We start from the raw sequence: 57,487 nt of genomic DNA, 5'->3' as shown, positions 1-57,487 counted from the left end.
GGGCGGCGGCGGTGGCCTGCCGATCGGCCTGATCCCGGGCACCACGACACCACCGACAAACACCCCGAGCGGCGGCGACGGCATCGTCGCCTCGGCCACCGTCGCGGGCCTGTGCGCATCGCCGCGCAGCGGCATCAACCCGGACACCAATGCGGCCTACCCCGACCGCAGCGGCACGATCGACAACGAGAAGAGCTGGGTGCGCGGCTGGATCGACGAAACCTACCTCTGGTACGGCGAGGTGCCCACCACCCTCAAGGCCGCCGACTACGCCACGCCCGTCACCTGGTTCAACGTCCTCAAGACGACGGCCACCACGGCGTCGGGCCGCGCGAAGGACCGCTTCCACTTCACCTACGACACCGAGGTCTACCGCCAGCTCACGCAGGGCGGCGTCTCGGCCGGCTACGGCATGGAGACGGCGTCGGTGCGCAGCTCGCCGCCGCGCGACATTCGCATCGCCTTCGTCGAGCCCGGCTCGCCCGCCACCAACGCGGGCCTGCAGCGCGGCGCGAAGATCCTCACGATCGACGGCATCAACGTCGTCAGCAGCACCGGCACTGCCAACGTCAATGCGATCAACGCCGCCCTGTCGCCCAAGGCCGTCGGCGAGTCGCACACCTTCACCTTCGAGGTGAACGGCGTGGCGCAGTCGCCGGTACAGCTGACGGCCGCGAAGATCACCAGCACGCCGGTGCAGAACGTGCAGGTCATCGACACCGGCAGCGGCCGCGTGGGCTATCTGCTCTTCAACGACCACATCACCACGTCGGAGTCGCTGCTCATCAATGCGGTGAACACCTTCAAGCAGGGCGCAGGCATCCAGGACCTCGTGCTCGACATGCGCTACAACGGCGGCGGCCAGCTGCTCATCGCGAGCCGGCTGGCCTACATGATCGCGTCGCCCTCGGCGACGACCGGCAAGACCTTCGAACAGCTGGTCTTCAACGACAAGAACCCGTTCCACCTGACGGCCTCGCAGACGCTCACGCCCTTCGTCACCACCAGCCGCAGCGGCCAGGCACTGCCCACGCTCGGCCTTTCGCGCGTCACGGTGCTCACCGGTCCCGACACCTGCTCGGCAAGCGAATCGGTCATCAACAGCCTGCGCGGCGTGGGCGTCACCGTCAACCTGGTCGGCGGCACCACCTGCGGCAAGCCCTACGGCTTCTATCCGCAGGACAACTGCGGCACCACCTACTTCGCGATCCAGTTCAAGGGCGTGAACCAGCAGGGCTACGGCGACTACAGCGACGGCTTCACGCCCACCGCCGGCTGCACGGTGGCCGACGACTTCGGCCACCAGCTCGGCGACAAGGCCGAGGCGCGGCTCGCTGCGGCGCTCGCGCTGCGCAGCACGGGCTCCTGCCCCGTCTCGACCAAGACCGCCGTCGAGGGCCTGGAGAAGGCCGCCGGGCCCGAAGCGGAGCAGCCCTACTTGCCGGGCCGCTCGCCGCTGCGCGAGAACCGCCTGATCGGCCTGCCCGATCCGGCCTGAACTGCCCTGGGCTCCCCCGAGAGCTGGCCCCGGCTCTCCTCCGGGCTCGCGGAAAACCCCTAGCGCTGGCGCTTGCCACCCCTGTCGCTCGCGCCGTAGAGTGAGTTAAACGTTTGCGCAAAGGTTTGCGCAAACGTTTGTATCTCGGGCGGGCAGGACTTGCCCGGCCTGAGAACCAACTTCCTAGTACCAGGAGAGAGAAGATGCGCAAATGGATCGGGGCGATGTTCATCGCCGTCATCACGGTGTTGGCGGGCTGCGGAGGCGGCGGCAACGGGGGCGGAGGCATCGGCCTCGGCCCGGGCTGGGGCGGTGGTGGCGGCGGATCGGGCGGCGGTTCCAGCGCGCAGAAGATCATCATCGACAGCGACTACAACACCATGAGCGACGACGGCCAGCTCGGCGTGATGGCCGCCCAGCTGCAGGCCGACGGCAAGGTCCAGGTCATGGGCATCAGCGTGGTCTCGGGCAACCAGTGGCTAAAGCAGGGCGTGGCCGATGCATTGATGTCGGTGGAGCGCCTCGGCGTGGGTGACCGCATCGGCGTCTACTCGGGCGCGAACTACGCGCTCAACCACACCTATGCCGACGTCGAAGCCGAAATGGCCGCCGGTGCCGGCGGCGACGGCTACCTCGGCGCCTGGGGCGGTCCCGAGCCCAAGACCGACGCCGACCTCAAGCCCTCGCCTGACGGCTTCGCGAAACGCACGGTGGTGCAGCGCAAGACCGCGGTCGACTTCATCGTCGACACCGTGAAGGCCAACCCCGGCGAGATCACCATCCTGGCCATCGGCCCGCTCACCAACATCGCGCTCGCGGTGAAGCAGAACCCCGAGATCGTGCCGCTCATCAAGAAGATCATCTACATGGGCGGCGCCGTCGACGTGCCGGGCAACACCACCAAGGCCGCCGAGTTCAACTGGTGGTTCGACCCCGATGCCGCGCAGTTCGTGGTGCGCCTGCCCATTCCGCAGGTGGTGGTGCCGCTGGACGTGACCGACACCGTGTTCCTCACCAAGCCCATCTACGACCGCATCGCCCACCCGGCCAAGCCCACGGCCGTGACCGACGTGTTCCAGAAGCTCAACGGCTACGGCTTCGACGGCAAGAACGGCTTCGAGAACAACCCGAACTACACGCAGAACATCTGGGACACCCTCACGCTGGCCTACCTGATCGATCCGAGCTACGCCACGCAGACCGTCGAGCGCTACGTCGACGTGATCGCCAAGCCGGGCGCGGCCGACAATGGCCGTTCCATCGGCTACTCGTCGCAGCCAGCCGGCGCGACGCTGCAGAAGATGACGGTGGTGAAGAAGTTCGACAACGCGCGCTTCTTCGAGCTCTACGTAGACCTGCTCACGCGGCCGGTGCCCATCACGCTGCCCGCGACGACGAACTGAGCGTCGTCGTCATAAGCCGCGCTTATCCAAATACAACCGGGAGACCCGTTCCCGGCAGGCGCTGCCCTTCGGATACTCGCCCACGTCCGCATTCCCGCGGACGCACAACGAATCCGACAGAGACAACGCCGTGCCGTTCGCCGCCATTGCCGCCATCACCGCCGTCGACAGCCACGCCCACGTGTTCGTGCGTGGTCTGCCCCTGGCGGCGGCCCGCCGGCATGCGCCCGACTACGACGCCACGCTGGCCGCGTACCTCGCGCTGCTCGACGCGCACGACGTCTCGCACGGCGTGCTGGTGCAGCCCAGCTTTCTCGGCACCGACAACAGCTTCCTGATCGATGCGCTGCGCGCCGCCCCGGGGCGCCTGCGCGGCGTCGCCGTGGTCGACCCGCAGGTGGACGACGCCACGTTGCGCGCCATGACCGAGGCCGGCATCGTCGGCATCCGCCTCAACATCGTGGGCATGCCGCTGCCCGACTTCTCGTGGCCCGACTGGCAGCGGCTCTTCGCCCGCGTGCGTGCGCTGGGCTGGCACGTGGAGCTGCATCGCGAATCGCGAGACCTCCCGCAGGCGGCGCGGCCCGTGCTCGACGCCGGATGCGCGCTGGTCGTCGACCACTTCGGCCGGCCCGCATCGGCGCCCGCCGACGATGAAGGCTTTGCCTGGCTGCTCGGCGCCGCCGCCTGCGGGCGCATCTGGGTCAAGCTCTCGGCTGCCTACCGCAACTGGCCCGCGGCCACCACCGATGTCCGCGCGCACGAAGCCGCGCAGGCGCTGCTGAAGGCCTTCGGCCCCGAACGCCTCGTGTGGGGCAGCGACTGGCCGCACACGCAACACCGCGAAATCGCCGACTACGCCACCGCCCATGCGGCGCTGGCCGACTGGGTACCCGACGCCGCCACGCGCCGCCGCATCCTGGTCGACACGCCGGCGCGGCTCTTCAAGTTCAAGACAGGAGACATCACCGATGACCAATGAAATCTCTCGCGCGCGACTGCTGCGCGCCGTTCCGCTCGCGCTCGCCGGCGCGGCCCTGCTGCTGGGCAGCCTGGGCGCGCATGCCCAGGCGTGGCCGTCCAAGCCGGTGCGGCTGGTCGTGAGCTACCCGCCAGGCGGCACGGTCGACGCGGTGGCGCGCATCGTGGCGCCCAAGCTCTCGGCGAAGCTGGGCCAGCCGGTGGTGATCGACAACCGGAGCGGCGCCGGCGGTGCCATCGGCGGCGACCTCGTCGCCAAGAGCGCGCCCGACGGCTACACCGTGCTGCTCGACGCTTCCAACCACGCGCAGAACCCGGCGCTGCGCAAGATGCCCTTCGACACGCTGCGCGAACTCTCGCCGGTGTCGCTGCTGGTGAAGGTGCCCAACGTGCTGGTGGTGAACCCCTCGGCGCCGATGAAGAGCGTGGCCGACCTGATCGCACAGGCCAGGGCGAAGCCGGGCGGCATCAACTACGCCTCGTCGGGCAACGGCTCGGCGCAGCACCTCGCGGGCGAGCTGTTCACCTCGATGGCAGGCGTCCAGATGACGCACGTGGCCTACAAGGGCGGCGGCCCCGCGCTCACCGACGTGATGTCGGGGCATGTGCCGGTGTTCTTCGCCAGCATCGCCTCGAGCCTGCCTTTCATCCAGAGCGGCAAGCTGCGCCCGCTGGCCGTCACCGGCAAGACGCATTCGTCCGCCTTGCCCCAGCTGCCCACCGTGGCGGAGGCCGGCCTGCCCGGCTACGAGGTCTACGAATGGAATGCGGTGTTCGTGCCGGCCGGCACGCCCGCGCCGGTGGCCGAGCGGCTTTCGAAGGAACTCGCAGCCACGCTCAAGGACCCGGAAGTGCGCGGCCGGCTCGAAGCGCTTGGCGCCGAGGTGATCGGCTCCAGCCCCGCCGAGCTCGACAGCTTCCGCCGCGCCGAGATCGCCAAGTGGACCAAGGTCGCGAAGGACAACAGGATCCAGCTGGATTGAGGCCGCGTCAGCCGCGCAGCATGGCCGCGAAGGCGTCGGCGAAGGTCGGCCGCGAGCGCGCCAGCCACAGCGCCGACAGCTCGAAGGCCGGCAACCCCGCGCCGTCGCGCACTTCGGCATAGCGCACGCCCTCGTGCTGCAGCGCGCGCACCGAGCGCGGCAGCAGCGACCAGCCCAGCCCCGCGGCCACGCAGGCCAGCACCGTCAGCGTGCGGTTGGCGTCCTGCACCACGCGCGTCTCGTGGCCGGCGCGGCGCAGCGCGCCCAGCAGCTGTGCGCGCAGGGCCGGGATCTGCTGTTCCGGGAACCACACCAGGCCGTGTCGTGCGACGTCGGCGAGCGACACGCAGCCGTCCTCATGAAGCGGCCATGCGGCGGGCAGCGCGGCGATCATCGGCTCCTCGCCCAGCCGCAGTTCGTGCACCCGGGCCGTGACCGACACCGGCGGGTGCAGCAGCGCGATGTCGATGCGCCCGCCTTCCAGCGCCGCCACCTGCTCGGCATTGCTCATCTCGCGCAGCACCACGTCGAGCTGCGGATGTTCGGCGCGCAGCCGGCGCAGCGCGTTCGGCAGCACCTCGTAGACCGCATGCGTGACGAAGCCGATCGTCAGCCGGCCCGCGCGGCCGGCACCGATCGCGCGGGCACGCTCGGTGGCTGCATCGCCGTAAGCCAGGCTGGCGCGCAGGTCGTCGATGACGGCCAGCCCCGCGTCGGTGAGCGTGGCGCCGCGGCGCGAGCGCGTGAAGAGCCGCGTGCCGAGTTCGTGCTCGAGCCGGTTCAGCGTCTGCGTGAGCGCCGGCTGCGCCAGGCCCATCCGCTCGGCCGCCTTCGTGAGGCTGCCCGCCTCGGCGATCGCGATCACGCAGCGCATCTGGCGGGTGTCCACGGCCGCGCCTTTTTCCTACGGCCTCAGAACGCCTCGCAGACGCGCAGCACCTCGCTGCCGTAGGCCTCGAGCTTCTTGGTGCCGATGCCGCTGATGCCCTGCAGGTCCTCGAGCGTCGCGGGCGCGCGCTCGGCGATGGCCGCGAGCGTGGCGTCGTGGAAGATCACGTAGGCCGGCAGGTTGTGCTCCTTCGCGACCTCGGCGCGCCAGGCTTTCAGCGCGTCGAAGCGCTTGCGGCCCATGTCGTCGAGCTTGGCCGCGGCCGGCGGCGGCGCGCCCTTGGCGGTTTTCTCGCGCCGGGGCTTGCGCTCCGCCGGTGACGACACCGATTCGCGCAGCGTCACCTGCGTCTCGCCCCTGAGCACCGAGCGCGAGCCTTCGGTGAGCTTCAGCGTGTTGAAGGCTTCCGCGTCCACCGCCAGCGCGCCGGTGGCGATCAGCTGGCGCAGCACGCCGCGCAGCGCCACCTCGCTGAACTCGGCGCCGATGCCGTAGGTGCTGATGCGCTCGTGGCCGAACTGCTTGACCTTCTCGGTCGGCTTGCCGCGCAGGATGTCCATGATGTGCCCCGCGCCGAAGCTGATGCCGCTCAACTGCTGCACGCGGTAGATGGTGCTCAGCAGCTTGCGCGCGGCATCGGTGCCGTCCCACACCTGCGGCGGGTTCAGGCAGTTGTCGCAGTTGCCGCAGGGCGTGCTCTTCTCGCCGAAGTAGCCCAGCAGGCGCACGCGCCGGCAGTCGCTGGCCTCGGCCAGCGAGAGCAGGGCGTCGAGCTTGCCGCGCATCACCTGCTTGAACTCTTCGCCGGCGGGGCTCTCGTCGATCATGCGACGCTGGTTGACCACGTCCTGCAGGCCGTAGGCCATCCAGGCGTCGGCGGGTCCGCCGTCGCGGCCGGCGCGGCCTGTTTCCTGGTAGTAGCCCTCGATGTTCTTGGGCATGTCGAGGTGGCCGACGAAGCGCACGTCGGGCTTGTCGATGCCCATGCCGAAGGCGATGGTCGCGACCATCACGATGCCTTCCTCGCGCAGGAAGCGGTCCTGGTGCTGCTGGCGCACCGACGCGTCCAGCCCCGCGTGATAGGGCAGGGCGTTGATGCCCGCGTCGCGCAGCGACACCGCCACGTCTTCCACCCGCTTGCGCGACTGGCAATAGACCACGCCGGCGTCGCCCTCGTGCTCGCGCTCGATGAAGCGCAGCAGCTGCGTGGTGGCGTCCTTCTTCTCGACGATGGTGTAGCGGATGTTCGGGCGGTCGAAGCTGGAGACGAACTGGCGCGCGTCCTCCAGCTGCAGCCGCTCGACGATGTCGGCGCGCGTGAGCGCGTCGGCCGTGGCCGTGAGCGCGATGCGCGGCACGCCGGCGTAGCGCTCGTGCAGCACGGTGAGCGCGCGGTACTCGGGGCGGAAGTCGTGGCCCCACTGGCTCACGCAGTGCGCCTCGTCGATGGCGAAGAGCGAGAGCTTGCCGCGCTCCTTCAGCGAATCGAGCTGCGACAGGAAGCGCGGCGTGTTCACGCGCTCGGGCGCCGCGTACAGCAGCGTGATCTCGCCGCGCAGCATGCGGCGCTCCACGTCCTGCGTCTCTTCCCAGTCGAGCGTGGAATTGAGGAAGGCCGCGCTCACGCCGGCCTCGTGCAGCGCGCCCACCTGGTCGTGCATCAGCGCGATGAGCGGCGACACCACGATCGCCACGCCGCGCCCCGCGCGCTGCCGGGCGATGGCCGGGATCTGGTAGCACAGCGACTTGCCGCCGCCCGTGGGCATCAGCACCAGCGCGTCGCCGCCGCCCACCACGTGATCGACGATGTCCTGCTGGGCCCCCCGGAACTGCGCATAGCCGAAGACCTCGTGGAGGATGTCGGAAGGGGCGCTGCTGCCGGAGATGTCGATGGGTTGGGGGGCGAGAGAGGACACAGGCAGCGGGCGGGGAGGTCGGAAAAGGAGGGGAAGGGGGAGAAAGAGGGCGGCCGCCGATTGTCCCCCAGCGCCGCAGATATGACTGTGGCACGAGGTTTGCAATGGTGGCCGCCGTCCTGCGTCCTTTCCTGTCTAGACAGCAAATGGGTGCATTTCCCAAGGAAGTGCACCAAAAATGACCTTTCGGGTTATCCTGTATATACAAGTTGGGGCGCCTGGCAACAATGCGAGGCGTGCGTCACCCGGCCATCGGGCCCGCCGCCGAGCTTTTTTCCCCTCAAGAACAGACCCAGGAGTACCCATGGTCAAGACGGTAGTTGTGAAAGTCGCTTCGCTGCTTGCAGCAGGTGCATGTGCAGCGGGCATGGCCGGAACGGCCGCCGCCCAGGAAGTGACGAAGATCTCGCTCGGCATGTCGGGCTGGACCGGCTTCGCGCCGCTCTCGCTGGCCGACAAGGCCGGCATCTTCAAGAAGAACGGGCTTGACGTCGAACTCAAGATGATTCCGCAGAAGGACCGCCACCTCGCGCTGGCCTCCGGCGCCATCCAGTGCGCGGCCACCACCGTCGAGACGCACGTGGCCTGGAACGCCAACGGCGTGCCGATCGTGCAGATCTTCCAGATGGACAAGTCCTACGGCGCCGACGGCCTCGCGGTGCGCGGCGACGTCACCAAGTTCTCCGACCTCAAGGGCAAGACCATCGGCGTCGACGCCCCCGGCACCGCCCCCTACTTTGGCCTGGCCTGGATGCTCAGCAAGAACGGCATGACGCTGAAGGACGTGAAGACCACCACGCTGTCGCCGCAGGCCTCGGCCCAGGCCTTCGTGGCCGGCCAGAACGACGCCGCTATGACCTACGAGCCGTACCTCTCCACCGTGCGCTCCAACCCCTCCGCCGGCAAGATCCTGGCCACCACCCTCGACTACCCGATGGTGATGGACACCGTCGGCTGCGCGCCCACCTGGCTCAAGGCCAACGCCAAGGCCGCCGCCGCGCTCACCAAGTCGTACTTCGACGCGCTCGACATGATCAAGGCCGAGCCCGAGAAGTCCAACGAACTCATGGGCTCCGCCGTGAAGCAGAGCGGCGAGCAGTTCGCCAAGTCGGCGGCCTTCCTGCGCTGGCAGGACAAGGCCGCCAACCAGAAGTTCTTCGCGGGCGAGCTCACCAGCTTCATGAAGGAGGCCGCGCCCATCCTTCTGGAAGCCGGCGTGATCCGCAAGGCGCCCGAGGACTTCTCGGTCACCTTCGATGCAAGCTTCGTCAAGTAAGAACATGGCGCAGATGCCTTCCGCATCAGTGGTCGCGGCGCCTGCACCGCAGCAGGCCGCCAGGGCCGCGGCGCCGGTCGTCGCGCCCGCCCGCCGCCGCGCGCTCGCGCCGCTCGAACCCATCGGCACGCGCGCCCGCGTGCTGCTGGGGCTCGCGTTCTTCGTCGTCTTCGTGCTCGTGTGGGCCATCGCCACGCTCGGCGGCTTCGTGCCGCCGACCTTCCTCGCGAGCCCGCCGACCATGGTCAAGGAAGGCTGGCTGCTCTTCACCGAGTACGGCTTCATCGGCGACATCGGCATGACCGTGTGGCGCGTGTTCGGCGGCTTCCTGCTGGCGGCCGTGTTCGCGGTGCCGCTGGGCATCGCCATGGGCACCTGGAAGGCCGTGGAGGCCTTCTTCGAACCCTTCGTCTCCTTCTGCCGCTACCTGCCGGCCTCGGCCTTCATTCCGCTGCTCATCCTGTGGGCGGGCCTGGGCGAGATGCAGAAGCTGCTGGTGATCTTCATCGGCTCCTTCTTCCAGATCGTGCTGATGGTGGCCGTCACCGTTGGCGGCGCGCGGCGCGACCTCGTGGAGGCCGCCTACACGCTGGGCGCCAACAGCCGCGGCATCGTGGCGCGCGTGCTCATTCCGGGTGCCGCGCCGGGCATCGCCGAAACGCTGCGCCTCGTGCTCGGCTGGGCATGGACCTACGTGATCGTGGCGGAGCTGATCGGCTCCTCCTCGGGCATCGGCCACATGATCACCGACAGCCAGGCGCTGCTGAACACCGGCCAGATCATCTTCGGGATCATCGTGATCGGCGTAATCGGCCTGCTTTCCGACTTCGCCTTCAAGGCAATCAACCGCCGTCTCTTCGCCTGGGCAGCACTGTGATGTCGCAGAACCAACTTTCCATCCAGGGCGTCTCGCGCGTCTTCACCGGCACCAAGGGCCAGCGCACGCAGGCGCTGCAGCCGATCGACTTCGAGGTGAAGGAGAACGACTTCGTCACCATCCTCGGCCCCTCGGGCTGCGGCAAGTCGACGCTGCTGCGCATCGTGGCGGGGCTCGACTTTCCGACCACCGGCCAGGTGCTGCTCGACGGCGAGCGCATCGAGGGCCCGGGCGCCGACCGCGGCGTGGTGTTCCAGAGCTACACGCTCTTCCCGTGGCTCACGGTGGCGCAGAACATCCGCTTCGGCCTGCGCGAGCGCGGTATGAGCGAGGCCAACCAGAAGGAGCGCAGCGAGTTCTTCATCGCCAAGGTCGGCCTGCGCGGCTTCGAGAACCACTTTCCGAAGCAGCTCTCGGGCGGCATGCAGCAGCGCACGGCGATCGCGCGCGCTCTCGCCAACGACCCCAAGATGCTGCTGCTCGACGAGCCTTTCGGCGCGCTCGACAACCAGACCCGCGTGCTCATGCAGGAGCTGCTGCTGGGCATCTGGGAATCGGCGCAGAAGACGGTGCTGTTCGTCACGCACGACATCGACGAGGCCATCTTCATGGCCAACCGCGTGGCGGTGTTCAGCGCGCGCCCCGGTCGCATCAAGACCGAGATCGCGGTCGACTTTCCGCACCCGCGCAGCTACACCATCAAGACCTCGCCGGAGTTCATGGAAATCAAGGCGCGTCTGACAGAAGAAATCCGCGCCGAATCGATGGCCGCGGCGGAGCATTGACGAAGACACGATGAAACGCGACCTGCCGACCCTCGCGCTCTATGCGCAAGTCATGGATCACATCTCCCGCAAGATCCAGGACGGGACGTGGCCGCCCGGCCACCGCCTGCCGTCGGAGCACGAGCTGGTCGCGCAGTTCGGCATGGCGCGCATGACGGTGAACCGTGCGCTGCGCGAACTGGTGGAGCAGGGGCGCATCGTGCGCGTGGCGGGCGTCGGCAGCTTCGTGGCGGAGAACAAGCCGCAGTCCACGCTGCTGCAGATCGCCAACATCGCCAGCGAGATCCGCCAGCGCGGGCACGACTACCGCTGCGAGATGATCGCGGTCGAGCGCATCGCCGCTTCGCCCGACGTGGCCGCGTGGCTCGACAAGCGTGCCGGCGACTCGGTGTTCCACAGCGTGTGCCTGCACCTGGAGAACGGCACGCCGGTGCAGCTCGAGGAGCGCTTCGTCAACCCGCAGGTGGTGCCCGACTACCTCGAGCAGGACTTCGGCGCGACGCCGCCCAGCGAGTACCTGGTGCGCAACGTGCCCTTCGACCAGATCGAGCACGTGGTCGACGCCGTGCTGCCCAACGCCGAGCAGGCCGAGCGGCTCGCGATGACGCCCACCGACCCCTGCCTGCTGCTCACGCGCCGCACCTGGTCGCGCAACGTCCCCGTGACCTGGGTGCGCTGCCTGCATCCCGCTTCGAGATACAGCCTGGGAAGCCGCTTCAAGGCCGACGGCAACCCCAGCTTCGGCTGATTTTTTCGTCCTCAGAGACCTCCGATTTCACTCGCAACTACTTGTATAGACAGGCTCACATGCCAAGCAAACACACCGCCAATCCAGATGCCACTTTGACCCTCGTGCCCGGCAAAGTCGACCTCGCGACGCTGCGTCGCATCCAGGCCGGCGGCGTGCGGCTCGCGCTCGACGCGTCGGTGCGCGAAGGCATGCAGCGTGCCGAAGCCGCCGTGCGTCACATCGTCGAGAACGACCAGGTCGTCTACGGCATCAACACCGGCTTCGGCAAGCTCGCCAGCACGCGCATCGGCAACGACCACCTCGCCGAACTGCAGCGCAACCTGGTGCTCTCGCACAGCGTGGGCACGGGCGAGCCGCTGGCCGCGCCCGTCGTGCGCATGATCCTCGCGACCAAGGCGGTGAGCCTGGCGCGCGGGCACTCGGGCGTGCGACCCGCGCTGGCCGACGCGTTGCTGGCGCTGTTCAACGCAGGTGTCACGCCGAGCATCCCGTGCAAGGGCTCGGTCGGCGCTTCCGGTGACCTCGCGCCGCTCGCGCACATGGCCTGCGTGCTGATCGGCGAAGGACAGGCGACGCTGGCCGACGGCAAGGTCGTCGGCGGTGCCGAGGCGATGCGCAGCATCGGCCTCGAGCCCTTCGTGCTCGGCCCCAAGGAAGGCCTCGCGCTGCTGAACGGCACTCAGGTGTCGACCGCGCTGGCGCTGGCGGGCCTCTTCGGCGCGGAAGACGTGTTCGCCTCGGCCCTGATGTCGGGCGCACTCTCGCTCGAAGCCATCCAGGGCTCCATCAAGCCCTTCGACGCACGCATCCACGCCGCACGCGGCCAGCCCGGCCAGATCGCGGTGGCAGGCGCCGTGCGCACGCTGCTCGAAGGCAGCGAGATCGTTCCCTCGCATGCCGACTGCGGCCGCGTGCAGGACCCGTACTCGGTGCGCTGCATCCCGCAGGTGATGGGCGCCTGCCTCGACAACCTCGCGCACGCCGCGCGCGTGCTGGTCATCGAAGCCAATGCCGCATCGGACAACCCGCTGGTCTTCACGGACACGGGCGAGGTCATCTCGGGCGGCAACTTCCACGCCGAGCCTGTCGCTTTCGCGGCCGACATCGTGGCGCTGGCCGTGAGCGAAGTCGGCGCGATCTCCGAGCGCCGCCTTGCGCTGCTGCTCGACAGCGGCCTGTCGGGCCTGCCGCCTTTCCTCGTGCGCGATGGCGGCCTCAACTCCGGCTTCATGATCGCGCAGGTCACGGCCGCCGCGCTCGCTTCGGAGAACAAGTCGCTCGCGCACCCCGCCAGCGTCGACAGCCTGCCCACCTCAGCCAACCAGGAAGACCACGTGTCGATGGCCACCTTCGCGGGCCGCCGCCTGGCCGACATGGTCAACAACACGGCAGTGGTCGTCGGCATCGAGGCCATGGCCGCCGCGCAAGGCATCGAGCTCAAGCGCAAGCTGAAAAGCTCGCCGCTGGTCGAAGCCGAATTCGCCGGCATCCGCCAGAAGGTCGCCTTCCTCGAGACCGACCGCTACCTCGCCCCCGACATCGAAGCCATGCGCCTGTGGGCGCTGAAGGCCGAACTGCCGGCCGCGCTGCTCGACATCCTGCCCAGTCACTCGTAAAACACACCCCGATTAGGAGAACCACGCCATGAACGCTCCCGACAAATTCGCCCTGAACACCGCCACCGACCCGCGCCACGACCCGACGCGCGTGATCCGCGCCCCGCGCGGCAGCGAGCTCAACTGCAAGAGCTGGCTCACCGAGGCCCCCTTCCGCATGCTGCAGAACAACCTCGACGCCGAGGTGGCCGAGCGCCCGCAGGACCTGGTGGTGTACGGCGGCATCGGCCGCGCCGCGCGCGACTGGGCCTGCTACGACCAGATCCTCGCCTCGCTGAAGGAACTGAATGACGACGAGACGCTGCTCATTCAGTCGGGCAAGCCCGTCGGCGTTTTCAAGACGCACGAGAACGCGCCGCGCGTGCTGCTCGCCAATTCGAACCTCGTGCCGAAGTGGGCCAACTGGGAGCACTTCAACGAGCTCGACCGCAAGGGCCTCTTCATGTACGGCCAAATGACGGCAGGAAGCTGGATCTACATCGGCAGCCAGGGCATCGTGCAGGGCACCTTCGAGACCTTCGTGGAAGCCGGCCGCCAGCACTACAACAACAGCCTGGCCGGCAAATGGATCCTCACGGCCGGCCTGGGCGGCATGGGCGGCGCGCAGCCTCTCGCGGCCACGCTGGCCGGCGCAGTGTCGCTGAACATCGAGTGCCAGCAGTCGAGCATCGACTTCCGCCTGCGCACCCGCTACGTCGACAAGCAGGCGCGCGACATCGACCACGCCTTCGAGCTCATCAAGCAGCACTGCGACGCGAAGGAAGCCGTGTCGATCGCGCTGCTGGGCAATGCGGCCGAGATCCTGCCGGAGCTGGTGAAGCGCGCTAAGGCCGGTGGCCTCAAGCCTGACCTCGTGACCGACCAGACCTCCGCGCACGACCTCATTAACGGCTACCTGCCCGCCGGCTGGAGCGTGCCGCAATGGCAAGCCGCCATGAAGGACGCCTCGCAGCACGACGCGCTGAAGAAGGCCGCCGCCAAGTCGTGCGCCGTGCACGTGCAGGCCATGCTCGACTTCCAGGCCATGGGCATTCCCACGGTCGACTACGGCAACAACATCCGCCAGGTGGCCTTCGACGAGGGCGTGAAGAACGCATTCGACTTCCCGGGCTTCGTGCCGGCCTACATCCGCCCGCTGTTCTGCGAAGGCAAGGGCCCGTTCCGCTGGGTGGCGCTCTCGGGCGACCCGGAAGACATCTACAAGACCGACGCCAAGATCAAGGAGCTGTTCCCCGAGAACAAGCACACGCACCGCTGGCTCGACATGGCGCGCGAACGCATCGCCTTCCAGGGCCTGCCCGCGCGCATCTGCTGGCTGGGCCTGGGCGAGCGCCACATCGCGGGCCTGGCCTTCAACGAGATGGTGAAGAACGGCGAGCTGAAGGCGCCGATCGTCATCGGCCGCGACCACCTCGACACCGGCTCGGTTGCCAGCCCCAACCGCGAGACCGAGGCCATGAAGGACGGCACCGATGCCGTGAGCGACTGGCCGCTGCTCAACGCGCTGCTCAACACGGCCGGCGGCGCCACCTGGGTCAGCCTGCACCACGGCGGCGGCGTGGGCATGGGCTACTCGCAGCACTCGGGCGTGGTGATCGTGTGCGATGGCACCGACGCGGCAGCCAAGCGCATCGAGCGCGTGCTCTTCAACGACCCGGCCACCGGCGTGATGCGCCATGCCGACGCGGGCTACGACATCGCCGTGGCCACCGCGAAGAAGCAGGGCCTGAAGCTGCCGATGGTGAAGTGATGGCAGGCGCAGCCTTGCCCGATGCCCTGGAATTGCAGCGCCGCGCGCGGGAGCGCGTGGACGACGAACTCGTCGCGCAATTCCAGCGCGACGGCGCAGTCTGCATCCGCCAGCTGCTCACGTCCGACGAGCTCGCGCTGCTGCGCGACGGCATCGAGGCCAACCTCGCCGCGCCCAGCCCGCGCGCCAAGATCGCGAGCCGGCCCGACGATCCGGGCCGCTTTTTCGAGGACTTCTGCAACTGGCAGGAGATCGGCGAATTCCGCCGATTCATCTTCGAGGCGCCGCTCGCGCAACTCGCGCAGCGGTTGATGGGCTCGAACACCGTGCGCCTGTACCACGACCACCTGCTCGTGAAGGAGCCCGGCACGCGCCAGCGCACGCCGTGGCACCAGGACCAGCCCTACTACAACATCGAGGGCGAGCAGAACGTCAGCATGTGGATTCCGGTCGATCCGGTGTCGCGCGCCGCCACGCTCGAATTCGTGGCCGGCTCCCACAAGGGGCCGTGGCTGATGCCGCGCACCTTCATGGACAACCACGCCAAATGGTTCCCCGAAGGCAGCCTGGAAGACCTGCCCGACATCGAGGGCGCGCGCGAGCGCTTTCCCATCGTGGGCTGGAACATCGAGCCCGGCGACTTCGTCTGCTTCCACATGCTCACGCTGCATGCGGCGGCCGGCGTGGAAGGGCCGAACCGGCGCCGCGTGTTCTCGGTGCGCTTCCTGGGCGACGACATCCGCCACGCGCCGCGCAGCTGGAAGACCTCGCCCGATTTCCCCGGGCTGGCCGACACGCTGCCGGCGGGCGCGCCCATGGACGACGCGCGCTTTCCGCTGCTGGTGGGCTAGGCATGCTAGCTCCGCTTTAAGCCGAAGGTAGAAAGAAAAAGCAGGCCCATTCCCACTCGATGGGAATGAAGGCTTGGAAGTGGGAACGGCGGGCAAGATACTGCACGCCGGTTCCATTCATCCGATCGACCGCATGACGACCCCGACCGACGCCCCCGCCAACGACCGCGCGCTCTTCGTGCTGTCGGTGCTGGCGCAGAGCAAGGCGGCGATGACCGCGGCCGAGCTGGTGCGGGCCACCGGCCTGTCGCAGAGCACGCTGTACCGGCAGATCGCCACGCTGCGTCGCTGGGGCTTCGTGATGGAGTCCGACGGCCGCTACTCGCCGGGCCCGGTCAGCGTGCAGCTGGCCACCGGCTTCGACGGCAACTCCGACCTCGTGATCGCCGCGCGCGCCGACATGCGCGCGCTGGCGCAGCAAAGCCACGAGAGCGTGGCGCTGGTCACGGCCGTGAACGACCGCGTCGTGTGCCTGGAGATGATCGACAGCGAGCAGTCGCTGCGCTGCTCCTTCGACCGCGGCCGCAGCGTGCCCGCGCGCGACGGCGCCAGCGCCAAGTGCCTGCTGGCCCACATGCCGCTCGACCAGCGCGACGCCCTGCTCGACGGGCTTGCCGAAAGCCCCGAGCGCCGCGCCGAGCGCGCCGCCGAACTCGACGCCATCCGCGAAGCCGGCCATGCCGTGACCCACGGCGAGGTCGATGCCGGCGTGTGGGGTGCGAGCGCGCCGGTGCTTTCCCCGGGCCGGCGCCTGCGCGGCGCGATCACGCTGATGGCGCCGCTCACGCGCGTCGAGGGCATGGAAGCTGCATTGCTCCACATGACCGTCGTCACGGCGGCCCGCATCTCGCGGGCGCTGCAGTAGTCGCTGCCGCTTCTTTTCTTCTTCCTTCATTCACACCACGAAAGTCCCTGCCATGAACACCCGCCGCTCCATCGTCGCCGCCGCTCTTTCCGGCCTTGCCATCTTCGGTTTCGCGGGTGCCGCCCACGCGCAGGGCGAGCCGCTGCGCGTGGCCACCGACGCCACCTTCCCGCCGATGGAATTCGTGGAGAACGGCAAGCGCACCGGCTTCGACGTGGAGCTGGTCGAGGCCATCGGCAAGACGCTGGGCCGCAAGATCGAGTGGATCGACATCGACTTCAAGGGCCTGGTGCCGGGCCTCATTTCGAAGCGCTTCGACATGGCCGTCTCGGGCATCTACATCACCGACGAGCGCAAGAAGGTCGTCGACTTCACCGTGCCCTACTACGCAGGCGGCCTCGTGGTGATGGTGAAGGACGGCAACACGGCCATCAAGACGCCGGCCGACATCAACGGCAAGAAGGTCAGCGTGCAGGTGGGCACCAAGTCGGTGAGCTACACGAAGGAAAAATTCCCACAGGTGCAGTTGATGGAAGTCGAGAAGAACCAGGAGATGTTCAACCTCGTCGACATCGGCCGCGCCGACGCCGCCGTGACCGGCAAGCCCGCCGCCTACCAGTACGTGCGCACGCGCGGCGGCCTGAAGGTGCTGCCTGAGCAGATCACCACCGAGGAATACGGCATGGCCATCCGCAAGGACACGCCCGAGCTGACCAAGGCGGTGAACGGCGCGATCGAGAAGCTGAAGGCGGACGGCACCTACGACCAGATCGTGAAGAAGTGGTTCAGCACGGCTGCGAAGTAAGCAGGCCATGGATCTCGATTTCTCGCCAGTCTGGGAAGGCTGGCCCGACCTGCTGCGCGGTGCATTGGTCACGGTGGAGATCACCGCCTGCGCGCTCGCACTGGGCTGCGTGCTGGGCCTGCTGGTCGGCATCGGCCGGCTGAACCCGAAGCGGCGCTGGCTCTATGGCGCATGCACCGCCTACGTGGCGGCCATCCGCGGCACGCCGCTGCTGGTGCAGCTGTTCATTCTGTTCTTCGGCCTGCCGCACTTCGGCATCCTGCTGCCGGCATTCGTGTGCGGCGTGCTGGGGCTCGGCGTGTATTCGGGCGCCTACGTGTCGGAGATCGTGCGCGGCGCGATCCAGTCGATCGACAAGGGGCAGACCATGGCGGCGCAATCGCTGGGCATGACGCCCGGCCTCGCGATGCGCCACATCGTGCTGCCGCAGGCGGTGGTGCGCATGATCCCGCCGCTGGGCAACGAGTTCATCGCGCTGATCAAGAACTCGGCGCTGGTGTCGCTGCTGACGATTCACGACGTGATGCACGAGGGGCAGAAGATCATCAGCGTGTCGTACCGTTCGCTGGAGGTGTACCTGGCCATCGCGGTCGTGTACTTCGTGCTCACCGGCACGATGACGCTGGTGCTGCGGCACTTCGAACAGCGGCTGCGCCAGGGCGGAATGGTGCGATGAGCGGCGGCGTGCTTCGTCATTTCTCGCGCGCCTCGCTGCCCGTGACGCCATGGAAGAACGGCGGCGGCACCACGCAGGAAGTCGCCAGCTGGCCGCAGGGCGCGGGGCTCGACAGCTTCGGCTGGCGCGTGAGCATCGCCACCATCGCGGCGGCGGGGCCGTTCTCGGTGTTCGCGGGCGTGGACCGCAGCATCACGCTGCTCGAAGGCGACGGCGTGCGGCTCTTCACGCACGACGGGCGCATCGACCATCGGCTCGACGTGTCGCACCGGCCCTTTGCCTTCAGCGGCGACGAGGCCATCGACTGCACGCTGCTCGGCGGCGCTTCCAACGACTTCAACGTAATGACGCGGCGCGGCCAGTGGCGCGCCGACGTGCGCGTGCTGGACGGCGCCACGGCCATCGAGGCCGCACCGCACGGCGTGCTGCTGGCGCTGCGCGGCGCATGGCGCCTGAACGATGAAACCTGCCGCGAAGGCGAGGGCCTGCAGTGGGCCGATGTGGCACGGGCTTGGCAGGCGATGCCCGAGGGCGCCGATGCACGGCTGCTCGCGGTGCGCATCCTGCCGGCGTAACCTGCAGACGCAACAACAGGAACTACGATGAAACCCGTCATCAACGAATTCCCCTCGGCCGATGGGCTCTGGACCGGCATCCGCCTTGCCACCGATGCGAACGTGGAAGGCGCCATCGTGGTGGAGCAGGGCGCGATCCGCTGGATCGGCGCCCGCAGCGCTTTGCCGGCGGACTTCGCCGGACTCGAGAAGCACGACGGCGGCGGTGCGCTGGTCACGCCGGGGCTCGTCGACTGCCACACGCACCTCGTCTACGGCGGCCAGCGCGCCAACGAATTCGCGATGCGGCTCGCAGGCGCCACGTACGAAGAAGTGGCGAAGGCCGGCGGCGGCATCGTCTCGTCGGTGCGCGCCACGCGCGAGGCCGATGAAGACACGCTCTTCGCGCAAGCCGCGCCACGGCTCGAGCAGCTGCTGGCCGACGGCGTGTGCGCCATCGAGATCAAGTCGGGCTACGGCCTTTCGCTGGAGCACGAGCGCAAGCAGCTTCGCGTGGCGCGACGCCTCGGCGAAGCCTATGGCGTCACGGTGCGCACGACATTCCTCGGCGCGCATGCGCTGCCGCCCGAGTACGCAGGCCGCAGTGGCGACTACATCGACCTCGTCTGCAACGAGATGCTGCCCGCGCTCGCGGCCGAAGGGCTGGTCGACGCCGTCGACGTGTTCTGCGAACGCATCGCCTTCTCGCTCGCCGAGACCGAGCAGGTCTTCAAGGCCGCGAAGGCGCTGGGCCTGCCGGTGAAGCTGCACGCGGAGCAGCTCTCGGACATGGGCGGCGCGGCGCTGGCCGCGCGCTATGGCGCGCTGTCGTGCGACCACATCGAGCACCTGTCGGCCGAAGGCATCGAGGCGATGCGCCGCTCCGGCACCGTGGCCGTGCTGCTGCCGGGCGCCTACTACGCGCTGCGCGACACCCACCTGCCGCCCATCGCCGCGCTGCGCGCCGCGGGCGTGCCGATGGCGGTGTCCACCGACCACAACCCCGGCACCTCGCCCGCGCTGAGCCTGCTGCTGATGGTGAACATGGCCTGCACGCTGTTCCGCCTCACGGTGCCCGAGGCGCTCGACGGCGTCACCGTGCACGCGGCGCGCGCGCTGGGCCTGCAGGACACGCACGGCGCCATCGCGCCCGGGATGCCCGCCAACTTCGTGCTGTGGAACGTGCGCGAAGCGGCCGAGCTCGCCTACTGGTTCGGACAGCAGCCCGTGCGCGCGGTGGTGCGGCAGGGGCGCATCGCCATTGGAGCCAACGCATGACGACAAACACTCTTTTCGCGGCCGATGCGCTGCTGCCCGAGGGCTGGGCCAGGAACGTCCTGCTGGCCTGGGACGACGCGGGCCGGCTCACGCAGGTGCAGGCCAACGCGTCGCGGCCCGCCGACACGGAGGCCGCGCGCGGCCCCGTGATCCCCGGCACGCCCAACCTGCATTCGCACGCTTTCCAGCGCGCCTTCGCAGGCCTCACCGAGCATCGCGCCGAGCAGCACGACAGCTTCTGGAGCTGGCGCACGCTGATGTACCGCTTTGCCGCGCGCCTCGGCCCGCAGCACATGGAAGCCATCGCGACCTGGCTCTACACCGAAATGCTGGAAGCGGGCTACACCGGCGTGTGCGAGTTCCAGTACGTGCACCACGACGTGGACGGCCGCCCGTACGCCGACGACGCCACGCTGAGCCTCGCACTGCTGAGCGCCGCGAAGAAGACCGGCATCGGCTTCACGCTGCTGCCGGTGCTCTACCAGACCGGCGGCTTCGGCGAGCAGCCGCCCACGGAGGGACAGCGCCGCTTCGTCCGCTCGACCGAATCGATGCTGCGTTTGCTCGAAGCGCTCAAGCCGGTGTGCGATGCACAGGGCGCGCGCCTCGGCCTCGCGCCGCATTCGCTTCGCGCCGTGCCGCCCGAAGGTTTGCGCGACGCTGTCGCGGGGCTCGAAGCCATCGACCGCACAGCGCCCATCCACATCCACATCGCCGAGCAGACGAAGGAAGTGGACGACTGCGTGGCCTGGAGCGGCCTGCGCCCGGTGGAGTGGCTGCTCGACCACGCGCCGGTCGACGAGCGCTGGTGCCTCGTGCACGCCACCCACATGAACGACGCCGAGTACGAATACGCGGCCCGTAGCGGCGCGGTGGCGGGCCTGTGCCCGACCACCGAGGCGAACCTCGGCGACGGCATCTTCGACTTCGCCAAGTGGCGCACCCACGGCGGCGCCTGGGGCGTGGGCTCGGACAGCCACGCCAGCGTGAACGCGGCCGAGGAACTGCTGATGCTCGAATACAGCCAGCGCCTGGCCCGGCGCCAGCGCAACGTCGGCGCCAGCACGGCGCAGCCGCATGTCGCCACCGCGCTGACGCTGGAGGCGGTGCAGGGCGGGGCGCGAGCCTCGGGCCGTGCCGTGGCCGGTCTCGCGGCGGGGCAGCAGGCCGACTTCGCGGTGCTCGACGCTTCGCACGTCGCGCTGCAGGGCTTGTCGGCGCCCGATATGCTGTCCGCCCACGTCTTCGCGAGCCACCGCACCTCGGCCATCGACAGCGTATGGGTGGCGGGCCACCCCCGCGTCTCGGCCGGCCGCCACGCGCTGCACGACGAAGCCGCCGCTGCCTTCGTGGCCGCGCGCACCCAACTGCTACAGGATTGATCCCCACCATGGCCTTCACCACCAACGAGCCGCCGTTCCGCTTCCGCCAGGGCACGCGCCCGCTGCTGATCTCGATGCCGCACGTCGGCACCCATGTGCCGCCCGCGCTGGCCGCCCGCCTCACGGAAGAGGCGCGCCACGTGCCCGACACCGACTGGCACCTCGAGCGGCTCTACGACTTCGCCGACGAACTGGGCGCATCGGTGCTCGTCGCCACGCATTCGCGCTACGTGATCGACCTGAACCGTCCGCCGGACGGCGCGAGCCTGTACCCGGGCCAGAGCGTGACGGGCCTTTGCCCGGTCGACACCTTCGACGACACGCCGCTGTACGCCAACGCCGCCGACGTGCCGGGCGAGGCCGAAGTCGCCGAGCGCCGCGACGCCATCTGGCAGCCGTACCACGCCAAGCTGGCCGAAGAACTCGCCCGCATCCGCGCGCAGCACGGCGTGGCCGCGCTGTGGGACGCGCACTCCATCCGCTCGGTGCTGCCGCGCTTCTTCGAAGGCAAGCTGCCCGACCTGAACCTGGGCACAGGCAAGGGCATCAGCTGCGACCCGGCGCTGGCGCAGACGCTGCTGGGCATCGCCGAGAGCGCCACCGGCTACACCGGCGTGCTCAACGGCCGCTTCACCGGCGGCTACATCACGCGCAACTACGGCAACCCCGCGCAGAACGTGCACGCGGTGCAGCTGGAGATGACGCAGTCGAGCTACATGCAGGAAAAGCTGCCCTTCGACTACCTGCCCGAGGTGGCGGCGGGCGTGCAGCCGCATGTGCGGCGCATGATCGAGGCGGTGCTGGCCTTCGTCGAAGGCCGCGCAAAGAACTGACGGCGGGCAGGGATAGGGCCTCTTCCTACAATCGGGGCCTATGAAGCCCCTCGTCTACACCCGCGGCCAGGCACTGCCCGGCATCCTCGCCAAGCGCATCGCCATCCTCGATGGCGCCATGGGCACGATGATCCAGCGCTTCAAGCTCACCGAGGAGCAGTACCGCGGCGAGCGCTTCAAGGATTTCGATCGCGACATCAAGGGCAACAACGAGCTGCTGTCGCTCACGCGGCCCGACGTGATCCGCGACATCCACGAGGGCTACCTCGCGGCCGGCGCCGACCTGATCGAGACCAACACCTTCGGCGCGACCACCATCGCGCAGGAGGACTACAAGATGGCGCATCTCGCGCGCGAGATGAACCTCGAATCCGCGAAGCTCGCGCGCGCTGCCTGCGACAAGTTCAGCACGCCCGACAAGCCGCGCTTCGTGGCCGGCGCCCTCGGCCCGACGCCCAAGACGGCGAGCATCAGCCCCGACGTGAACGACCCGGGCGCGCGCAACGTCAACTTCGAGGAGCTGCGCGCGGCCTACTACGAGCAGACCGAGGCGCTGGTCGAGGGCGGCGCCGACGTGATCCTGGTCGAGACCATCTTCGACACGCTCAACGCCAAGGCCGCGCTGTTCGCGGTCGACGAGTACTTCCACAACAGCGGGCAGCGCCTGCCGCTCATCATCAGCGGCACGGTGACCGACGCCTCGGGCCGCATCCTCAGCGGCCAGACCGTCACCGCCTTCTGGCACAGCGTGCGCCACGCGCAGCCGCTGGCCATCGGCCTGAACTGCGCGCTGGGCGCGGCGCTGATGCGCCCGTACATCCAGGAGCTGGCGCGCGTGGCCGGCGACACCTTCATCAGCTGCTATCCGAACGCGGGCCTGCCCAACCCGATGAGCGACACCGGCTTCGACGAGACGCCGGATGTCACCTCGCGCCTGCTGCACGAGTTCGCGGCCGAGGGGCTGGTGAACATCGTGGGCGGCTGCTGCGGCACGACGCCGGATCACATCGCGGCGATCGGCAAGGCAGTGGCGCCTGTTGCGGGCCGTGCCCTCGGCAGCAGCAACGCCGCCGGCTTCTACAAAGAGGCTGCGTAGCTGGCTCTCCCCCAGGCTTCGCGCACTTCGTGTCGCTGCGCCAACCCCCTTCCGGGGCAACACCTGCGGCCCGGCGAAGCCGGTTCCACGGTGCTCCTGGAATCAGGCCTGCGCTGATTGACGGGCTGGGGCCCCCGGCCTAGGCTGGGCGCAAGGAGCCTTGCCATGAACTCACTCGCACAACGCTGGGCCGCCGTTGGCGCGCTTGCCCTGGCGCTTCCGCTCGCGGCGCAGGCGCAGCAGGCCTTCACGCGCGGCGCGGTCAACCTGCGCGCCGGGCCTTCGGGCGACTATCCGCTGGTGGCGCGGCTCGGACCGGGCCAGCCGCTCGAGGTGGTCGGCTGCACCAGCGGCTATGGCTGGTGCGACGTGGTGCTGCCCGACGGCGGGCGCGGCTGGATCTGGGCGCGCAACCTCGACTACGCCTACCAGGAGCAGCGCGTGCCGCTGGTCACCTACGGCGCGCTGATCGGCGTGCCGATCATCGGCTTCGCGATCGGCAGCTACTGGGCCGACTACTACCGCGACCGGCCTTGGTACGGCGACCGGCGCTGGTGGGGCAGCAGGCCGCCTCCGCCGCCCGTGGCGGGCTGGCGTCCGCCGCCGCCGGTGCGGCCGGGGTGGCAGCCGCATCCGTGGCAGCCGGGGCCCGGTTTCCGTCCACCCGGTCCAGGGTTCCGCCCGCCGCCTGGGCCGGGCTTCCGGCCACCGCATCCGCCCGGCGTTCGTCCGCCGGTCGATCCGGGCGTCAGGCCGCCACGGCCGCAGCCGGGATTCCGTCCGGGGCCGTCGCCGGGCATGCCGCATCCGCATCCGGGTGGGGGCGGGCATCGCGGGGGCGGTCATGGCGATGGCCGCGGTGACGGTCGTGGTGAGGGTCGCGGCGGCGGCCACGGAGGCGGGCACCGGAACTGAGTGCCGCCACCGTCCTCAATCTCCGGCGACGTGCACCACGCGCTTGCCGAAATTGCGTCCCTGAAGCAGGCCGATGAATGCGGCCGGCGCGTTCTCCAGGCCGTCGACGCGGTCCTCGCGCAATGTGATGCGGCCTGCGGCGACCCATTCGTCCATCTCGCGCCTGAAGGCGTCGAAGCGCTCGCCGTAGTGGTCGAGGATGACGAAGCCCTGCATGCGGATGCGCTTCTGCAGCAGCGCCGCCGTCAGCAGCGGCAGCCGGTTCGGGCCGGAGGGCAGTTCCTCGCTGTTGTAGTCGGCGATGTGCCCGCACACCGGCACGCGTGCGCCGACGTTGAGCAGCGGCAGCACCGCGTCGAACACCGCGCCGCCGACGTTCTCGAAATAGACGTCGATGCCTTCGGGGCAGGCGGCGGCGAGGCGTGCGGCGAACTCCGGGTCGTGGCGGTCGATGCAGGCGTCGAAGCCCAGCGTCTCGATCGCGTACCGGCACTTGTCCGCCCCGCCCGCGATGCCGACCACGCGCGCGCCCTTGAGCCGCGCGATCTGCCCGACCACTGAGCCGACCGCGCCGGTCGCCGCGGCCACCACCACGGTCTCTCCGGGCTTCGGCTGGCCAATGTCGAGCAGGCCCACATGCGCGGTGAACGCCGGCATGCCCAGCCCGCCCAGTGCCAGCGAGGGCCGGGCCATGTCGCCGAGCGGCATCAGGTCCTGGCCGTCGGACAGCGCGTAGTCCTGCCAGCCGGCGTTGCCGAGCACGAGATCGCCGGGGCGGAACTGCGGATTCCTTGAAGCGACGACGCGGTTGACCGTGCCGCCCGGCATCGCCTCGCCCACCTGCACCGAGGCGGGCGCGTAGAGCGGCGGGATCTCGTCCATCAGCTGGCGCATGTACGGATCGAGCGACAGGTGCAGCGTGCGCAGCAGCACCTGGCCGTCGCCGGGCGTGGGAAGGGGGCTTTCCTCAAGGCGGAAGTTCTCCGGCGTGGGAAGGCCGCGCGGCCGGGCGGCGAGGACGATGCGGCGGTTGACGTTGCTCTGGGACATGGGTCATGGCTCCTTGGTGAATAGACCAGTCGTCTAGTGGATGGGCGAAAAAAAGCGGGAGCGCGCTCGCCTCCCGCTTCGTGGGTTTCAGTGGTCCGAAGACAGGCCCAGCTGCTGCCGGGTGTCGCGCATCGCCGCGTCCAGCGACGAGCGGTCGCGCGTGATCTTGGCCAGCAGGCTGGCGCCGAGCCAGCGCTGGTAGAGCGCGATGGCGACGCCCTGGGCGTCCTGCCCCTGCGGCATCGACCCGATCGAGCCGTCCGCCCGCCCGGCCTCGATGCAGCCTGCAAGCCGGTCGGTGATGCCGCGCGTTCCGCGCGCGAGCGCCGAGCGCATGCTCTCGGACAGGTCGCAGACCTCCGCGCCGAGCTTGACGACGAGGCAGCGGCTTTGCGCCTCGTCGCCGGTCTGCGAGTCGAGCCAGTCGTCGAAATAGGCGATCAGCCGTTGGGCGGCGGTGCCGGGCCCCCCGGTGAGGAGGGTGTCGGTGCGCCCCAGGTACTCGGTGAAATAGGCTTCCAGCACCGCCTCGCCGAAGACTTCCTTGGAGCCGAAGTAGTGATAGAACGAGCCCTTCGGCACCTTCGCCGCCGCCAGTACTTCGGCCAGCCCGACGCCGGTGAAGCCCTTCCGCAGCAGCAGCGGGTGGGCCACGTCGAGGATGTGCTGGCGGACGTCTGTGATGGGGGCGATCGCGTTCATGGACCGCACTCTAGCGACAATTAGACCAGTCGTCTAGTCGCTCAGATCCCGCCTGTCTTGGGGCTGCATTCGCCAGCCGGCGCCCGGCCCTTGGCGATCAGATTCACGAAATGCTGGGCTCCCAGGCCGAGTGGGCGCTCACGTGACCACACCACGTCCACCCACAGGTCCAGCCCGTTGCTGAGGTTCTCGAACGGGATCTCGACCAGCGCACCCGCCGCCACGTGCGGCCCGGCGAAGTTGCGCGCCAGCCAGCCCCAGCCCAATCCGGCGGTGATCAAGCTCAGCGCGGCCAGCGCGTTGTCGGTGCGCCAGACGTGGCGCGCGAACACGAAGCGCGGGTCGCTGGTGGCGAGATCGCGGCCGGCCACGACGATCTGGCGGGTGTTGGTCAGGTGGTCTTCGCGCAGCCGGCCGCCGTTGGCCGCGAGCACGGGGTGGTCGGGCGCCATCACCGCCACCATGAGCTCGCTGCCCACTTCCTGGAAGCCTTCGCGCCCGTCGAGGCTGGGGCGCTCGAACACCAGCGCCAGTTGAGCTCGCCCGCTGTGCAGCAGCGCCAGCGCGTCGGCCTGCGGGGCCGCCAGCACCTCGACCTGCAGCAGCGGATGCTCCCGCGCCAGCTCGGCCAGCGGGCCGCTCCAGGGCGCGGCCAGCAGCTCGGGCGCGATGGCCAGCGTGAGCCGGTCTTCCAGCCCCTGCGTGAGCGCCAGCGCCTGCACCTGCAGCTGCTTGAGCTGGGCCGCCAGCAGCCGCGCCTGAGGCTCCAGCGAACGCGCGGCGGGGGTGGGCTGGGGCTCGCGGCCGCTGCGGTCGAACAGCTGCAGGTCGAGTTCGGCCTCGAGGTTGGCGATGGCCATGCTCACGGCCGACGGCACCCTGCCCAGCGCCCGTGCGGCGGCCGAGAAAGAGCCGTGGTCGATCACGGCCAGGAAGACTTCGACGTTGTCGCTGGAAAAAGCCATGGCATCTGACCTATCAATAGAACTGAAACAAGTTAACTTTTTATATCAGCGAACAACAAATAAAGTCCAGTCATCGCATCAACGAACACAGAGAGAAAGCCATGCAAGGGATTCAGCGTCGCATCGTCTACATCAGCCTCTACGAAGGCATCGCCATCGTGGCCGCCAGCGCCGGACTGGCCCTGATGACGGACGCCGGCCTGGGCCATTCGGGCGTGATGGCGGTGGCCGCATCGGTCATCGCGGTGATCTGGAACCTGATCTTCAACTCGCTCTTCGAGCGCTGGGAGTCGCGCCAGGTCGTGCGCGGACGCAGCCTGCGCCGCCGCATCGCGCATGCCATCGGCTTCGAGGGCGGCCTGATCGCCTTCCTGGTGCCGATGTTCGCCTGGGGCCTGGGCGTCACGCTCTGGCAGGCGCTGGTGATGGACCTGGGGCTGGTGGTGTTCTTCCTGGTCTACACCTTCGTCTTCAACTGGGGCTTCGACCGCGTGTTCGGCCTGCCGGCCTCGGCCGCCGCCAAGGTGCCGGTCACGGCCTGAGGCCGGGCCGGACCTTCCCGCCTTTCCTGTCGCCCTCCTTGCCGGTCATGGCGGGGAGGGCGTTTTTCTTTTCTCGCCGGCCGCCCGCATTTCGAGCGCGGCCTGAAGGCGCAACGCCTCCTGCGGCGTGAAGAGCTCGGCCTGCAGCTGCGTCCGCGTGGCTTCGTCGGCGGCGGCGTAGCGCGAGAGGCGGCTCTGCCAGTCCTGCTCCTGCTGGTCGAGTGCGGCGAGCCGCTGCGCCGCCTCGTGGCCGTATTGCTGGGAGCGCTCCGCGAAGCGTTCCTGCGGGCTCGCGCCGCGCGCCTCCAGCGCGGCGGTCTGCTCGCCCACGGCCAGTTGCGCGGTGCTGGCCACGCGGTCGGCCCGCTGCTCGGGCGTGAGCCAGGTCTCCTCGGTCTTCGCGAGGGCCTCGCGCTTCTGTTCGGGCGTGAGGCTCCTGTTGCGCTCGATCTCCAGCTTCTCGACGCTGAATCGGTCGAATTTCTCCTCGGCGCCGAACAGGCCCTCGACCTCTTCGGGAGCGAAGTAGCGCGCCCTGATGCCTGCGCGCGCATCGAGGATCCTGCGCAGCCCCGCCGGATCGCCGATGTCGGCCGCCGGCAGCGCCTCCAGCGCGTTGCGATAGTCGATGTACCGCTCCAGCAGGCCCAACGCGCGCACTCGCCACTCGGGCGGCAGGTACTTGTCGATCTTCGCGCGCATCTCGGCCATCAGGCCTTCCTTGTCGCGGGCCTGGCTGTCGTCGAGCATCTGCTCGAAGGTGCGCAGCAGGCCGGGCGTCAGCAGCGGATCGGGAGCGTGGACGCTTGTGCCGGATGCGGCGGTGGAGACGGCCGGCAGCGCGGACGAGGCGGCCGGCCCGGCCGCCGAAGCGACCGCGGGAGCCGGCGCCTCCTCGCCGCCGGCCAGCCACCACGCCGCGCCCGCTGCCAGCACCACCGCGGCCGCCGCGAGCGGCCGCAGGAGCTTGCGGGGCATCGTTTCCTCAGAGGCCGAGCTGCTTCAGCTTCGCCGCCTGGTTCACGTAGAGCGTCACCGGGCTCACCGAGAACAGGTCGCGCAGCCCGAGCATCTGGTTGACCTCGTCCAGGTGGTTCTGCCGGTAGCTGCCGAGGTAGGTGCCCAGGCGCGCGCTGCAGGTCGACACCAGGCCGTCGTTGGCTTCGCCGTGCACCACGCCCGCCAGCGACAGCGGGTAGTCGGACGCGTCGAACACGTTGGTCAGCGGCTGGTTGCCCGACCAGGAGAAGTAGCGCACGCCGTTGACCAGCTCGGTGCCGTTGCCGCAGGCCGTGGTGGGCACGCCGTCGGGGAACTTGGCGTTGAACTTCGCCGAGCCGGCGGTGTTGAGCGAGTTCAGCGCGCCCAGCCCGTTCTGCGGCGTGTTGTTGCCCGAGAGGATGCCGATGAGGCTTGAGAAGGCGTTGACCACGCTCACCACCACGGCCCGGCTGATGCTGCCGTCCGGCAGCGTGTCGCCGAGCACGTCGGCCACCTTGCTGCCCTTGTGCGGGCTGCCCACCGTGGTGACGGAAGCCACCAGCTGCGGCGCCACGCCCGAGACGTAGCGCGCCGTCGGACCGCCGTGCGAATGGCCGATCAGGTTGACCTTGCTCGCGCCGGTGAGCGCCAGCACGTCCTTGACCTGCTTGAGCAACTGCTCGCCGCGCACCTCGCTGCTGTTGGTGGCCGCCACCTCGGCGACGAAGACCTTGGCGCCCTGGGCGCGCAGCTCGCCGGGGATGCCGTACCAGTAGTCGATGCCCGCGACGGTGTCGAAGCCCAGCATGCCGTGCACCAGCACGATCGGATAGGCCGTCTGCGCACTGGTGTTGGCCGCCTGCGCCGTCTGCGTCATGGGCGCGAGCGCCAGCATGCCGCACACCAGCAGCGCGCCGGCCGTCCGCCGTGTCGCGCCGTTCTTCCTGCCCGTCGTCTTTGTCCTCGAAGCCGCAATCCTCTTCAGTCGAATCATCGGAACTCCCTTTGTGGGTTGATCGGTTGGGGGGCACGCAAAAAAGAACGAGCGTGCACTTTTCATTCTGCGAAACAGACGGGGGTGGGAGCGATCCGGACTTTCCCTTTCATGATTCGGACTTACTCCTGCAGTAACTGCAGCGCATGCGAGGGCGATAGACTCCCCCAACCCGCGCACGAATAACCGCTTTTGCCCCCGAGTCCAACCATGTCTTCCCCAATGCCGCCTCCCATGAAGCTCTCAGGCCTGGAGCCGGTCTCCATCGGCGAAGGCACGCTGTTCGTCAACATCGGCGAGCGCACCAACGTCACGGGCTCCAAGGCCTTCGCGCGCATGATCCTCAACGGCCAGTTCGAAGAAGCGCTGGCCGTGGCGCGCCAGCAGGTCGAGAACGGCGCGCAGGTGATCGACGTGAACATGGACGAGGCCATGCTCGACAGCAAGGCCGCGATGGTCCGCTTCCTCAACCTCATCGCCAGCGAGCCCGACATCGCGCGCGTGCCGGTGATGGTCGACAGCTCGAAGTGGGAGGTCATCGAGGCGGGCCTGCGCTGCATCCAGGGCAAGGGCATCGTCAACTCCATCTCCATGAAGGAGGGCGTCGACAAGTTCAAGCACGAGGCCATGCTGGTGAAGCGCTACGGCGCCGCCGCCGTGGTGATGGCCTTCGACGAGAAGGGCCAGGCCGACACCTACGCGCGCAAGATCGAGATCTGCGAGCGCGCCTACCGCATCCTGGTGGACGAGGTGGGCTTCCCGCCCGAGGACATCATCTTCGACCCGAACATCTTCGCCATTGCCACCGGCATCGAGGAGCACGACAACTACGCGGTCGACTTCATCGAGGCCGTGCGCTGGATCAAGCAGAACCTGCCGGGTGCGAAGGTGTCGGGCGGCGTGTCGAACGTGAGCTTCAGCTTCCGCGGAAACGACCCGGTGCGCGAGGCCATCCACACCGTGTTCCTGTACCACGCGATCAAGGCGGGCATGGACATGGGCATCGTCAACGCCGGCATGGTGGGCGTGTACGACGACCTCGAGCCCGGCCTGCGCGAGCGCGTCGAAGACGTGGTGCTCAACCGCCGCCCCGATGCCGGCGAGCGCCTCGTCGAAGTGGCCGAGACCGCCAAGAGCGGCGCCAAGGACGACAGCAAGAAGCTCGAATGGCGCGGCACGCCGGAGAACCCGGTGCCGGTCAACCAGCGCCTGTCGCACGCGATGGTGCACGGCATCACCGACTTCATCGTCGAAGACACGGAAGAGGCCTACCGCGCGATCCTCGCCACCGGCGGCCGTCCGCTGCACGTGATCGAAGGCCCGCTGATGGACGGCATGAACATCGTGGGCGACCTGTTCGGCCAGGGCAAGATGTTCCTGCCGCAGGTGGTGAAGTCGGCGCGTGTGATGAAGTCGGCCGTGGCCCACCTCATTCCCTACATCGAGGAAGAAAAGCGCCAGGACGAGGCCGCGGGCCGCGACGTGCGCACCAAGGGCAAGATCATCATCGCCACCGTGAAGGGCGACGTGCACGACATCGGCAAGAACATCGTCACAGTCGTGCTCCAGTGCAACAACTTCGAAGTGGTGAACATGGGCGTGATGGTCCCGTGCCACGAGATCCTCGCGAAGGCGAAGGTCGAGGGCGCGGACATCGTGGGCCTGTCGGGCCTCATCACGCCGAGCCTGGAAGAAATGCAGTACGTGGCCGGCGAGATGCAGAAGGACGACCACTTCCGCATCAAGAAGATTCCGCTGCTGATCGGCGGCGCCACCACCAGCCGCGTGCACACGGCCGTGAAGATCGCGCCGCACTACGAGGGCCCCGTGGTCTACGTGCCCGACGCCTCGCGCAGCGTGAGCGTGGCGCAGAGCCTGCTGAGCGACCAGGCCACGGCGTACATCGACGAGATCAACGCCGACTACCACAAGGTGCGCGAGCAGCACGCCAACAAGAAGCAGGTGCCGCTGTGGCCGCTCGCGAAGGCGCGCGCCAACAAGACGCCCGTCGACTTCGCGAACTACCTGCCGCCGGTGCCCAAGTTCATCGGACGGCGCGTATTCAGGAACTTCGACCTGACCGAGCTCGCGAAGTACATCGACTGGGGCCCGTTCTTCCAGACCTGGGACCTGGCGGGCCCGTTCCCGGCCATCCTGAAGGACGAGATCGTCGGCACCGAGGCCGTGCGCGTGTACGGCGACGGCCAGCGCATGCTCAAGCGCCTCATCGAGGGCCGTTGGCTCAGCGCGAGCGGCGTGATCGGCTTCTGGCCCGCCAATACGGTGAACGACGACGACATCGAGCTGTACACCGACGAGTCGCGCAGCGAGGTTGCGCTCACCTGGTACGGCATGCGCCAGCAGACCGAGAAGCACGAGATCGACGGCGTGATGCGCCCGAGCCGCTGCCTGGCCGACTTCGTTGCGCCGAAGGACAGTGGCGTGAAGGACTACGTCGGCATGTTCGCCGTCACGGCCGGCCTGGGCGTGGAGAAGAAGGAAAAGTACTTCGTCGACGACCTCGACGACTATTCGGCCATCATGCTCAAGGCCCTGGCCGACCGGCTGGCCGAGGCCTTCGCCGAGGCGCTGCACCACCGCGTGCGCACCGACCTCTGGGGCTACGCGAGCGACGAGAGCCTGAGCAACGACGACATGATCGCGGAGAAGTACCGCGGCATCCGCCCCGCGCCCGGCTACCCGGCATGCCCCGACCACAGCGTGAAGAAGCCCATGTTCGACCTTCTGAACTGCGCGGACATTGGCATGAGCCTGACGGAAAGCCTCGCTATGATGCCCGCCGCCAGCGTGAGCGGGTTCTACCTGAGCCACCCCGATTCGACGTACTTCAACGTCGGCAAGATCGGGCACGACCAGTTGCAGGACCAGGCCGCGCGGCGCAAGGAAAGCGAAGCCGACCTCGAGCGCCTGCTCGCGCCCAATCTTTGAACCTGCCGGCCGGTGCGGCCGCCCGGCGCGGGGAGTTGTTATTCAGAAGCTGATGTTTGCAGCCGCGCAGTACGCGGCACTGGCGGTCTTCGTGGTGGGCTGCTGGGGCTATGGACGCGCGCTGCTGGGCCGCCTGGCGCCGCCGCCGCGCCGCGATGCGGGGCTCGAGGCCGCCATGGCCGTGGCGCTTGGCGTGGGCCTGTTCATCTGCGCGTTCCAGGCGCTGGCCATCTTCGGAGCCTTCAAGGTCGGCGCGACCGTGGCCCTCGTCGTGGTGGGCGTGCTGGCTGCGGCGGTGCAGCTGCCGGCGTGGCTGCGCGAGCGGCGCGCGCTGCTCGCCAACGTGCAGGCCGTGCCCTGGAGCTATCCGGAACGCGTCGCGGCGATCGCATTGGCCCTGGTCGTGCTGCCGGCGCTGGTGGCGCCGCTCGCGCCGCCCATCGCCTTCGACGAGCTGATGTACCACCTGCCCTACGCGCGCCAGGTGGCGCAGCAGGGCTCGCTGGGCATCCACGACTGGCTGCGCTACCCCTGGTTCCCGTACAACTACAACCTGCTGTACGCCGCCGCGCTGCAGCTGAGCGACGACGTGCTGCCGCACTTCCTGAACGCCCTGGCCGGCGCGCTGTCGGTCGTGATGATCTATCGCCTCGGCATGCTGCACGCCAACCGGCTCACCGCATGCATCGGCGCGGCCATCTGGCTGGGGCTCGGCGACTATTCCAACGCGCTGATCGACATGGGCGTGGCGCTGTTCGTGCTGTCGGCCTGCGTGGCGCTGTGGTGGTGGCGCGAATCGGAGCCCGGCAAGCCCACGCACGGCGGCATCCGCTGGCTCGGCCTGGCGGCGTTCTGCCTCGGCGTGGCCGCGGGCTCGAAGTACCAGGCGCTGGTCTTCCTGCCGCTGGTGGCGCCGTTCGTCTTCCGCCACGAGCGCAGCCCCAAGGCCTGGGCGCTGGTGTTCGTCTGCTTCCTGATTCCCTGCGTGTACTGGTATGCGCGCAACGCCATCATGACGGGCGACCCCTTCAACCCCATCGGCGCGCGGGTGTTCGGCTTCACAGAATGGACGCCGGCCGACTACGTGCAGCAGGTGGCTGACGTGCGCGTGCATGCCGAGCTGCCCAACGCGCTGATCTGGTCCGTGTTCTTCGCGCCGTTCAGCGTGCTCTGGAAGCGCTCCGCGGCCGTGCGCGCCGCCGGCTGGTTCTGCCTGTACTCGCTGGTGGTGTGGGTCGCGACCTCGCGCTACCCGCGCTACCTGACGGCTTCGTTCCCGCTGCTGGCGGCCATCGCGGCCATCGGCTGGCAGGTGCTGTTCGGCTGGGCGGCGTCGGGCGTGAAGCGGCTGTTCGGTGCGAAGGCGCCGCAGCCGCAGGATGCCAGTGCCACCGTGGCGCGCTCCGGCGCCCGCGTGGGCGACTGGGTGCTCGTGCTGCTGCTGGCCGCGATGGCCGCCGTCTCCGTGCGCCAGACCGCGGTCAAGGTCTCGATGGTCGCGGTCACGCCCGAGGCCCGCGAGGCCGTGCTGCGCAAGCATGTGCCGGGCTATGCCGTCATGGACTACCTGCGCCGGACCGCCAAGGGCCGCGTCTACCAGGTCGCGTTGAACGAGGCGATCTACTACGGCCCCAACCCCATCTGGGGCGACACCCTCGGGCCCTGGCGCTATACCGACTTCGGGCGCCTGTCGGGCGGCGACCTCGCACGAAAGCTCTCGGGTATGGGCTTCGTCGCGGTCGTGCTGCCCGACTCGGTGGCGCCCGTGTTCAGCGCGCGCATCGATTTCGACAAGTACTTCGCCGTGGAATACGAGAAGGACGGCAGCCGCGTCTACCGTATCCTTCCCGTCGCACCATGACCGACGACGCAGACTTCTCCAGCAGCCCGATCCGCAGCAGCGGCGGCGGCCTGCGCATCGCCGTGGTCATCCCCTGCTACAACGAGGCGCTCGCCATCGCGCAGGTGGTGCAGGGTTTTCGTGCCGCGCTGCCCGGGGCCGAGATCCACGTCTTCGACAACAACTCCAGCGACGACACGGCCGCCGTGGCGCGCGCGGCCGGCGCCACCGTCACGCACGTGGCGCTGCGCGGCAAGGGCAACGTGGTGCGGCGCATGTTCGCCGACGTCGATGCCGACGTGTACGTGATGACCGACGGCGACGCCACCTACGACGCCGGCGCCGCGCCGCGCCTCGTCGAACGACTGGTGCGCGACAACCTCGACATGGTGGTCGGCAGCCGCGTGGACGACGGCCAGGACGCACACACCTACCGCGCAGGCCATCGCTTCGGCAACCGCATGCTCACGGGCGCGGTGGCGCAGCTCTTCGGTGGCGGCCTCACCGACATGCTCTCGGGCTACCGCGTGTTCTCGCGGCGCTATGCCAAGTCGTTCCCGGCGCTGTCGCGGGGCTTCGAGACGGAGACCGAGCTCACCGTGCACGCGCTCGAGCTACGCATGCCCTATGCCGAGGAGGCCACCGCCTACAGCACGCGGCCCGAAGGCTCGGTCAGCAAGCTCTCGACCTACCGCGACGGCTGGCGCATCCTCAAGACCATCTGCAAGCTGTTCGTGAGCGAGCGGCCGCTGCAGTTCTTCTCGATCATCGGCGGGCTGCTGGTGCTGATGTCGATCGCACTGGTCGTGCCGCTCTTCATGACCTACATGCAGACCGGCCTGGTGCCCCGGCTCCCCACAGCGGTGCTGGCCACCGGCGCGATGCTGGCGGCCATGCTGTCCTTCGTGTGCGGCGTCATCATGCAGGCCATCACCCTGGGGCGGCGGGAGGCCAAGCGGCTGAGCTATCTCGCGATTCCCAGCGTGCGCGAGCAGGCCTCGCGATGAAGATCGGCCGCGAGTTCCTCGCGTTCGCCGCCGTCGGCGTGATCGGGCTCGTGGTCGACGTGGTGGTGCTGTACCTGCTGGCGCCGCTGCTGGGCTGGTATGTCGCGCGGGTGGTGTCGTTCCTCGCGGCGGCCACCACCACCTGGGCCTTCAACCGCCGCTACACCTTCGCGGCGAGCGCGGCCGCCAGCCGTTCGATCTGGCGCGAATACCTCGGCTACCTGGCGACCATGGCGGCCGGCGCGGTGCTCAACTACGGCGCCTATGTGCTGACGCTGCACTGGGTCGAAGGCCGCTGGGCCGCGGCACTGGGCGTGGTGCTCGGCAGCCTCGCGGGCATGAGCGCCAACTTCCTGTCGGCGCGCTACCTGGTCTTTCGCTCGCACCGCAACGGCTGAGGCCGGCGATGCGGCGCATTGCGCCGCATCGTGCTCAGTGCGCGCCCGAGACGACCACCGGAATTTCGGTCGCCGGCGGCGTGTTGCGGCTACGGCCGCAGCGCACGATGCCGTCGATCATCACCATGCCCACGCCCGGGATGTCGCCGAGCTGCACGCTCTCGAGCAGCCCCGGCGCGGGCGAATGCTGGGCGCGGTCCATGAACACGAAGTCGGCGGCGCGCCCCACCTCGACCAGGCCGCAGTTGAGCTTGCGGATCTTCGCGGTGTTGCCCGTCGCGAAGCAGAACACCAGCTCTGCCGGGATGTTCGCGATGGACGACAGCATCGCCACCATGCGCAGAATGCCCAGCGGCTGCACGCCCGAGCCCGCGGGGCCGTCGGTGCCGAGGATCACGCGGTGCGGGCACTTGAGCTCCAGGGCCGCCTTCGCCGCCGCGATGGCGACCTTCTCGTTGCCGTTGTGCACGATCTCGATGGCGCGCGAGCTCTTCTCGCACAGCTCGCACACGTGCGCCTCGGGCAGCGAGGTGTGGCCGCCGTTGATGTGGCCGATGACGTCGGCGTCGGCCTCGAGCACCACGTCCTTGTCGATCAGGCCGGAGCCCGGGATCGACGGACCGCCTGTGTGGATCGTGCTCTGGATGCCGTACTTGCGCGCCCAGGCCACCATCTCCTTGGCCTCGTAGCCGGCCTTCACCGAGCCCAGGCCCACTTCGCCGAGCAGCCCCACGCCGGCCTCGGCCAGTTCCTTGAAGTCGCTCTCGACCATGCCCTTCTCGATGACCGGCGCGCCCGCGAGCACCTTCACGCCGCCGGGGCGGAAGTTGTCGAAGGCGCGCTGCGCGGTGATGGCCAGGGCCTTCAGGCCCACGATGTCCTTCGGGCGGCCGGGCAGGTGCACCTCGCCGGCGGAAATCATGGTGGTCACGCCGCCATGCATGGTGGAGTCGATCCAGCCGAGCTGGCCCTGGCGCGGCGTCCAGTCGCCGAACACCGGGTGCACATGGCTGTCGATCAGACCGGGCGCCACGCAGGTCTTCTTCGCGTCGATGACGGTGACCGCGCCTTCGAGATCGCAGTCCTTTTCCTTGCCGACCGCGACGATCAGGCCGTCGTTCACGACGATGGTGTCGGCGTCGAGGATGGGCTTGTCGATGTCGCCCGAGAGCAGCAGCCCGATGTTCTTTATGACGACCTTGCCCGACTTGCCGCCGGCTGCGATTTCTGCCATTTCGATGTGTCCTCGTGGGATGTGGTGGAGTTGTTCTCGTCGTCCTGCGGCTCGTCGGCGTCCGCGCGCACCGTGCGCAGCAGCGTCTCGATCACGAAGTCTTCCCAGTGCGCGATGGCCTCGGGCGACTCCAGCGGTTCACCGAGGAAGGCGGTGAGCGTGTGCCGGTTGGATGTGTAGAAGTAGCCCGTGGACGCGATCAGCAGGTAGATGTCGCGTGCCACCAGATCCTTGCGGAACAGGCCCTGCGAGGCACCGCTCGCCAGGATCTCCGCAATGATCGCCACCGCGCGCGACGAGTACTCGCGGGCGCGCAGCGACTTCGAAATGTGCCGGCCCTTGTGCAGGTTCTCGGTGTTCAGCAGCGTGACGAACTCGGGGTTCTTGCGGTAGTAGCCCAGCACGAAGCGGATGACTTCGGTGAGCGCGTCCACCGGCCGCGAGGCGTCGAGCGCGATGGCCGCTTCGGCGTCGTCCATGCGCTGGTAGATGCCTTCGAGCACTGCAATGAAGAGGCCTTCCTTGCTGCCGAAGTAGTAGTAGATCATCCGGTCGTACGACTTCGCGGCCTTGGAGATCTTCTCCACGCTGCCGCCGTCGTAGCCGTACTTGGCGAAGACCTTGGTCGCCGCCTTCAGGATGCTGTCGCGCGTGGCCTGGGCAGCCGCCTCGCGCACGCCCGTGCGGCGCTGCGGCTTGGTGACTACCTTGCGTTCCATCGGAGGGCGGGATGAAGAGGGAGGCGGTCGCCGCCGGGCCGCCCCAAGGCGGACCGCGCCTCCCCCATGGGGGGTGGAGTTACACGAGCACAGCGAGTGAAAAGCCGGGGGGCCTTCATTACTTCTCTGCGAAGGCCCGCTCGACGACGAAGTCGCCCGGCGTCGAAGTGTTGCCTTCCTTGAAGCCGCGCTTCTCGAGGATGTGCTTCAGGTCGACCAGCAGGCCGGGGCTGCCGCACAGCATGACGCGATCTTCCTCGACGTTCAGCGGCGGCAGGCCGAGGTCGTCAGTGAGCTTGTTGCTCTCGATCAGGTCGGTGATGCGGCCCTGGTTGCGGAACTCCTCGCGCGTGACCGTCGGGTAGTACAGCAGCTGCTTGGCGATCATCTCGCCCAGGAACTCGTGCTTGGGCAGGTGGTCGGTCACGAGGTCGTGATAGGCCAGCTCGTCGACCTGGCGCACGCCGTGCACCAGGATGACCTGCTCGAACTTCTCGTAGGTGTCCGGGTCGCGGATGATGCTCATGAACGGTGCGAGGCCGGTGCCGGTGCCGAACAGGTACAGGCGCTTGGCCGGCAGCGTGTAGTCGATCAGCAGCGTGCCGGTGGGCTTGCGGCCCACGATGATGGTGTCGCCCACCTGGATGTGCTGCAGCTTCGAGGTCAGCGGGCCTTCTTCCACCTTGATGCTCAGGAACTCGAGATGCTCCTCGTAGTTCGGGCTCACGATGCTGTAGGCGCGCAGCAGGGGCTTGTTGTTGACCTTCAGGCCGATCATCGTGAAATGACCGTTCGAGAAGCGCAGCGCCGGGTCGCGCGTGGTGGTGAAGGTGAACAGGCGGTCGGTCCAGTGGTGGACGCTCAGGACGCGTTCTTCGCTGAATGCACTCATACGGAACTCAAGAGTTGGTTGGTAACTAGGGAGGTTGGCTTAGCCTGCGTGCACGCCTTTGGGGCGAAAGCCGCCGGCCGGCTCCGAACCCTCCATTGTCGTTGGTCGGAGAAACCCCGATGAACACCGCGAGAAAACACCATTGCAAGCATCGGGCCCGTTTGCTACATTGACCTTTGATGTAGTGAATGCAACATGAAAGTGTAGGGAATGCTACACAAACGGAAGTCGATGCACAAGCGGGCGGACGGCACGTTTGTTGCAAACCCCGGCAGCCTGCAATTGCACCTTCGCACACGACCGAACGCCAAGAGATCGCCCCGATGACAGAACACACCAAGACAGACGGCCTCCCGGGCATGGACATGCCCGTGGTGGCCGAAGCCGGCAGCAGCGCCTTCGGCAAGGCACCGCTGCGCAACGAGCGCATGAGCTCCGCCAAGGTCGAGTGCAACGCCTGCCCGGTGCTGTGCCAGATCTCCGACGGCCGCACCGGCGCCTGCGACCGCTATGCCAATAAAGAGGGCGTGCTGGTGCGCGTCGATCCCGTGGTGCTGCTGCGCCGCACGATCGAGAGCGAAGCGCCCGTGCTGGTGCCCTTCGACCGCCCCGGCGCCGAAGCTGCCGAGTCGGCCGATGCCGCCCCCGACTGGAACGGCGACCTGCTGCACTCCGACGAAGTCTTCGTCACCGGCGTGGGCTCCTCCACCACCTACCCAGACTACAAGCCCGCCCCCTTCATCGTGGCCTCCAAGGCCCAGGGCGTGGACATGGTCACCGTCGTCACCGAAGGCATCTTCAGTTACTGCAGCTTCAAGGTGAAGATCGACACCGACCGCTTCCTGGGCCCCGAGCAGGCCAACGTGCGCTACCGCGGCGAGGTCGTGGGCCACGTGACCACGGCCGAATACGGCTCGCAGATGCTCTCGCTCGGCGGCGTTCACCACCTCACCGGCGGCAGCAAGAAGGAAGGCCGCATGACGGCCGAGCTGATGCAGCTGCTGGGCAACAAGAAGGCGGTGGAGTGCACCATCGACGGCGGCTCCACCCTCGTCATCCAGGCGGGCAAGGCGCCCATCGTCAACGGCGTGGAAGAGCAGCGCATGCGCGTGGGCTGCGGTTCTGCTGCGGTCGGCATCTTCGCGCGCCAGTTCGCCGGCGTGGCCGACGAGGTGGTGGTGGTCGACGACCACATCACCGGCGTGCTCACCGAGCACCAGGCCGGCCGCTGCCTCGACATGGCGCCCTCGGGCATCCAGATGCTGGGCCGCAAGTCCACGCCGGGGCGCTACTTCCAGGTGGCGAACCCGGGCAACGGCTGGGGCGGCACCGACATCGCCGATCCGCTCGCGATCATCGAAGGCTGGGAAGAGGGCGTCGCGCGCCCCGGCCTGCGCCTGCTCATGACCTCGACCACCGGCGAGCATGCGCAGTGGTACGTGCTCGACGACGCGCTCAAGCCCGTCGAGCAGCCCATGCCGCCCGAGGTGAAGCGCATCGTCGACCGCATCGGCGAGAACTGCGAACCCTCGCTGTGCACCGTGCTGTTCCTCGGCGGTGCAGGCGGCAGCCTGCGCGCGGGGGTCACCGAGAACCCGGTGCTGCTCACGCGCGCCATCAAGCGCGCGCTGGTCAACGTCACCTGCGGCGGTGCGCCGGCCTACGTGTGGCCGGGCGGCGGCATCACGGTGATGGCCGACGTCATGCGCATGCCCGACAACAGCTTCGGCACCGTGCCCACGCCCGCCATCGTCGCGCCCATCGAGTTCAGCATGCGGCGCGACGACTACGAGGCGCTCGGCGGCCACGTCGAGCACATCTTCCCGCTCGAACAGGCGCTCGCGCGTGGTGCATGGCAGGAAGACGGCGCACCGCTTGCGCGCCAATGGCTCGCGGTGGACGACGCCAACCCGTGGCCGCTCGGCCACGCCCCGATGCTGGGCTGATCATGTCCGCCCAACGCAGTGCGCTCGACAAGAGCCGCTGGCACTTCAACCACGGCCCGATCGACATCGTGGCCGAGGCGTACGGCGACCCGTACGCCGTCGCCGCTGCGCACGACGCGGCCTGGGCGCGCTTCGTTCACGTGCTCGACGAACTGGTGCGCGAACTGCCGCTTCTGCGTCTGCCCGTCACTGAAAAGATGCGGCCGCGCAACGTGGTGGCCCGTCGCATGTGGGATGCCTGCGCCGCGTTCTCTCCGATGTTCATCACGCCGATGGCGGCGGTGGCCGGTTCGGTCGCGCAGGAGCTCATCGCCTTCTACGAGCGCCCCGGCATCGAGCGCGCGTGGATCAACAACGGCGGCGACATCGCGCTGCACCTCGCGCCCGGGCAGTCCGCGCGCGTGGGCGTGTTCGCCGACATCGCGCGCTTCGACTGGCGCACCCATGTCGATGGCGGCAGCGGCATCCTCACGACGGACGGCCAGTTCGAGTTGCGCGCCGACCAGCCCGTGCGCGGCGTCGCCACCAGCGGCTGGCGCGGGCGCAGTTTCTCGCTGGGCATCGCCGACAGCGTGACGGTGCTGGCCGCCACGGCAGCGCAGGCCGATGCCGCCGCGACAGTGATCGCCAATGCCGTCGACGTGGACGACGATGCCATCGCGCGCCGCCCCGCGAACGAGTGCAAGGACGACAGCGATCTCGGCGACACGCTCGTCACCGTCGACGTGCCGACGCTGGCCCCCGCGCAGGTGCGCAGCGCACTCGATACGGGCGTGGTGTGCGCCAAGGTCCTGCAAAAAGGAGGGCTCGTCTGGGCCGTTCTACTCGTTTGTCAGGGGCAGTGGAGACTTGTCGAGCCCTTATGCTCGAAGGCGCTCGACACAGAGCTGCCGAAATCCGTTGGTTCAGTATTTGCTTAACGAAAAGCAAGGTTCTTTTTCATGATCGAAATCCGCCGCGTCTTCACCCATGTCGAGCACATCCACCACGAGTTCGGACCGCGCGCCGACACCCCGCTGGTGCGCGGTGCCATCGGCGCGGTGCTGACCAATCCGTTCGCGGGTCGCTACGAACCCGACATCCTGCCGATGATGGCGCTGCTCGACCCCGTGGGCGTCGACATGGCGCACCGCCTGCACGCCGCCATGGACGTGCCGCTGGAGCAGATCGCCACCTACGGCAAGGGCGCCATCGTCGGCGCCGACGGCGAGCTGGAGCATGGCGCCCTGTGGCACGTGCCAGGCGGCTATGCGATGCGCGAACTGCTCGGCTGGAAAGGCAGCCGCGCCGCCTACACCGCGGGCAAGGCGGAAGAGAAGACCGGCCAGCCCGGCAACGCGCTGTCGATCGTGCCCTCCACCAAGAAGGTCGGCCCGCCCGGCGCCGCGCTCGACGTGCCGCTCACCAACATCAACGCCAGCTACGTGCGCGGCCAGTTCGACGCCATCGAAGTGCGCGTGCCCGGTGCTCCGGCGGCCGACGAGATCGTCTTCATCCTCGCGATGAGCACGGGCTACCGCGTGCATGCCCGCGTGGGCGGGCTGCTCGCGAAGGACATCAGCAAGTGGGACGGCCTGCGCTGAGCAGCAGCACCCGACGCAACCGCACAGAGACAAGACAAGGAACACACAGAACATGACCGCCAACATCCGCAAGCTCGTCATCCAGGTCGACGAAACCCGCAAGGAAATGGGCAAGGACATCACGCCGCCCACGCGCCGCGCCGTCGCCATCGCCGTCATCGAGAACCCGTACGCGGGCCGCTACAGCGAGAACCTCGACGAACTCATCGCCATCGGCGAGGAACTCGGCGCGCTGCTGGGCCAGAAGGCTGTGAAGGCGCTGGGCATCGAGCCCGGCCAGGCACAGAGCTACGGCAAGGCCGCCATCGTCGGCGAGCGCGGCGAGCTCGAGCATGCCGCCGCCATCCTGCATCCCAAGCTCGGCGCGCCGCTGCGCGTGGCAGTGGAGAAGGGCGCGGCGCTCGTGCCCTCGGCCAAGAAGCAGGGCACGCTGGGCACCGCCATCGACGTGCCGCTGGGCCATAAAGATGCCGCATTCGTGCGCAGCCACTTCGACGCGGTGGAAGCCCGCGTGAGCGACGCGCCGCGCGCCAACGAGATCGTGGTGGCTGTGGCCGTCACCGACAGCGGTCGCCCGCTGCCGCGCATCGGCGGCCTGCAGGTCTCCGAGATCAAGGGCGAAGACGGCCTGCGCTGAGACGCGCCGCATCGTCCAGCCAGAGTCCCGCGCCCCAACAACTCGAATTCTTTCTGCCTTAACCCCTAGGAGCTTCTCGATGAATCCATTGCGCCATGTTTTCTGCGCCGCATCCGTCGTCACGCTGGCCACGGCCCTCGTTCCCGCGCACGCGCAGGGCGTGATCAAGATCGGTGAAATCAACAGCTACAAGGCGCAACCCGCCTTCCTCGAGCCCTACAAGAAGGGCATGGAACTCGCGGTCGACGAGATCAACGCCAAGGGCGGCATCAACGGAAAGAAGATCGAGCTCATCAGCCGCGACGACAACGCCAACCCCGGCGACGCCGTGCGCGTGGCCGAAGAACTCATCTCGCGCGAGAAGATCGACGTGCTGGCTGGCGCCTTCCTGTCGAACACCGGCCTGGCGCTGACCGACTTCGCCAAGCAGAAGAAGTTCTTCTATCTCGCGGCCGAGCCGCTCACCGACAAGATCGTCTGGAGCAACGGCAACAAGTACACCTACCGCCTGCGTCCCTCGACCTACATGCAGGTCGCGATGCTGGTGCCCGAGGCCGCCAAGCTCAAGAAGAAGCGCTGGGCGCTCGTGTACCCCAACTACGAATACGGCCAGTCGTCGGTCGCCACCTTCAAGACGCTGCTGAAGGCCGCGCAGCCCGACGTCGAGTTCGTCGCCGAGCAGGCACCGCCGCTGGGCAAGGTCGATTCGGGCAGCGTGGTGCAGGCCCTGGCCGATGCCAAGCCCGATGCCATCTTCAACGTGCTGTTCGGCGCCGACCTTTCCAAGTTCGTGCGCGAAGGCAACACGCGCGGCCTGTTCAAGGACCGCGAGGTGGTGAGCGTGCTGACCGGCGAGCCCGAGTACCTCGACCCGCTGAAAGACGAAGCGCCCAACGGCTGGATCGTCACCGGCTATCCCTGGAACGGCGTGAAGACGCCCGAGCACAAGGCCTTCCTCGACGCCTACCAGGCCAAGTTCAAGGACTATCCGCGCCTGGGCTCGGTGGTCGGCTACAGCGCCATCCACTCGATCGCGGCCGGTATCAAGAAGGCCGGCGGCACTGACACTGAAAAACTCGTGGCCGCCTTCAAGGGCCTGCAGGTCGACACGCCCTTCGGCAAGATCAGCTATCGCGCGCAGGACAACCAGTCCACCATGGGCGCCTACGTCGGCAAGACCAAGAACGACGGCGGCAAGGGCGTGATGGTCGACTATGTCTACCTCGACGGCGCCAAGTTCCAGCCGAGCGATGACGAAGTGAAGAAGATGCGCCCCGCCGACTGATCGCGCGGCTCCTGCACTGCATCCGCAGCCCTTGCACCAAGGCGCGGATGCGGATGTCTCCAGTTTCCTCAGGGTCCTTATGAGTTTCTCAGGCTTCGTTGTTCAGTTGCTCAACGGGTTGGCCGGCGCGTCCTCGCTCTTCTTCGTGGCGGCCGGTCTCTCGTTGATCTTCGGCGTGACGCGCATCGTCAATTTCGCCCATGGATCGTTCTTCATGGTGGGCATCTACCTCGCGTACACGCTCGTCGACAAGCTGGGTTCGAGCCTGGGCTTCTGGCCCGCGCTGCTGATCGCGGCGCTGGCGGTCGGCGTGCTCGGCGCGCTGATCGAGGTGCTGCTGCTGCGCCGCATCTACAAGGCGCCGGAACTGTTCCAGCTGCTCGCCACCTTCGCGCTGGTGCTCGTCATCAAGGACGCGGTGCTGTGGCTGTGGGGTCCCGACGAACTGCTCGGCCCGCGCGCGCCCGGCCTCAAGGGCTCGGTCGAGATCCTCGGGCGGCAGTTTCCTTCCTATGACCTGTTCCTGATCGTGATCGGCCCGGTGGTGCTCGGCCTCGTGTGGCTGCTGCTCACCCGCACGCGCTTCGGCACGCTGGTGCGCGCCGCCACGCAAGACCGCGAGATGGTCAGCGCGCTGGGCGTCAACCAGGCCTGGCTCTTCACGGCGGTGTTCGCGCTCGGCGCGCTGCTCGCGGGCCTCGGCGGCGCGCTGCAGCTGCCGCGCGAGCCCGCCACGCTCGAGATGGACCTGAACACCATCGGCGCCGCGTTCGTGGTCGTGGTGGTGGGCGGCATGGGCTCGCTGCCCGGCGCCTACATGGCCGCGCTGCTCATCGCCGAGATCAAGGCCGTTTGCATCTGGCTCGGCGTAGTGCAGATCTTCGGCATCGACGTGTCGTTTTCCAAGCTCACGCTGATGGTCGACTTCCTGGTGATGGCCATCGTGCTGGTGTGGCGCCCCTGGGGCCTGTTCGGCCGCCCGCAGGCGCCGAGCCGCTACGTCGGCATGCAGGAGGAACCGCTGCGCCGCCCGAGCAACGCCTACATGGTGGCCGCAGCCGTGCTCGCGCTGCTGCTGGCCGTGGTGCCGTTCCTGACGGTGAACTCGCCCTACACCACGGTGCTGATGATCGACCTGATGATCGCGGCCCTCTTCGCCACCAGCCTGCACTTCATCATGGGCCCGGCCGGCATGCATTCCTTCGGCCATGCCGCGTACTTCGGCCTCGGCGCGTACGGCGCGGCGCTGCTGGTGCGCGCGCTGCACCTGCCGATGGAGCTCGCGCTGGTCGTCGCGCCGCTGATCGCCGCGCTCGGCGCCTTCGTCTACGGCTGGTTCGCGGTGCGGCTGTCGGGCGTGTACCTCGCGATGCTCACGCTGGCCTTCGCGCAGATCACCTGGGCCGTCACCTACCAGTGGGACAGCTTCACCGGCGGCAGCAACGGCCTGACCGGCGTGTGGCCCTCCGAGTGGCTTTCCGACAAGCGGGCCTACTACTGGCTCACGCTGGTGCTCGTGGGCGCGGGCGTGTGGTGGTTGCGCCGCGTGCTGTTCTCGCCCTTCGGCTATGCGCTGCGCGCGGGCCGCGACTCGGTGCTTCGCGCCGACGCCATCGGCATCGACGTCAAGCGCATGCAGTGGGCTGCCTTCGTCATCGCCGGCACCGTGGCCGGCCTGGCGGGTGCGCTCTTCGCCTTCTCCAAGGGCAGCATCTCGCCGGAGACGCTGTCGGTCGGCAGGTCGGTCGACGGCCTCGTGATGGTGCTGCTCGGCGGCATCCAGACGCTCGCGGGCCCGGTGGTCGGCGCCGTCACCTTCACCTGGCTGCACGACACGGTGGCGCGCAACACCGACTACTGGCGCGCGATGCTGGGCGCCATCATCCTGATCCTGGTGCTGCTGTTCCCGCAGGGCATCGCGGGCTCCATCAAGCAGCTGGCCGACCGGTGGCGCGCGCCGAAGGAAGACGAAGTTGCAAAGACCGAAGCCAAGGCCAAGCTCGAGGAGGTGAAGGCATGACCGGAACGCTCCTCAAGGTCGAGAACCTCGGCAAGTCCTTCGGCGGCGTGAAGGCCGTGGACGGCATCAGCTTCGAGCTGCCGCCCGGCGAACTGCTCGCGCTCATCGGGCCCAACGGCGCCGGCAAGTCCACCACCTTCAACATGGTCAACGGCCAGCTCAAGGCCGACCAGGGCTCCATCACGCTCGACGGCCAGGAACTCGTGGGCCGCAAGCCGCGCGAGATCTGGCGCATGGGCGTGGGCCGCACCTTCCAGATCGCCGAGACCTTCGCTTCGCTCACCGTGGTCGAGAACGTGCAGATGGCGCTGCTCTCGCACGACCGCAAGCTGTTTTCCACATGGCGCCGCGCCGCCGACCACAAGCGCGACGAGGCGCTGGCCCTGCTCGACCAGGTCGGCATGAAGTCGCAGGCCGACCGGCCCTGCAGCGTGCTGGCCTACGGCGACGTGAAGCGCGTCGAACTCGCCATCGCGATGGCCAACTCGCCCAAGCTGCTGCTGATGGACGAGCCCACCGCCGGCATGGCGCCCAAGGAGCGCAACTCGCTCATGGCGCTGACCAAGGAACTCGTCATCCAGCGCGGCATGGCCGTGCTCTTCACCGAGCACAGCATGGACGTGGTGTTCGCGTACGCCGACCGCATGATCGTGCTGGCGCGCGGGCGCCTCATCGCGCAGGGCAAGCCGCTGGAGATCCGCGACCATCCGAAGGTGCAGGAGGTGTACTTCGGCACGGGCAAGACATTCGAGAAGAAGGCCGCAGCCGTAGGAGAAGCCGCATGAGCACGCATGAACCCCTGCTTCAGGCCAAGGCCCTGTGCGCCTGGTACGGCGCTGCGCAGATCCTCTACGACGTGGACCTCGAAGTGCGTCGCGGTGAAGTGGTCGCGCTCATGGGCCGCAACGGCGCGGGCAAGTCGACCACGCTGAAGGCGCTGATCGGCATGCTGGCCAAGCGCCGCGGCGCGGTGCGCTTCCTGGGCCACGACATCTCGAAGAGCGAGCCGCACCATGCGGCGCGCCTGGGCCTGGGCTTCGTGCCTGAAGACCGCCGCGTGTTCACCGACCTCACGGTGATGGAGAACCTCGAGGTCGGCAAGCAGGCCGCGCGCCGCTGGGCCGACGGCAGCGACGCGCCGCTGTGGACGCCCGAACGCCTGTTCAAGCTCTTCCCCAACCTCGGCGAGATGCCGAACCGTCCCGGCGGGCGCATGAGCGGCGGCGAGCAGCAGATGCTCACGGTGGCGCGCACGCTCATGGGCAATCCGTATCTTGTGCTGCTCGACGAGCCTTCCGAAGGCGTGGCGCCGGTGATCGTCGAGCAGATGGCCAACATGATCCTGGAGCTCAAGGCGCAGGGCGTGAGCATCCTGCTGTCGGAGCAGAACATGCACTTCGCCGAGCTGGTGTCCGACCGCGCCTATGTGCTCGAGAAGGGCCAGATCCGCTATCACGCCACGATGGCCGAGCTCGCGGCCAACGACGAAGTCCGCCGCGCCTACCTGAGCGTCTGAGTTTTTCTTCAACCCCCGGAGTCCACGCCATGCATCGCAGAACCCTCGTGAAATCCGCCGCAGCCCTCGGGCTGACCGGTGGCCTCGGCAGTGTCGCTTTCAACGCCTTTGCGGCCGGCAAGATCAAGCCCGGCGCCAAGGCGGCGCTGATCGTGGTCGACGTGCAGAACTGTTTTCTCGACGGCGGCACGCTCGCGGTGAAGGGCGGTAACGAGGTCATCCCGGTGATCAACGCGCTGGCTCCAGCGTTCGAGAACATCGTCGTCACGCAGGACTGGCACACGGCGGGCCATGCGTCTTTCGCCAGCACCTACAGCGGCAAGAAGCCCTTCGAGACCACCAAGCTCAGCTACGGCACGCAGGTGCTGTGGCCAGACCACTGCGTGCAGGGCACCGACGACGCGGCGCTCGGCAAGGACCTGAAGGTGCCTACCGCGCAGCTCATCATCCGCAAGGGCTTCCACAAGGAGATGGACAGCTACTCGGCCTTCGAGGAGGCCGACCACAAGACGGCCACGGGCCTTGCCGGCTACCTCAAGGCGCGCGGCATCAAGTCCGTGTTCGTCACCGGCCTGGCCACCGACTTCTGCGTGGCCTGGACCGCGATGGACGCGCGCAAGGCCGGCTTCGAGGCCTACGTGATCGAGGACGCCACGCGCGGCATCGACCTCAACGGTTCGCTGGCCGCTGCGTGGAAGCAGATGACGGCCAAGGGCGTCAAGCGCATCCAGTCGGCCGACATCCAGACCGCCTGAGCGCATTGCCGCAAGAGTCGGAAAGAGCAACAAGAACACGAGACCCACGACGCATGAAGCCCTCGATCTCTAGGCGTGCCATGGTGGCGGGCGGTGCCGCCCTGGCCCTCGGCCCCGGCCTGCTGCGGTCGGCACGCGCGGACAACGGCACGAACGGTGTGAGCGACACCACCATCCGCATCGGTCAGTCGGCCGTGTTCAGCGGGCCGGCGAAAGACTTCGGCATCGACTACCGCGCTGGCATCAAGCTCTACTTCGACCGCGTCAACAAGTCGGGCGGCGTGAACGGCCGCAAGATCGAGCTGGTCACCTACGACGACGCCTACGACCCCGCGAAGACGGCCGTCAACACCGCGAAGCTGATCGACGAGGACAAGGTCTTCGCGCTCGCCGGCTACGTGGCCACCGGCAATCTCGCGGCCGCGATGCCGCTCGCCGAGAAGGCCGGCGTGCCGATGTTCGCGCCGCTGGTGGGCACCACCTCGTTCCGCACCAAGGTCAACCGCTACCTGTTCCACGTGCGCGCGGGCTACGACCTGGAACTGCGCAAGATCATCAGCCACCTCTCGACCATCGGCATCCAGTCGATCGCGGTGGTCTACCAGGACAGCGCCTTCGGCAAGTCGAACCTCGCCACCTGCGAGGAGCTCGCGGCCGACTACAAGGTGAAGGTGCTCAAGACCTTCCCGCTGGCCATCGCGGCCGAGGACGCCAAGCAGGTCGTCTCCGGCCTCGCGGAGGCCAAGCCGGGCGCGGTCGTGATGATCATGGCCGGGCGCATGGTGGAAGTGTTCATGCGCGACTACCGCGCCAGCGCCGTGGGCTCGCCGCTGTACACGCTGTCGGTCGGCATCACCGATGCCGCGGGCTCGGCCAAGCGGCTCGACGGCAAGCTCGCGGGGCTGGTCACGGCCAGCATCGTGCCGCCGCCGCAGGCGCAGCGCGTGCCCATCGTGGCCGACTACCAGCGCGACCGCGCCGAGTTCGGCGAGAAGATCGACAGCTACACCGCGCTCGAAGGCTACATCGTCGCGCGCGTGATGGTGGAAGGCCTGCGCCGGGCGGGCAAGACACTCACGCGCGACAGCTTCATCGCGGGGCTCGAGAGCATCGGCAGCACGCGCTTCGGCGACTTCCCCATCGAGTACAGCGCGAAGAACCACAACGGCTCGAACTTCGTCGACCTGGAGATGTACACCCGTGACGGCCAGTTGCGGCGCTGAGCCGCTGCACCTGCTGGTCAACGGCCAGGCGAAGTCGATCGAGGGCGTGCCGCGCGAGGCGACGCTGCTGCACCTGCTGCGCAATGACCTGGGGTTGAACGGCCCCAAGTACGGCTGCGGGCTGGGCCAGTGCGGCGCCTGCACCGTGCATGTCGACGGCGTGGCCGCGCGTTCGTGCGTGATTCCCGCGCGCGGCGTGGCGGGGCGGGCCATCACCACGCTCGAAGGGCTGGGCTCGCGCGGGGAGTGGCATCCGGTGCAGGCCGCCTTCGAGGAAGCACAGGCCGCGCAGTGCGGCTACTGCCTCAACGGCATGGTGATGCAGGCGGCGGCCCTGCTCGCGCGCGACCCGCTGGCGAGCGAGGCGCGCATCCGTAGCGAGCTCTCGGGCAACCTGTGCCGCTGCGGCACGCACATCGAGATCCTGGACGCGGTGCAGCGCGCGGCGGTGCGCATGCGCGCGCGTCAGGCCGCATGACGCGCCGCGCCGATCTTCCCCGCACGCGCGCCGAGTTCCTGTCGGCCGAGGGCGTGTTGCTGGTGGTGCGCGAGACGCCGCCGGCCCCGGCGCCCGCCAAGGGCCAGCCCGCGTTCGTGGCCGGCAACCCGGTCGAGGGCGACGAAGTCCTTCTCGCCGTTTGGGACGACGGCAGTGCCTCGGCGCTCAACGGCCACGTCGACCTCGGCACCGGCATACAGACCGCGCTGGGGCAGATCGTGGCCGAGGAGCTCGATCTCGGCATGCCCTGCGTGCGCGTGATGCTCGGCGACACGGCGCGCGCGCCCAACCAGGGCGCGACCATCGCCAGCGCGTCGATCCAGATCCATGCACAGCCGTTGCGGCTTGCGGCGGCGCAAGCGCGTGCCTGGCTGTTGGCGCGCGCGGCCGAACGGCTCGGCGTGGCCGCGGATGCGCTGCAGATGCGCAACGGCGTGGTGCGCGTCGCCGAGGCGCCGGACCGCCACATCGCATATGCCGAGCTGGTCGCCGGGCAGCGCACCGTGCTGCGCCTCGACCCGCAGGCCAAGCCCAAGGACCCGGCCGACTATCGCGTGGTCGGCACGCGGCAGGCGCGCGTCGACATCCCGGCCAAGCTGGCGGGCGAACTCGTGTTCGTGCACGACATGCGCGTGCCCGGCATGCTGCACGGCCGGGTGGTGCGTCCGCCGTATGCGGGCGCGGACCACGGCGATTTCATCGGCAACACGCTGGAGTCGGTCGACGAGTCGTCGATCGCGCACATCCCCGGCATTCGCGCCGTGGTGGTCATCCGCGACTTCGTCGGCATCGTGGCCGAACGCGAGGAACACGCCGAGCAGGCCCTGCGCGAGCTGCGCGTGAAGTGGAAGCCGTGGCCCGGCATGCCCGACCTGGGCGACCTCGCCCAGGCCCTGCGCGACAACCCCTCGACGCAGCGGCTGCTGGTCGACGAAGGCGATGTCGACGGAGCCATCGCATCGGCCGCGCAGCCCATGCACCGCACCTACGTGTGGCCGTACCAGATGCATGCGTCCATCGGGCCCTCGTGCGCGCTGGCCGAATGGCGGCCGGCGGACGGCAGCGGCATGCAGCTGCGTTGCTGGGCCGGCTCGCAGAACCCGCACGTGCTGCGCGCCGATCTCGCGAAGCTCATGGGCGTGGAGGACGTGCAGGTCGACGTGGTCCGCATGGAGGCCGCGGGCTGCTATGGCCGCAACGGCGCCGACGACGTGGCCGCCGATGCGGCGCTGCTCGCACGCGCGGTGGGCGCACCGGTGCGCGTGCAGCTCACGCGTGAGCAGGAACACGCGTGGGAGCCCAAGGGCGCCGCGCAGCTCATGGAGATCGACGGCGGCCTCATGGCCGACGGCAGCGTCGCCGCCTACGACTTCGAGACCTCGTACCCGTCGAACGGCGCGCCCACGCTCGCGCTGCTGCTCACGCGCACCATCGAGCCGGTGGCGCAGGCCTTCGAGATGGGCGACCGCACCGCGCGTCCGCCCTACAGCTACGACAACCTGCGCGTGAAGGTCAACGACATGGCGCCGATCGTGCGCGCCTCGTGGCTGCGCGGCGTGTCGGCGCTGCCGAGCTCGTTCGCGCACGAGTCGTACATCGACGAGCTGGCCACGGCCGCGGGCGTCGATCCGGTGCAGTTCAGGCTGCGGCACCTGCAGGACCCGCGCGCCGTCGAACTCGTGCAGGCCACCGCGCAGAAGGCCGGCTGGCGCATGCGCACGGGGCCGCAGGAGAACGCCGACGGCGGGCTCGGCGAAGGCGGCGACATCCTCTTCGGCCAGGGCTTCGCCTATGCGCGCTACATCCACAGCAAGTGGCCGGGCTTCGGCGCGGCATGGGCCGCGTGGGTGGCCGACGTGGAGGTCAATCGCAGGACCGGCGAGGTGCACGTGCGCCGCGTGGTGGTGGGGCATGACGCGGGCTTGATGATCAACCCGGCGGGCGTCGAGCATCAGGTGCACGGCAACGTGATCCAGACCACGAGCCGGGCGCTGAAGGAGCGGGTGCAGTTCGCGCCTCAACAACAGCAGCAACAGGAAGGCACGGCGACCGGCGCTCGGCTGCCGGGCGTGCTGCCTTCCGGCGTGGTCGCGAGCCGCGAGTGGGGCAGCTACCCGATCATCAACTTCCGCGAAGTGCCGGTGATCGAGGTGATGCACATGCCGCGCCCCGGCGAGCCTTCGCTGGGCGCGGGCGAGTCGTCGTCGGTGCCGGGCACTGCGGCGATCGCGAATGCGATCTTCGATGCGACCGGCGTGCGGTTCCGCTCGCCGCCTTTCACGCCGGAGACGGTGCTGGCGGAGCTGAACCGCGGTTCGCTTCCTCCGCCCCCGGGCGAGGGCGCGCGACACGCGAACGGTGATGCAGCAGCGCCCCAGCCTCAGGCTCCTCGTGCGGCTGAAGGCGTCGATGCCGTGTGGCCGCGCCGAAAGGGCCTCTGGGCTACCGGTGCAGCGCTGGTCGTCGGAGGCATCGGCGTCATCGCAGGCCTGCTCGGCTGGCGTTCCGCCATCGCGCCCGTGTCGCTCACCGCGCCGGTCTACAGCCAGGCCACCATCGAGCGCGGCCGGGTGCTCGCCGCGGTCGGCGACTGCGCCGTGTGCCATACGGCCGCCGGCGGTACAGCCAATGCGGGAGGCCGTGCGATGGACACGCCCTTCGGCACGCTCTACACCACCAATCTCACGCCCGACCCGGAGACGGGCCTCGGCCGCTGGTCCTTCAGCGCCTTCCAGCGCGCGATGCGCGAGGGCGTCTCGCGCGATGGCCACTACCTGTATCCCGCATTCCCCTACACCGCCTTCGCGAAGACCAGCGACGACGACCTGCAGGCGCTGTACGCGTACTTCATGTCGCTGCCTGCCGTGCGCGCGGAGACGCCGAAGTCCGAGCTCAAGTTCCCGTTCAGCATCCGGCCGCTGATGGCCGGATGGAATGCGCTCTTCCACGATCCGGCGCCGATGCAGCCCGTGGCCACGCAGAGCGCGGAGTGGAATCGCGGCGCGTACCTCGTCAACGGACTGGGCCACTGCGGTGCCTGCCACACGCCGCGCAACGCGCTGGGTGCGGAGCAGGGCGGCAGTGCCTTCCTCTCGGGCGCGATGGTCGACGGCTGGGAAGCTCCGGCGCTCACGCAGCTGTCGTCGAAGTCGGCGGTGCCATGGGACGCCGACGAGCTCTACCGCTATCTGCGCAACGGCCACACGCAACGCCACGGCATCGCCGGAGGGCCGATGGCCGAGGTGGTGCGCGAACTCGCGCAGGTGCCCGATGAAGACATCCGCGCGATGGCCACTTATCTCGGCTCGTTCAATCCCGCACCTGCCACGCAGCCAGCAGTCGTTGCGCAGCAGGTGGTCGACAACGCCGCGCGCACGCAGGGGCAGTTGCTCGGCCCCGCACAGCGCATGTTCGACAGCGCATGCGCTTCGTGCCATCACGACGGCAACGGCCCCACGCTGCTCGGCGTGAACACGCCGCTCGCGCTCAACAGCAATCTCACCAGCGCGCGACCCGACAACCTGCTGCGCACCATCCTCGACGGCGTGCGCGAACCCGCGAGCCGCGACATCGGCTTCATGCCCGGCTTCCGCGAGGTGCTCGACGACAGGCAGATCGCCGAACTCGCCGGCTACATGCGCGCGCGCTTCGCGCCGCAGGAGCCGGCGTGGACCGACCTGCCCGCCGAGGTGGCGCGCGTGCGCGCAACGCCGGGGCACTGAACCCGGAAAGAGAAGAGCAGGTCGCGCCGTCTCCAGTGTGCGCCGCTACGATGCGACGTAGCGCACACCCATCCACGGAGACACCACGCCATGCCGCTCGATCTTTCCATCTCTTCCAGCCTGCCCCGCGACGCCGAACGCGCCACCCTCGTCGGACGCCTCTGGCAGCCCGGCGTCGGCCCCGTGCTGGTGGCCGTTCACGAAGGTGGCCTGCACGATCTGTCGAAGCTCGCACCGACCATGAGCGATCTGCTCGAAGGCAAGGAAGCGCCTGCACAGGCCGTTCGCCGCGCGTTGCAGGGTGCACCGCGCATCGCGGCGCTCGATGAAGCCCTTGCCAACAGCGACGAGACCGCGCGCGACACCGGCAAGCCCTGGCTGCTCGCTCCATGCGACCTGCAGGCCGTCAAGGCCAGCGGGGTCACATTTGTTGCGAGCCTGCTCGAACGCGTGATCGAGGAACAGGCGCGCGGCGATGCGTCGAAGGCGGAGGCCACGCGCGCAGCCATCGGCAGCGTGCTCGGCGACAACCTCGCGGACATCGTGCCTGGATCGCCCGAGGCAATGAAGGTCAAGGAAGTGTTGATTGCGCAAGGTGCCTGGTCGCAGTACCTCGAAGTCGGCATCGGCCCCGATGCCGAGATCTTCACCAAGGCACCGGTGCTCTCCGCCGTGGGCACGGGCGCGGACGTGGGCATCCATTCGGGCTCCGTGTGGAACAACCCCGAACCCGAGGTCGTGCTCGCCGTGAACAGCCGCGGCAAAACCCTCGGCGCCGCGCTGGGCAACGACGTCAACCTGCGCGACTTCGAAGGCCGCAGCGCGCTGCTGCTGGGCAAGGCGAAGGACAACAACGCCTCCTGCGCGATCGGCCCTTTCATACGCTTGTTCGATGAGCACTTCGGCATCGCGGACGTGCGCCGCATCACCGTTGCACTGGAAGTGACGGGGCCGGAAGGCTTCGTGCTTGAGGGATCGAGCTCGCTATCGAAGATCAGCCGCGATCCGCTCGACCTCGTGTCGCAAACCATAGGAATAAATCACGCTTATCCCGATGGCTTCATGTTGTTTCTGGGAACGATGTTCGCTCCGACACAAGACCGTCACGGGCCTGGGCAAGGATTCACCCACGTCGTGGGTGACCGAGTGCGCATTGCCGCACCGGAACTCGGCGCACTGGTCAATCGCGTGGTGCACGCGGACAAGGCGCCGATGTGGACTTTTGGTATCAGTGCGTTGATGCGCAATTTGGCTGCGCGCGGATTGCTGTGATCAGCATGTAGTCGTTCCGTTTGAGTTTCAAAAGGAGCTGTACTCCTTAGTGATTCATTCGCGTTCCGTAGCAATTTGTTGCTGTTGACCGCGCCACTTGTTCCCCTCAAGATTAGTGCTATCAAGTAACGGTTGAACGAGGGAGCAGAGGTTGGCGCAAAGCGAGATCGATCTATTGCAGGTGCCTGTAGAGGGCCCGCTGCCTTGCGGTGAAGACCTGGAATACGACCCCGATTTCATGGCGTTGCATCAGGCTACGGCGGGCAAGCGCGAGCAGCAATTCGGCTCAACGATCATTCCCGCCGAGCCGCCCGATTGGGCTCGCGTCGAGCGCATCGCGAAGCAGTTGTGCATGCGCACGCGCGACCTGCGAGTGCTGGTGCCGCTCACGCTGGCATGGACCGAGAACCGTGGCTTGCCAGGCTATGTCGAAGGACTTCAACTCGTCGACGTGGTGCTGCAGAAATTCTGGAACGACGTGCATCCGCGCGTCGTCGATGGCGACTTCGAGGACCCGCTGCCGCGCATGAATGCGCTGGCCGCGCTGGCCGAAGCCGAGGGACTCGGACGCAGCGTGCGCGATGCACGGCTGGTCGACGACGGCGGCGCATCGATGAGCCTGCGACAGGTCGAGGCCTTGCTCGATTCGAGCAAGACCGACCATCAGATCGATTACCCGGGCGGCATCGGCCGGCTGAAGGACACGGTGCGGCGCGCACAGGAAAAGGCGGCGCCTCCGGTAGTGGCGTTGCGCGCGGCACTCGACTTGCTGCAGCGCATCCGCGAGACCTGCGAACGCGCGCTCGGCCAGAGCTGGGCGCCCGACTTCTCGCGGCTCGAGCGCTCGCTGCGAACCGTGGCCCAACTGCTGCCGGAGCAGGTACAGGCGGAAGAGGCAGTACCCGGTGAGGCCCACCCGGGAGACGGCGCGCAAGGGATCGACGTCGCCGCAGCGGTTGCGAACGGTGCGGCTTCGGGGGCAGCAAAGGCCGCAAATGGCGGTGCGGGCCTACGTCCGGTGCTCATTAAGGATATTGAAATATCGAGCCGTGAAGATGTGCAGGTGTTGCTCGAAAAGGCTTGCCAGTTCATGGAACGAACGGAGCCCAGCCATCCGGCACCCATGCTCATCCGCAGGGCGCAGCGGCTGCTGGACCTGAACTTCTTCCAGATCATCGAAGAGCTCGTGCCCGAGGGTTTGCAGAAGATAGAAAGTCTTGCAGGACGGCCGTTGAACGGCGGAAGCCAGGCCGAATAACACGAACGACAACGCGCACGCAGGCTGACGGGTTCGCACCCGCACGCATTACAGATTCAAGAGGAAGCTTATGGCAGACAACCGTGTCAGAAACAGTGGTCAGAAGTTCATTGCGCGCAACCGCGCGCCGCGCGTGCAGATCGAGTACGACGTGGAGATCTACGGCAGCGAGCGCAAGATCCAGCTGCCCTTCGTGATGGGCGTCATCGCCGATCTCGCGGGCAAGCAGGTCGATCCGATGCCCGACATCGCCGAGCGCGAGTTCATGGCGGTGGACATCGACAACTTCGACGACCGCATGAAGTCCATCAAGCCGCGCGTCGCCTTCCAGGTGCCCAACACGCTCACCGGCGAAGGCCAGATGAACGTCGACATCACCTTCGACAGCATGGACGACTTCTCGCCCGCACGCATCGCCCGCCAGGTCGGCGCGCTGCAGCAGCTGCTCGAGGCGCGCACCGAGCTGGCGAACCTGCTTTCGTACATGGACGGCAAGAACGGCGCGGAACAGCTGATCGCCCAGGCCCTGCAGAACCCCGGGCTCCTGAAGTCGCTGGCATCGGCGCCCAACCCGGCCGTTGCCAAGGCGGTGGAAGCCGCGAACGAAAAGGCCGGCAATCCCGGCACCTCTTCCGAGTAAGCGCGAGCAGCAGCAAGGACCGCCACCATCATGAGCACCGCCCCCAAACAGACCACCGCGCGCGCGCCGGCTTCCGTCGAGACGCTGGAGCCGAACGAGTTCTCGAACCTGCTGCAGCGCGAGTTCAAGCCCAAGACCGACCAGGCCCGCGAGGCGGTGGAGAACGCCGTCAAGACGCTGGCCGTGCAGGCGCTTGAAAGCACCGTCACCGTCTCCAACGATGCCTACCGCACGGTGCAGGCCATCATCACCGAGATCGACCGCAAGCTCTCCGAGCAGATCAACCAGATCCTGCACCACGAGGACTTCCAGCAGCTCGAAGGCGCATGGCGCGGCCTGCACTATCTCGTGAACAACACCGAGACCGACGAGCAGCTCAAGATCCGCGTGATGTGCGCATCGAAGCGCGAGATCGCGCGCTCGCTCAAGCGCCACAAGGGCATCGGCTGGGACCAGAGCCCGCTGTTCAAGAAAATCTACGAAGCCGAGTACGGCCAGTTCGGCGGCGAGCCTTTCGGCGCGCTGATCGGCGACTTCCACTTCGACCACAGCCCGCCCGACGTCGAGATGCTCGGCGAGATGGCCAAGATCGCCGCGGCCGCGCACTGTCCCTTCATCGCGGGCGCGTCGCCCACGGTGATGCAGATGGACTCGTGGCAGGAGCTCTCCAACCCGCGCGACCTGACCAAGATCTTCCAGAACACCGAGCACACCGCATGGCGCTCGCTGCGCGACTCGGAAGACGCGCGCTACATCGGCCTGGCCATGCCGCGCTTCCTGGCGCGCCTGCCCTACGGCGCCCGCACCAACCCGGTCGACGAATTCGAGTTCGAGGAAGAAACCGACTCGGCGGCGCACAACCGCTACACCTGGGCCAA

The 57,487-nt window shown here is 68.4% G+C and carries 51 protein-coding genes (2 of these 51 running past the window's edge); 41 read left to right on the top strand and 10 right to left on the bottom strand.

Annotation, left to right across the window (positions count from 1 at the left end):
- The 4 genes from EJP69_RS22200 to EJP69_RS22185 all read left to right on the top strand — a co-directional run.
- Positions 1–1,498: the 3' portion of a S41 family peptidase gene (locus tag EJP69_RS22200; protein WP_126472514.1), read on the top strand. The gene continues 122 nt to the left of window position 1, outside the view; the window shows 1,498 of its 1,620 coding nt (coding positions 123–1,620); its start codon lies off the left edge, out of view; the stop codon is at positions 1,496–1,498.
- 203 nt (positions 1,499–1,701) lie between these two features.
- On the top strand, positions 1,702–2,901 hold the full coding sequence (locus EJP69_RS22195; RefSeq protein ID WP_126472513.1) for a nucleoside hydrolase: 1,200 nt from the start codon (positions 1,702–1,704) through the stop codon (positions 2,899–2,901).
- A 130-nt stretch (positions 2,902–3,031) separates the two neighbouring features.
- Positions 3,032–3,883, top strand: a complete 852-nt coding sequence (locus EJP69_RS22190) for an amidohydrolase family protein (protein ID WP_170217206.1) — start codon at positions 3,032–3,034, stop codon at positions 3,881–3,883.
- Entirely contained in the window at positions 3,873–4,865 is a 993-nt protein-coding gene (locus EJP69_RS22185) for a tripartite tricarboxylate transporter substrate binding protein (protein WP_126472511.1), read from the top strand. Before EJP69_RS22190 ends, EJP69_RS22185 begins: the two co-directional genes overlap by 11 nt.
- Positions 4,866–4,872: 7 nt before the next feature.
- On the opposite strand, the gene EJP69_RS22180 is transcribed toward EJP69_RS22185, so the two are convergent.
- Entirely contained in the window at positions 4,873–5,754 is an 882-nt protein-coding gene (locus EJP69_RS22180; RefSeq protein ID WP_126472510.1) for a LysR family transcriptional regulator, read from the bottom strand.
- A gap of 23 nt (positions 5,755–5,777) precedes the next feature.
- Positions 5,778–7,670 (bottom strand): DNA helicase RecQ, encoded by a 1,893-nt coding sequence (gene recQ, locus EJP69_RS22175; RefSeq protein ID WP_093307465.1) that lies wholly within the window; start codon positions 7,668–7,670, stop codon positions 5,778–5,780.
- Between the two features lie 304 nt (positions 7,671–7,974).
- Between recQ and EJP69_RS22170 the strand changes: the two genes are divergently transcribed.
- From EJP69_RS22170 to EJP69_RS22095, 16 genes are all read left to right on the top strand, one after another.
- Complete coding sequence (locus tag EJP69_RS22170) at positions 7,975–8,946, top strand: ABC transporter substrate-binding protein (protein WP_126472509.1); 972 nt, start codon at positions 7,975–7,977, stop codon at positions 8,944–8,946.
- Positions 8,927–9,823 (top strand): ABC transporter permease, encoded by an 897-nt coding sequence (locus tag EJP69_RS22165; RefSeq protein ID WP_126472508.1) that lies wholly within the window; start codon positions 8,927–8,929, stop codon positions 9,821–9,823. The genes EJP69_RS22170 and EJP69_RS22165 overlap by 20 nt, the downstream gene beginning before the upstream one ends.
- Positions 9,823–10,608, top strand: a complete 786-nt coding sequence (locus tag EJP69_RS22160) for an ABC transporter ATP-binding protein (protein ID WP_126472507.1) — start codon at positions 9,823–9,825, stop codon at positions 10,606–10,608. The genes EJP69_RS22165 and EJP69_RS22160 overlap by 1 nt, the downstream gene beginning before the upstream one ends.
- A 10-nt stretch (positions 10,609–10,618) precedes the next feature.
- On the top strand, positions 10,619–11,356 hold the full coding sequence (gene hutC / locus EJP69_RS22155; RefSeq protein WP_093307512.1) for a histidine utilization repressor: 738 nt from the start codon (positions 10,619–10,621) through the stop codon (positions 11,354–11,356).
- Positions 11,357–11,415: 59 nt separating this feature from the next.
- Positions 11,416–12,975, top strand: coding sequence for a histidine ammonia-lyase (hutH, locus tag EJP69_RS22150; protein WP_126472506.1), 1,560 nt, complete (start codon positions 11,416–11,418; stop codon positions 12,973–12,975).
- Positions 12,976–13,003: 28 nt separating this feature from the next.
- Complete coding sequence (gene hutU, locus EJP69_RS22145; RefSeq protein ID WP_125952689.1) at positions 13,004–14,725, top strand: urocanate hydratase; 1,722 nt, start codon at positions 13,004–13,006, stop codon at positions 14,723–14,725.
- Positions 14,725–15,576 (top strand): phytanoyl-CoA dioxygenase family protein, encoded by an 852-nt coding sequence (locus tag EJP69_RS22140; protein ID WP_126472505.1) that lies wholly within the window; start codon positions 14,725–14,727, stop codon positions 15,574–15,576. Before hutU ends, EJP69_RS22140 begins: the two co-directional genes overlap by 1 nt.
- 133 nt (positions 15,577–15,709) lie before the next feature.
- Positions 15,710–16,441, top strand: coding sequence for an IclR family transcriptional regulator (locus tag EJP69_RS22135; protein WP_126472504.1), 732 nt, complete (start codon positions 15,710–15,712; stop codon positions 16,439–16,441).
- A 52-nt stretch (positions 16,442–16,493) separates the two neighbouring features.
- Positions 16,494–17,246 carry a transporter substrate-binding domain-containing protein gene (locus EJP69_RS22130; RefSeq protein ID WP_125952686.1) on the top strand — a complete coding sequence of 251 codons (753 nt, stop codon included), beginning with the start codon at positions 16,494–16,496 and terminating at the stop codon, positions 17,244–17,246.
- 7 nt (positions 17,247–17,253) lie between these two features.
- Entirely contained in the window at positions 17,254–17,922 is a 669-nt protein-coding gene (locus EJP69_RS22125; protein WP_093307471.1) for an amino acid ABC transporter permease, read from the top strand.
- Positions 17,919–18,497 carry a HutD/Ves family protein gene (locus EJP69_RS22120; RefSeq protein WP_093307472.1) on the top strand — a complete coding sequence of 193 codons (579 nt, stop codon included), beginning with the start codon at positions 17,919–17,921 and terminating at the stop codon, positions 18,495–18,497. The genes EJP69_RS22125 and EJP69_RS22120 overlap by 4 nt, the downstream gene beginning before the upstream one ends.
- A 27-nt stretch (positions 18,498–18,524) precedes the next feature.
- Positions 18,525–19,754 (top strand): imidazolonepropionase, encoded by a 1,230-nt coding sequence (gene hutI / locus EJP69_RS22115; RefSeq protein WP_126472503.1) that lies wholly within the window; start codon positions 18,525–18,527, stop codon positions 19,752–19,754.
- Positions 19,751–21,136 (top strand): formimidoylglutamate deiminase, encoded by a 1,386-nt coding sequence (locus EJP69_RS22110; RefSeq protein ID WP_126472502.1) that lies wholly within the window; start codon positions 19,751–19,753, stop codon positions 21,134–21,136. The genes hutI and EJP69_RS22110 overlap by 4 nt, the downstream gene beginning before the upstream one ends.
- A gap of 8 nt (positions 21,137–21,144) precedes the next feature.
- A complete protein-coding gene (gene hutG / locus EJP69_RS22105; protein WP_093307475.1) occupies positions 21,145–21,969 on the top strand; it encodes an N-formylglutamate deformylase in 825 nt (274 codons plus the stop codon).
- Positions 21,970–22,009: 40 nt separating this feature from the next.
- Positions 22,010–23,065, top strand: coding sequence for a homocysteine S-methyltransferase family protein (locus tag EJP69_RS22100; protein ID WP_093206745.1), 1,056 nt, complete (start codon positions 22,010–22,012; stop codon positions 23,063–23,065).
- A 165-nt stretch (positions 23,066–23,230) separates the two neighbouring features.
- The gene (locus tag EJP69_RS22095) at positions 23,231–23,980 is read left to right on the top strand and encodes an SH3 domain-containing protein (RefSeq protein ID WP_126472501.1); all 750 of its coding nucleotides are present in this window, start codon (positions 23,231–23,233) and stop codon (positions 23,978–23,980) included.
- A gap of 15 nt (positions 23,981–23,995) precedes the next feature.
- Here EJP69_RS22095 and EJP69_RS22090 read toward each other — a convergent pair whose 3' ends face one another.
- From EJP69_RS22090 to EJP69_RS22080, 3 genes are all read right to left on the bottom strand, one after another.
- Complete coding sequence (locus EJP69_RS22090) at positions 23,996–25,030, bottom strand: NADP-dependent oxidoreductase (protein ID WP_126472500.1); 1,035 nt, start codon at positions 25,028–25,030, stop codon at positions 23,996–23,998.
- Positions 25,031–25,117: 87 nt separating this feature from the next.
- Positions 25,118–25,732, bottom strand: a complete 615-nt coding sequence (locus tag EJP69_RS22085; RefSeq protein ID WP_126472499.1) for a TetR/AcrR family transcriptional regulator — start codon at positions 25,730–25,732, stop codon at positions 25,118–25,120.
- 41 nt (positions 25,733–25,773) lie between these two features.
- Entirely contained in the window at positions 25,774–26,697 is a 924-nt protein-coding gene (locus tag EJP69_RS22080; RefSeq protein WP_093307479.1) for a LysR family transcriptional regulator, read from the bottom strand.
- A gap of 101 nt (positions 26,698–26,798) precedes the next feature.
- On the opposite strand from EJP69_RS22080, the gene EJP69_RS22075 reads away from it, so the two are divergent.
- Positions 26,799–27,239, top strand: coding sequence for a PACE efflux transporter (locus tag EJP69_RS22075; RefSeq protein ID WP_093206750.1), 441 nt, complete (start codon positions 26,799–26,801; stop codon positions 27,237–27,239).
- Between the two features lie 45 nt (positions 27,240–27,284).
- On the opposite strand, the gene EJP69_RS22070 is transcribed toward EJP69_RS22075, so the two are convergent.
- Entirely contained in the window at positions 27,285–28,217 is a 933-nt protein-coding gene (locus EJP69_RS22070) for a lipase secretion chaperone (protein ID WP_126472498.1), read from the bottom strand.
- 7 nt (positions 28,218–28,224) lie between these two features.
- The gene (locus EJP69_RS22065; protein ID WP_126472528.1) at positions 28,225–29,115 is read right to left on the bottom strand and encodes an esterase/lipase family protein; all 891 of its coding nucleotides are present in this window, start codon (positions 29,113–29,115) and stop codon (positions 28,225–28,227) included.
- A gap of 309 nt (positions 29,116–29,424) precedes the next feature.
- On the opposite strand from EJP69_RS22065, the gene metH reads away from it, so the two are divergent.
- Genes metH through EJP69_RS22045 form a run of 4 tightly spaced genes read left to right on the top strand, consistent with a single transcriptional unit; the run spans position 29,425 to position 35,408 of the window.
- Positions 29,425–32,163: a methionine synthase gene (metH, locus tag EJP69_RS22060; RefSeq protein ID WP_126472497.1), complete on the top strand. Its 2,739-nt coding sequence runs from the start codon at positions 29,425–29,427 to the stop codon at positions 32,161–32,163.
- 52 nt (positions 32,164–32,215) lie between these two features.
- Positions 32,216–34,024, top strand: a complete 1,809-nt coding sequence (locus EJP69_RS22055) for an ArnT family glycosyltransferase (protein ID WP_126472496.1) — start codon at positions 32,216–32,218, stop codon at positions 34,022–34,024.
- On the top strand, positions 34,021–35,010 hold the full coding sequence (locus EJP69_RS22050; protein ID WP_126472495.1) for a glycosyltransferase family 2 protein: 990 nt from the start codon (positions 34,021–34,023) through the stop codon (positions 35,008–35,010). Before EJP69_RS22055 ends, EJP69_RS22050 begins: the two co-directional genes overlap by 4 nt.
- On the top strand, positions 35,007–35,408 hold the full coding sequence (locus EJP69_RS22045) for a GtrA family protein (RefSeq protein ID WP_126472494.1): 402 nt from the start codon (positions 35,007–35,009) through the stop codon (positions 35,406–35,408). The genes EJP69_RS22050 and EJP69_RS22045 overlap by 4 nt, the downstream gene beginning before the upstream one ends.
- Before the next feature lie 34 nt (positions 35,409–35,442).
- Here EJP69_RS22045 and EJP69_RS22040 read toward each other — a convergent pair whose 3' ends face one another.
- The 3 genes from EJP69_RS22040 to EJP69_RS22030 form a co-directional block, all read right to left on the bottom strand.
- Positions 35,443–36,642 (bottom strand): amidohydrolase family protein, encoded by a 1,200-nt coding sequence (locus EJP69_RS22040; RefSeq protein ID WP_126472493.1) that lies wholly within the window; start codon positions 36,640–36,642, stop codon positions 35,443–35,445.
- Complete coding sequence (locus EJP69_RS22035; protein ID WP_093206757.1) at positions 36,597–37,361, bottom strand: TetR/AcrR family transcriptional regulator; 765 nt, start codon at positions 37,359–37,361, stop codon at positions 36,597–36,599. The genes EJP69_RS22040 and EJP69_RS22035 overlap by 46 nt, the downstream gene beginning before the upstream one ends.
- 118 nt (positions 37,362–37,479) lie before the next feature.
- The gene (locus EJP69_RS22030; RefSeq protein ID WP_093206758.1) at positions 37,480–38,253 is read right to left on the bottom strand and encodes a ferredoxin--NADP reductase; all 774 of its coding nucleotides are present in this window, start codon (positions 38,251–38,253) and stop codon (positions 37,480–37,482) included.
- A 323-nt stretch (positions 38,254–38,576) separates the two neighbouring features.
- On the opposite strand from EJP69_RS22030, the gene EJP69_RS22025 reads away from it, so the two are divergent.
- The 16 genes from EJP69_RS22025 to tssC form a co-directional block, all read left to right on the top strand.
- Positions 38,577–40,199, top strand: coding sequence for a 6-hydroxynicotinate reductase (locus tag EJP69_RS22025; RefSeq protein ID WP_126472492.1), 1,623 nt, complete (start codon positions 38,577–38,579; stop codon positions 40,197–40,199).
- Between the two features lie 2 nt (positions 40,200–40,201).
- The gene (locus EJP69_RS22020) at positions 40,202–41,119 is read left to right on the top strand and encodes a UPF0280 family protein (RefSeq protein ID WP_126472491.1); all 918 of its coding nucleotides are present in this window, start codon (positions 40,202–40,204) and stop codon (positions 41,117–41,119) included.
- A 21-nt stretch (positions 41,120–41,140) separates the two neighbouring features.
- A complete protein-coding gene (locus EJP69_RS22015; RefSeq protein ID WP_126472490.1) occupies positions 41,141–41,782 on the top strand; it encodes an amino acid synthesis family protein in 642 nt (213 codons plus the stop codon).
- A 52-nt stretch (positions 41,783–41,834) separates the two neighbouring features.
- A complete protein-coding gene (locus EJP69_RS22010; RefSeq protein ID WP_093206762.1) occupies positions 41,835–42,419 on the top strand; it encodes an amino acid synthesis family protein in 585 nt (194 codons plus the stop codon).
- Positions 42,420–42,498: 79 nt separating this feature from the next.
- Positions 42,499–43,704: an ABC transporter substrate-binding protein gene (locus tag EJP69_RS22005; RefSeq protein ID WP_019658426.1), complete on the top strand. Its 1,206-nt coding sequence runs from the start codon at positions 42,499–42,501 to the stop codon at positions 43,702–43,704.
- Between the two features lie 79 nt (positions 43,705–43,783).
- Complete coding sequence (locus EJP69_RS22000) at positions 43,784–45,724, top strand: ABC transporter permease (RefSeq protein WP_093206763.1); 1,941 nt, start codon at positions 43,784–43,786, stop codon at positions 45,722–45,724.
- The gene (locus tag EJP69_RS21995) at positions 45,721–46,509 is read left to right on the top strand and encodes an ABC transporter ATP-binding protein (protein WP_093206764.1); all 789 of its coding nucleotides are present in this window, start codon (positions 45,721–45,723) and stop codon (positions 46,507–46,509) included. Before EJP69_RS22000 ends, EJP69_RS21995 begins: the two co-directional genes overlap by 4 nt.
- Positions 46,506–47,240 carry an ABC transporter ATP-binding protein gene (locus EJP69_RS21990; RefSeq protein ID WP_019658423.1) on the top strand — a complete coding sequence of 245 codons (735 nt, stop codon included), beginning with the start codon at positions 46,506–46,508 and terminating at the stop codon, positions 47,238–47,240. Before EJP69_RS21995 ends, EJP69_RS21990 begins: the two co-directional genes overlap by 4 nt.
- 29 nt (positions 47,241–47,269) lie before the next feature.
- A complete protein-coding gene (pncA, locus tag EJP69_RS21985; protein WP_126472489.1) occupies positions 47,270–47,995 on the top strand; it encodes a bifunctional nicotinamidase/pyrazinamidase in 726 nt (241 codons plus the stop codon).
- A gap of 53 nt (positions 47,996–48,048) precedes the next feature.
- Positions 48,049–49,218, top strand: coding sequence for an ABC transporter substrate-binding protein (locus EJP69_RS21980; protein WP_240652260.1), 1,170 nt, complete (start codon positions 48,049–48,051; stop codon positions 49,216–49,218).
- The gene (locus EJP69_RS21975) at positions 49,196–49,696 is read left to right on the top strand and encodes a (2Fe-2S)-binding protein (protein ID WP_126472488.1); all 501 of its coding nucleotides are present in this window, start codon (positions 49,196–49,198) and stop codon (positions 49,694–49,696) included. Before EJP69_RS21980 ends, EJP69_RS21975 begins: the two co-directional genes overlap by 23 nt.
- A complete protein-coding gene (locus tag EJP69_RS21970; protein WP_126472487.1) occupies positions 49,693–53,439 on the top strand; it encodes a molybdopterin cofactor-binding domain-containing protein in 3,747 nt (1,248 codons plus the stop codon). The genes EJP69_RS21975 and EJP69_RS21970 overlap by 4 nt, the downstream gene beginning before the upstream one ends.
- A gap of 90 nt (positions 53,440–53,529) precedes the next feature.
- Positions 53,530–54,711: a fumarylacetoacetate hydrolase family protein gene (locus EJP69_RS21965; protein ID WP_126472486.1), complete on the top strand. Its 1,182-nt coding sequence runs from the start codon at positions 53,530–53,532 to the stop codon at positions 54,709–54,711.
- A gap of 151 nt (positions 54,712–54,862) precedes the next feature.
- Positions 54,863–55,969 carry a type VI secretion system protein TssA gene (tssA, locus tag EJP69_RS21960; RefSeq protein ID WP_126472485.1) on the top strand — a complete coding sequence of 369 codons (1,107 nt, stop codon included), beginning with the start codon at positions 54,863–54,865 and terminating at the stop codon, positions 55,967–55,969.
- Positions 55,970–56,039: 70 nt separating this feature from the next.
- Entirely contained in the window at positions 56,040–56,609 is a 570-nt protein-coding gene (gene tssB, locus EJP69_RS21955; RefSeq protein ID WP_093206771.1) for a type VI secretion system contractile sheath small subunit, read from the top strand.
- Between the two features lie 30 nt (positions 56,610–56,639).
- Positions 56,640–57,487 carry the 5' portion of a type VI secretion system contractile sheath large subunit gene (tssC, locus tag EJP69_RS21950; protein ID WP_093206772.1) on the top strand. Its footprint extends 661 nt past the window's final position, so only the first 848 of its 1,509 coding nucleotides appear in the window; it begins with the start codon at positions 56,640–56,642; its stop codon lies off the right edge, out of view.

This window comes from Variovorax gossypii, assembly GCF_003965815.1.
Classification (GTDB): Bacteria; Pseudomonadota; Gammaproteobacteria; order Burkholderiales; family Burkholderiaceae_C; genus Variovorax; species Variovorax gossypii.
Note: the sequence above shows the minus strand (reverse complement) of the source record. Positions and strands in the feature narration are given on the sequence as shown.

Bases quoted from the DNA above. Each gene is read 5' to 3' on its own strand.
- EJP69_RS22040 (WP_126472493.1), bottom strand. From the start codon at position 36,642: ATGGCAGAAATCGCAGCCGGCGGCAAGTCGGGCAAGGTCGTCATAAAG.
- EJP69_RS22125 (WP_093307471.1), top strand. From the start codon at position 17,254: ATGGATCTCGATTTCTCGCCAGTCTGGGAAGGCTGGCCCGACCTGCTG.
- tssB (WP_093206771.1), top strand. From the start codon at position 56,040: ATGGCAGACAACCGTGTCAGAAACAGTGGTCAGAAGTTCATTGCGCGC.
- EJP69_RS22135 (WP_126472504.1), top strand. From the start codon at position 15,710: ATGACGACCCCGACCGACGCCCCCGCCAACGACCGCGCGCTCTTCGTG.
- hutC (WP_093307512.1), top strand. From the start codon at position 10,619: ATGAAACGCGACCTGCCGACCCTCGCGCTCTATGCGCAAGTCATGGAT.
- EJP69_RS22130 (WP_125952686.1), top strand. From the start codon at position 16,494: ATGAACACCCGCCGCTCCATCGTCGCCGCCGCTCTTTCCGGCCTTGCC.
- EJP69_RS22035 (WP_093206757.1), bottom strand. From the start codon at position 37,361: ATGGAACGCAAGGTAGTCACCAAGCCGCAGCGCCGCACGGGCGTGCGC.
- EJP69_RS22010 (WP_093206762.1), top strand. From the start codon at position 41,835: ATGACCGCCAACATCCGCAAGCTCGTCATCCAGGTCGACGAAACCCGC.
- EJP69_RS22080 (WP_093307479.1), bottom strand. From the start codon at position 26,697: ATGGCTTTTTCCAGCGACAACGTCGAAGTCTTCCTGGCCGTGATCGAC.
- EJP69_RS22100 (WP_093206745.1), top strand. From the start codon at position 22,010: ATGAAGCCCCTCGTCTACACCCGCGGCCAGGCACTGCCCGGCATCCTC.
- EJP69_RS22195 (WP_126472513.1), top strand. From the start codon at position 1,702: ATGCGCAAATGGATCGGGGCGATGTTCATCGCCGTCATCACGGTGTTG.
- EJP69_RS22120 (WP_093307472.1), top strand. From the start codon at position 17,919: ATGAGCGGCGGCGTGCTTCGTCATTTCTCGCGCGCCTCGCTGCCCGTG.
- hutG (WP_093307475.1), top strand. From the start codon at position 21,145: ATGGCCTTCACCACCAACGAGCCGCCGTTCCGCTTCCGCCAGGGCACG.
- EJP69_RS22185 (WP_126472511.1), top strand. From the start codon at position 3,873: ATGACCAATGAAATCTCTCGCGCGCGACTGCTGCGCGCCGTTCCGCTC.
- hutI (WP_126472503.1), top strand. From the start codon at position 18,525: ATGAAACCCGTCATCAACGAATTCCCCTCGGCCGATGGGCTCTGGACC.
- EJP69_RS21980 (WP_240652260.1), top strand. From the start codon at position 48,049: ATGAAGCCCTCGATCTCTAGGCGTGCCATGGTGGCGGGCGGTGCCGCC.
- EJP69_RS21995 (WP_093206764.1), top strand. From the start codon at position 45,721: ATGACCGGAACGCTCCTCAAGGTCGAGAACCTCGGCAAGTCCTTCGGC.
- EJP69_RS22050 (WP_126472495.1), top strand. From the start codon at position 34,021: ATGACCGACGACGCAGACTTCTCCAGCAGCCCGATCCGCAGCAGCGGC.
- EJP69_RS22005 (WP_019658426.1), top strand. From the start codon at position 42,499: ATGAATCCATTGCGCCATGTTTTCTGCGCCGCATCCGTCGTCACGCTG.
- EJP69_RS22140 (WP_126472505.1), top strand. From the start codon at position 14,725: ATGGCAGGCGCAGCCTTGCCCGATGCCCTGGAATTGCAGCGCCGCGCG.
- EJP69_RS22055 (WP_126472496.1), top strand. From the start codon at position 32,216: ATGTTTGCAGCCGCGCAGTACGCGGCACTGGCGGTCTTCGTGGTGGGC.
- EJP69_RS22095 (WP_126472501.1), top strand. From the start codon at position 23,231: ATGAACTCACTCGCACAACGCTGGGCCGCCGTTGGCGCGCTTGCCCTG.
- EJP69_RS22065 (WP_126472528.1), bottom strand. From the start codon at position 29,115: ATGCTGGCGCTCGCGCCCATGACGCAGACGGCGCAGGCGGCCAACACC.
- EJP69_RS22015 (WP_126472490.1), top strand. From the start codon at position 41,141: ATGATCGAAATCCGCCGCGTCTTCACCCATGTCGAGCACATCCACCAC.
- EJP69_RS21990 (WP_019658423.1), top strand. From the start codon at position 46,506: ATGAGCACGCATGAACCCCTGCTTCAGGCCAAGGCCCTGTGCGCCTGG.
- EJP69_RS22075 (WP_093206750.1), top strand. From the start codon at position 26,799: ATGCAAGGGATTCAGCGTCGCATCGTCTACATCAGCCTCTACGAAGGC.
- EJP69_RS21970 (WP_126472487.1), top strand. From the start codon at position 49,693: ATGACGCGCCGCGCCGATCTTCCCCGCACGCGCGCCGAGTTCCTGTCG.
- hutU (WP_125952689.1), top strand. From the start codon at position 13,004: ATGAACGCTCCCGACAAATTCGCCCTGAACACCGCCACCGACCCGCGC.
- EJP69_RS22160 (WP_126472507.1), top strand. From the start codon at position 9,823: ATGTCGCAGAACCAACTTTCCATCCAGGGCGTCTCGCGCGTCTTCACC.
- EJP69_RS22045 (WP_126472494.1), top strand. From the start codon at position 35,007: ATGAAGATCGGCCGCGAGTTCCTCGCGTTCGCCGCCGTCGGCGTGATC.
- EJP69_RS22085 (WP_126472499.1), bottom strand. From the start codon at position 25,732: ATGAACGCGATCGCCCCCATCACAGACGTCCGCCAGCACATCCTCGAC.
- pncA (WP_126472489.1), top strand. From the start codon at position 47,270: ATGCATCGCAGAACCCTCGTGAAATCCGCCGCAGCCCTCGGGCTGACC.
- EJP69_RS21965 (WP_126472486.1), top strand. From the start codon at position 53,530: ATGCCGCTCGATCTTTCCATCTCTTCCAGCCTGCCCCGCGACGCCGAA.
- EJP69_RS22000 (WP_093206763.1), top strand. From the start codon at position 43,784: ATGAGTTTCTCAGGCTTCGTTGTTCAGTTGCTCAACGGGTTGGCCGGC.
- hutH (WP_126472506.1), top strand. From the start codon at position 11,416: ATGCCAAGCAAACACACCGCCAATCCAGATGCCACTTTGACCCTCGTG.
- EJP69_RS22020 (WP_126472491.1), top strand. From the start codon at position 40,202: ATGTCCGCCCAACGCAGTGCGCTCGACAAGAGCCGCTGGCACTTCAAC.
- EJP69_RS22110 (WP_126472502.1), top strand. From the start codon at position 19,751: ATGACGACAAACACTCTTTTCGCGGCCGATGCGCTGCTGCCCGAGGGC.
- EJP69_RS22070 (WP_126472498.1), bottom strand. From the start codon at position 28,217: ATGCCCCGCAAGCTCCTGCGGCCGCTCGCGGCGGCCGCGGTGGTGCTG.
- metH (WP_126472497.1), top strand. From the start codon at position 29,425: ATGTCTTCCCCAATGCCGCCTCCCATGAAGCTCTCAGGCCTGGAGCCG.
- EJP69_RS22090 (WP_126472500.1), bottom strand. From the start codon at position 25,030: ATGTCCCAGAGCAACGTCAACCGCCGCATCGTCCTCGCCGCCCGGCCG.
- EJP69_RS22170 (WP_126472509.1), top strand. From the start codon at position 7,975: ATGGTCAAGACGGTAGTTGTGAAAGTCGCTTCGCTGCTTGCAGCAGGT.
- EJP69_RS22030 (WP_093206758.1), bottom strand. From the start codon at position 38,253: ATGAGTGCATTCAGCGAAGAACGCGTCCTGAGCGTCCACCACTGGACC.
- EJP69_RS22025 (WP_126472492.1), top strand. From the start codon at position 38,577: ATGACAGAACACACCAAGACAGACGGCCTCCCGGGCATGGACATGCCC.
- EJP69_RS22165 (WP_126472508.1), top strand. From the start codon at position 8,927: ATGCAAGCTTCGTCAAGTAAGAACATGGCGCAGATGCCTTCCGCATCA.